Raw genomic sequence first — 42,720 nt, 5'->3', positions numbered from 1 at the left:
GCCGGCTACGCGGCCTTGGTGAAGCGGTCGCGGTGCGGCTGCCGGGCGCGTTCCCCGGCGGCCTCGGCGCGGGCGGCCTCGCGGGCCCGGCGGAAGCTCAGCTGCTCGCGCACGGTACGGATTATGTCCCTCCGCCCCGCCCGGAGCCAACCGGGTTCGGATGGTGAGACGAATCCGGGTGTACGGGCCCCGTTAGAATCGACAAAACAAGCCACTCGTCCGCCGGAAGGCCGCCCCGTGTCACAAGCACCGTCCGCTGCTGCCCCAGAGACCGCCCCCGACACGGTCCTCGTTGTCGACTTCGGCGCCCAGTACGCCCAGCTCATCGCCCGCCGCGTCCGCGAGGCCCGCGTCTACAGCGAGATCGTGCCCAGCACGATGCCCGTGGCGGAGATGCTCGCGAAGAACCCCAAGGCGATCATCCTCTCCGGCGGCCCGTCCTCCGTGTACGAGGAGGGCGCCCCGCAGCTCGACGCCGCGCTGTTCGAGGCCGGGATCCCCGTCTTCGGCATGTGCTACGGCTTCCAGCTGATGGCCAAGATCCTCGGCGGCACCGTCGACAACACCGGCGCCCGCGAGTACGGCCGCACCCCGCTGACGGTCACCAAGACCGGCTCCACCCTCTTCGAGGGCACCCCCGAGCACCAGCCGGTGTGGATGTCCCACGGCGACGCCTGCTCCGCCGCCCCCGAGGGCTTCTCCGTCACCGCCTCCACCGACGTGGTCCCGGTCGCGGCCTTCGAGAACGACGAGAAGAAGCTCTACGGCGTGCAGTACCACCCCGAGGTGATGCACTCCACCCACGGCCAGCAGGTCCTGGAGCACTTCCTCTACCGCGGCGCCGGCATCGAGCCCAGCTGGACCACCGGCAACGTCATCGAGGAGCAGGTCGCGGCCATCCGCGCCCAGGTCGGCACCAAGCGCGCCATCTGCGGCCTCTCCGGCGGCGTGGACTCCGCGGTCGCCGCGGCCCTGGTCCAGAAGGCCATCGGCTCCCAGCTCACCTGCGTGTACGTGGACCACGGTCTGATGCGCAAGGGCGAGACCGAGCAGGTCGAGAAGGACTTCGTGGCCGCCACCGGCGTCAAGCTGAAGGTGGTCGACGCCCAGGAGCGCTTCCTGACCGCCCTCGCCGGGGTCTCCGACCCCGAGGAGAAGCGGAAGATCATCGGCCGCGAGTTCATCCGCGTGTTCGAGCAGGCCCAGGCCGAGATCGTGGCCGAGGCCCCCGGCGACCAGCCCGTGGAGTTCCTGGTCCAGGGCACCCTGTACCCGGACATCGTCGAGTCCGGCGGCGGCACCGGCACCGCGAACATCAAGTCGCACCACAACGTCGGCGGCCTCCCCGAGGACCTGGAGTTCCGGCTCGTCGAGCCGCTGCGCCAGCTGTTCAAGGACGAGGTCCGCATGGTGGGCCAGGAGCTCGGCCTCCCCGAGGAGATCGTCCAGCGCCAGCCGTTCCCCGGCCCCGGCCTCGGCATCCGCATCGTCGGCGAGGTCACCAAGGAGCGGCTGGACCTGCTCCGCGAGGCCGACGCCATCGCCCGCCACGAGCTGACCGCCGCCGGTCTCGACCGCGAGATCTGGCAGTGCCCGGTGGTCCTCCTCGCCGACGTCCGCAGCGTCGGCGTCCAGGGCGACGGCCGCACCTACGGCCACCCCATCGTGCTGCGCCCGGTCTCCTCCGAGGACGCCATGACGGCCGACTGGACCCGCATGCCGTACGAGGTGCTGGCCCGCATCTCCACCCGCATCACCAACGAGGTCCCCGACGTCAACCGCGTCGTCCTCGACTGCACCAGCAAGCCCCCGGGCACCATCGAGTGGGAGTAGGACGGCGCGGGAGCGATCCCGCCCGTCCGCCGCGGAGCCGCCGTCCCCTCGCGGGACGGCGGCTCCCGCCGTTCCCGGGGTTCCGCGCGACTCTGGTCACCTGGGGCGGGCGCCGGTACGTTGCGGGGCCCGAGCCGACGAAGGAGCGCGCGATGCCCGAGCAGCCCCCGCCCGTGCCCGCCGAGGAGCTGCGCTTCGCGATGCCGCCCCGGTTCGGCACCCCGGAGGAGGAGCGCGCCCACCGCAAGGAGCGGCTGGCCGAGGCGCTGCGCCTGTTCGGCACCCTCGGCTTCGAGGAGGGCGTGTCGGGCCACCTCACCGCCCGCGACCCGGAGTTCGAGGACTGCTACTGGGTCAACCCCTTCGGCCTGTCCTTCGCCCGCACCACCCCCGAGGACCTGCTGCTCGTCGACGGCGCGGGCCGGGTGCTGCGGGGCGACCGCCACGTCAACCAGGCCGCCTTCACCGTGCACGCGGCCGTGCACCGGGCCCGGCCCGAGGTGGTCGCCGTGGCCCACGCCCACTCCGTGCACGGCACGGCCCTGGCCGCCCTCGGTGACCTCCTCGACCCCATCAGCCAGGAGTCCTGCGCCTTCTACGAGGACCACGGACTCCTCGACCGCTACACCGGGGTGGCCGTGGACGAGGCCGAGGGCCGGCTGATCGCGGCGGCCCTCGGGCCCCGCAAGGCGCTGATCCTCCGCAACCACGGGCTGCTGACCGTCGGCGGCTCCGTGGACGCGGCCGCCTGGTGGTTCCTCTCCCTGGACCGGGCCTGCCGCATCCAACTGACCGCGCGGGCCGCCGGGAAACCCGTGCTCATCGACCGTCGCAGCGCCCTCGCCACCCGGGAACAGCTGGGCTCCGACCTCGTCGCGTGGATCAGCTACCAGCCCCTCAGGCAGCGCGTGGCGTCAACTCCGTGACCGGGGATTCACCCGCTCTGACATCGGCCGCAATCCGGAACACTGCCGCAGTGGTGCACAATTCGCAGGCACTGCACGGTAGTTAGAGAGGCGGCACGTTCGTGGCTGTCCAAGAGATGCGCCGAAGTACCCACGGCGGCGGCTGTACCTGCGAGGCCTGCCCGCACGGGGCCCGCGAAGGGCACCGACGAGCCGTCGCCGCCTTCCTGGAGCTCCGCGACGAGTTCGCCGCGGGCCAGGGCCTGCCCGCCGCCGTCGCCCGCTCCGCCGGAGCCTCCCGCCAGTGGGTCTCCGACGAACTCACCCAGTCCGCCGTCACCGCGGCCGAGCGGGGGCGCGAGGCCGGGCACTCCTGGCTGTACCTGCTGTCCCGGCGGGCCGTGCTCGCCGTGTGGATCGCCGCCGGGATCCTGCTGGTGGTGCAGGTGGCCACCGCCCTCGGCACCGGCTGGAGCACCGCCCGCACCACCGGACTGCTCGCCGCGGTGGTCCTCGCCGCCCTGCTCACCCTCGCCGCCCGCGGGCAGTCCCTGCGCGGCGGCCTCCTCGCCCCGCTCGTCGGCGAGGACAACCGTCTCTCCACCTCCCGCACCGTGCCCTGCGCCTGGCTGCTCCTCACCGCCTTCGCGGTGCTGCTGCCCACGCTCCGGCTGGCCGCCACCGCCCCCGGCCCGGAGCGGGCCGCCCTCCACCAGGGTCTGGAGCTCGGCCGGGCCCTGCCCCTGCTGATCGTGCTCGCCCTCACCTCCGCGGTGGCCGTGCTCGTGCGCCGGGTGGTCTCGGTCCGCATCCTCGGTCAGCGGCTCCAGAAGCTCCCGGCGGACCGGCCCCGTGGCGCGGACCTGCTCACCGACGACGCCGGGCGGGGCAGCTTCCCCGACGCCCAGTACGTGCTCATGTCCACGGTCACCCTGTCCTTCGTGGCCGTGACCCTGGCCCGGTTCCCGGACCGGCTGCCGCAGCTCCCCTGGGCCCTGACCCTGCTGACCGGCCTGTCGGCGGCCGTGTACCTGGCGGGGAAGTACGCCGAGGGCAGCCGACCCGTGGTGCTGTCCGTGGTCCGGATCCGGGAGCCCGGGGACCTGGACGCCTCCATCCGCACCGGCGACGACATCGAGATCCGGGGCGTCGGCTTCGTGCCGCCGGGGGCGCAGACCCCCGAGATGCTGGCCCGGCTGGTGGTCCGGATCGGCTCCGTCCACGTGCACGTGCCGCTGGTGCCCGTGGCGGGCGGCTTCCGCAACCCCTCCGACCTGGTGCTGACCGTGCCGGTACCGGCGGACGTGGAGCCCGGCCGGATCGAGGTGCAGGTGATCACCGCGGCCGGAGTGGAATCCAACCGGTGCACCATCGACGTGGCGGAGTGACCGGGGTCATGATGACCATGTGACCGGTTCCGAGATCCCCACCGCCCCCGCTCCCGCCCCCGCGCCGCGCGACCGGCTCCGCGCCCTGCTCGCCGCGGCCGCCCGGCACCCCCTGGTCCCGCTGCGGATCTTCCTCGGTGTCACCTTCGTCTACGCGGGACTGGACAAGCTGACCGACTCCGCCTTCCTGAAGGCCGCCGGGGACGGCTCCATCGGCGATCTGATGCGCGGGGTCCGTGACAGCTCGGCCGTGCCCGCCCTGGTGGACCTGGCCCTGAAGGCCCCGGTGGGCTTCGCGGTGCTGCTGGCCGTGGGGGAGCTGCTGGTCGGGCTCGGAACCCTGGCGGGGCTCTTCGCCCGGTGGGCCGCCGCGGGCGGCGCCCTGATCTCCCTGAGCCTGTGGCTCACCATCAGCTGGCAGACCACGCCGTACTACTACGGCAACGACCTGGTCTACCTGATGGCCTGGCTGCCGCTGGTGCTGGCCGGGGCCCCCTACCTGTCACTGGACGCGTGGCGTCATTCCCGGCGGTCCCGCCGGACCGCGTAGGTGGTCAGCCCGACCAGGGCGGCCAGGGACAGCCCGCCCATGGTCATCGGGATGATCACGAACCAGGGCAGGTCCATCCCGCCGGTCGCGTCCACCAGGTACAGCACCCCGGCGGTCAGCAGGACCAGCCCCGCCAGCAGCCGCCCCGGCTGGAACTCATGACGCCGCACGGGCCACCTCCACCTGTCCCACCGCGGCCTCCAGCCGCAGTTCGATCGTTCCGCCGGGCTCGGTGCCCGGCTCGGGCGGCAGCACCGCCGTCCGCGTACGGTCCCGCTGGACCCGGACGTGGTCCTGCCGTTCACCCGGCAGCTGGACGTCGCCCACGCCGAGCGTGATCTCGGCCCGGGCGGTGACCTCCCGGGGCAGGACGACCTTGAGCCGGCCCGCCCGGATCTCCGCCGACACCGCCAGGGAGCGCCCCTTCGGCAGATCGAGCCGGCTGAGGTCCAGCGTGGCCAGGCCCGTGCCCGCGGTGTACGAGGGCTGCACCGCGGAGACGGCGGTCGGGCGCCAGGTGGTCCGCATCCAGTCCGTGCCGATCTCCCGGGGCATCACGGTGGCGCCCAGGAGCAGCCCGGCCGTGAGCACCGACAGCAGCAGGGTGCCGAAGCCGGTGCGCCCCCGGACGGAGCTGACGGCCAGGCCGAGCCCGAACACGGCGAGGGCCGCGGCGAAGCCGGTCTGGAGGGCCTGGCCCAGCGGATGGCCGTGCCAGCTCGCCGCGGTCCCGGCCACGGCGGCGAGCACCGCCAGCAGGAAGATCCGTCCGCCGATCCCGCCGCCCCGCGGTCGGACCGCCGCCTTGCCGGCCTCCTCGGGGCCCTCGGGCCAGGTCCGTCCGGCCAGGGCGCCGTCCGGATCCGGCTCTCCGAAGCCGCGGTGCCCGGCGGGCACCGAGCTGTCCGGACCCCAGAGGTAGCCCACGCTGACCGGGCGGCCCTCGGCGTCCTTCAGGAGGGGGTCCTTCCACCAGGACATGACCACCGGGGTGGGGGGCGCCTTGGTCTCGGGAGGGGCCTCCGGCCGCGGGTGCGCCGGCTCGTCCGCCGTCTCCGCGGCCGCCCGGCGCCGCCGCGACCAGCGGGCCGCCGCCCCCAGGCCCACCATGACCAGCACGGAGAAGGCCGCCATCGCGCCGTTGTCCAGCATCGACAGGAAGAGCGCGCAGCCCACCAGCGAGGTCAGGACCGCCGCGAGGGTCGAACCCTCTATCCGGCCGGTCAGGAGCCGCTTGGCCTCGTTCTCCTCCTCGCCCTCCAGCGGGACCAGGAGCCAGGCGAAGCCGTAGAAGAGCAGCCCGACGCCGCCGGTGACCGCGAGCACCCCCAGCACGATCCGGAAGATCACCGGGTCCACGTCGAAGCGGCGCCCGAGCCCGCCGCAGACCCCCGCCAGGGCATGGCCGCGCCGGCTGCGGCGCAGCGGTGGCGGTTCGGCGGAGGGGGCGGCTTCCCGGCCTGTTTCCTGCCCGGTCGCCTGGCCGGGGGCGGCGGTCGCCGCCGACGGGTCACGTTCGGTCATGGCCCCATCCTTCCCGGCCGCACCGCCCTCCGGTATCAGGCCCGACCCTGGCCCGACCCTGATATCCGCCCCCGGACAACTGGGGGGATGCCCTGATGTGCCCGCCCGGCCGGCCGTGTGACCATCGGTTCCATGCCCGTCACCGCACCCCGATCCCGCACCGCCCCCGGAGGCCCGGCCCCCGAGGGGGAGGAGCCGCCCGCGCGCCGGCTCTACCGCAGCGCCGACGGGCGGATGCTCGGCGGCGTGGCCCGCGGTCTCGCCGGTCACCTCGGGCTGCCGGTGGTCTGGGTCCGGCTCGCCTTCCTGGGCACCTTCATGTTCGGCGAGGGGCTCGGCGTGCTGCTGTACGCGGCCTTCTGGGTCTTCGTGCCGCTCGGTGTGGGCGGCCGCGCGGCCGACCGCTCCTTCTTCGAGACCCTGTCGGACGGCAGCCGTCGGCTCCGCAAGCCCGACCGGCAGCAGGTCCTCGCCCTGGTCGCCCTCTTCGTGGGCACGGGCATCTTCATCTCCCGGGTCCAGCTCGGCGGGGCCTCGGGCCGGTACGTGTGGCCCACCCTGCTGGTCGGGGCCGGCGTGGTGCTGGTCTGGCGGCAGGCGGACAACGCCCGGCGGGCGCACTGGACCAGCGTCTCGCGCCGGCACGGCACCCTGCTCCAGGTGGCCCGGGCGCTGGCCGGGGTGGCCCTGGTGGGGGTGGGGCTCACCGTGTTCATCGTGGTGCGGGGCTCCGCGGCCCAGTTGGGCAACGTCCTCACCGCGGCCATGGCGGTGCTCGTCGGCATCGCCCTGCTCGCCGGGCCCTGGCTGATACGGATGACGCAGGACCTCTCGGAAGAGCGGCTGATGCGCATCCGGGCCCAGGAGCGGGCGGAGGTCGCGGCGCACGTGCACGATTCGGTCCTGCACACGCTGACCCTGATCCAGCGCAACGCCGAGGACGCCGGGGAGGTCCGGCGGCTGGCCCGGGCCCAGGAGCGGGAGCTGCGGAACTGGCTCTACCGCCCGGAGGGCACCGGCAAGGAGGAGTCCGAGGAGCCCGACACCCTCGCGGAGACCGTGAAGAAGACGGCCGCCGAGGTGGAGGACCACCACGGGGTCCCCATCGAGGTGGTGGTCGTGGGGGACTGCCCCCTCGACGAGAAGCTCGCCGCCCAGGTCCAGGCCGCGCGCGAAGCGATGGTCAACGCCGCCAAGTACGGTGGCGAGGGCGGCCCGGTGCAGGTGTACGCCGAGGTGGAGGGCCCGACGGTGTTCGTGTCCGTGCGGGACCGCGGGCCGGGCTTCGACCTGGACGCGGTGCCGCAGGACCGGATGGGCGTACGAGAATCGATCATCGGCAGGATGCAGCGCAACGGCGGGACGGCCCGTCTGCGTTCCGTGCCCGACGGCGGCACGGAGGTCGAGCTGGAGATGGAGAGGGCGAGTACCGCATGACCGAGGAGAAGGCTCAGCTGTCCGGGGACCGGCGGGTCCGGGTGGTGCTCGTCGACGACCACCGGATGTTCCGCGCCGGGGTGCAGGCGGAGATCGGCGAGACCGACCGCACGGGCGTGGAGGTCGTCGGGGAGGCCGCCGACGTGGACCAGGCCGTCACGGTGATCACGGCCACCCGCCCCGAGGTGGTCCTGCTCGACGTGCACCTGCCCGGCGGCGGCGGGGTGGAGGTGCTGCGGCGGTGCGCCTCCCTGATGACGGCCGCCGAGCACCCGGTGCGCTTCCTCGCCCTGTCCGTCTCGGACGCCGCGGAGGACGTCATCGGGGTCATCCGCGGCGGGGCCCGTGGCTACGTCACGAAGACGATCACCGGCTCCGACCTGGTGGACTCGGTGTTCCGGGTGCAGGAGGGCGACGCCGTGTTCTCCCCCCGGCTCGCCGGGTTCGTGCTGGACGCCTTCGCCTCCACGGACGCGCCCCCGGTGGACGAGGACCTGGACCGGCTGACCCAGCGCGAGCGCGAGGTGCTGCGGCTGATCGCGCGGGGGTACGCGTACAAGGAGATCGGGAAGCAGCTGTTCATCTCGGTGAAGACGGTGGAGTCGCACGTCTCCGCGGTGCTGCGCAAGCTCCAGCTGTCCAACCGGCACGAGCTGACCCGCTGGGCCACGGCCCGCCGCCTCGTCTGAGCCCCGGCCCCACCCGGGGCGCCCGTGGCCCGGCGCGCGTCAGGCGGGGCGGGTGGCCCCGGCCCAGGGCATGTCGGTGATGGGGGCGATGCGCACGGTGGAGCCCGTGCGCGGGGCGTGGATCATCTTTCCGCCCCCGATGTAGAGGCCCACGTGGCTGACCCCGGAGTAGAAGAAGATCAGGTCGCCGGGGGCCAGCTCGGAGCGGGAGACCCGCCGCCCCGCGTTGATCTGGGTGTAGGTGGTCCGGGGCAGGGACACCCCGGCGGAGCGCCAGGCGGCCTGGGTCAGCCCCGAGCAGTCGAAGGCGCGGGGCCCGGTGGCCCCCCACACGTACGGCTTGCCGATGGCGGAGTGGGCGAAGGCCACGGCCTGCGCGGCGCGCGAGCTCACCGGCGCGGGCTTGACCCGTTGCTTGGGCGCGGCCGTCCCCTTGCCGGGTGCGGCCGTCGGGCCGCCGGGCCGCGGGGCGGGGCGGGCGGTGGCACCGTCGTTCGCGCCCTCGGTCGGGGCGCTCCGCAGGGCCTCGTAGCGGGCCCGCTCCTCGGCGGTGAGCCGGGCCAGGAGCCGTCGGGCCGTGGCGAGCTTGGCCTCGACGGTCTTCTTGTGGCGGGCGAGGGCGGCCTGCTGGGTACGGAGCTCGGTCAGGGCGTCGGCGGCCCGGCCGCGGAGCGTGCGGACCTCCTCGACCTGCCGTCGCACCGTGTCGATCTCGGCGCTGCTGCGGTCCCCGGCCCGCTCCAAGCGGGCGGCCCGGTCCAGGTAGTCCTGCGGGTCCGAGGCGAGGGCGAGCCGCACGGCCGGTCCGAGGGCGCCGTCGCGGTACTGCGAGGCGGCCATCGAGCCGAGGGCGTTGCGGGAGGTGTTCAGACGGGCGGTCCGCCGGGCCGCCTCGTCGCGGAGGGCGCCCACCTTCCGTTCGGCGGCGAGGGTCTTCTCCCGGGCTCCGTTGTACCGCTCGCCGGCGGCTTCGGCCTGCTCGTAGAGGCCGTCCACCTCGGCTTTGACCTGCGCCGGGGTGGGGCGGGGGCTCGCGACGGCGGGGCCGTCGAGCGTGGTGGCGGTGGCAGCGCCCGCGAGGGCGAGCGTGGTGGCCGCGGCCCTGACCGGGCCTCCGGCGAGCGGGCGCTGCCTCGGCTTTCGATGCTTCATGGGGGAGGACGCTAAACCTGAAGGTAACGGGCGGATGGCGCAATGATCGGAAATTGCCCGTCTGCTGTCCGCACCCTGCCGTCCACCGACCGGTACCGACCGGAAGGGGCCGGTGTCAGGCCGTATTCGGCCGCCTGGCTAGGCTCCCCGCATGGACGTACTCATCAATGTCTTCGTCGGGCTCCACATCATCGGCATCGCCTCCCTCCTCGGCGGTTTCCTCACGCAGATGAAGGCGATGGGCGCGGGCACCGCCCGCTTCACCCCCGCGATGCTCCACGGCGCGCTGACCATGCTGGTCACCGGCGTGGCCCTGGTGGGCTTCCACCAGATCGACGGCGGCACCATGAACAACGTCAAGGTCGGCGTCAAGCTCGCCGTCCTCTTCGTCATCCTCGCCCTCGTCTACGTCAAGCGCGACGAGGAGAGCGTGCCGAAGGGCCTGTTCGGCGCCGTCGGCGGCCTCACCCTCCTCAACGTGTTCATCGCCGTCCTCTGGACCTGAGCCGCCCCCCGGTGGACCCGAGCCGCCCCCGGCCCGGTCCCTGAAGACCGGGGCGCGGGACCGGTCCGGCCGGGGCCCCGCGTCCGGCCGCCTACCCGCGCGGCCGGACCCGCCCGTACATCGGCTGGTAGTGGATGGAGTCCTCCCGCACGTACGCCCCCGGCCGCGGCGCGTGGATCATGCGGCCACCGCCCACGTAGATCCCCACGTGACTGATGTCCGCGTAGAAGAACACCAGGTCACCGGGGACCAACTCCGACACCCGGACCCGAGGCCCCGCCTCCACCTGCTCCCAGGTGGTGCGAGGCAGCTCCACCCCCGCCGCCCGCCAAGCCGCCCGGGTCAGCCCCGAGCAGTCCCAGGCGTTCGGACCGGTCGCCCCCCACACGTACGGCTTGCCCAGCTGCGCCCGCGCGAACGCCACCGCCCGCGCCCCCCGGGAATCCCCCGGCACCGGCACCTCCGGTGGCCCCTCGGGCGCCCCCGGCGGCTCCCGTCGGGCCCGCTCCGCCCGCTCGGCCTCCGCGAGCCGCTCCCGTTCCCGCTCCGTCAGCGAGGCCAGCAGCCCCCGGGCCCGCGCCAGTTTCCCCTGCACCTCCGCCTTGCGCCGCCCCAGCTCCCGCTCGGCCGCGCTCAGCTCCGCCAGACCGCCCGCCGCCTCCCGCCGCTGCCGGGCGATCCCCGCCCGCCGGTCCCGGTACTCCGCGAGCGCCGCCTGCTGCTCCCCGCCCAGCCGGTCCAGCAGCCTCCGCTGCGCCAGGTACCCCTGCGGATCGTCCGCGAGCAGCAGCGCCGCGGTGTCCCCGACCGGCCCCCCGCCGCGGTACCGGGCCGCGGCGTAGCTGCCCAGCAGCCGCCGCGCCCCGTTCAGCTTCTCGGTGCTCCGCGCCACCTGGGCCATCAGCTCCGCGACCGCGTCCCGCCGCTCGGCCACCCGCTCCCGCGCCGCGTCGTACCGCTGCGTCGCCGCCCCGGCCTGCCGGTACAGCCCGTCCACCTCCGCCCGCAGCGCCTCCGCGCTCCGCTCCGGCCCGGGCGCCGCCACGGCCCCGGGGGCCGCGAGGAGCCCCGCCGAGGCCAGCGCCGCCGAGGTGACACCGAGGGCCTGCGCGTTCATCCGCGATCCGGCACGCGGCTTGCGGTGGGTGGTCACAGCCGGCACCTCCTTCCGTCCGTGGGGAGACGAGGGCATCGGCCTGGGCGGAGCACGCTAGCGCCGCTCCGGCGCACTGGGAAGGGTCCGGGAAGCGCCCCGCGCATATGCCCGTCGGCCGATTTCCGCCGGGGGCGGGGCGGTGTCCGTCCGGCCCTCTAGACTCGGAGGGCGATGAGCAGCCTCTTTGACGACAGTTTCCTGGCGGACCTGAAGCCCTCCGAGGAGGAGCACCCGCCGCCCCCGGAGGAGCACGGACCGGAGGAGCCCGCGGACGACCTGTTCGGCGGGAAGTTCGACGTGCCCATGTCCGGTGACTCCTACTACCGCGACGGCGCCCCCAAGCCGGTGATCGACCCGGCGGCCCTGCTGGACGGCCTCAACGAACAGCAGCGCGCGGCCGTGGTGCACGCCGGTTCCCCGCTGCTCATCGTCGCCGGCGCCGGCTCCGGGAAGACCCGGGTGCTGACCCACCGGATCGGCCACCTGCTGGCCGCGCGGAACGTCCACCCCGGCCAGATCCTCGCGATCACCTTCACGAACAAGGCCGCCGGGGAGATGAAGGAGCGCGTGGAGGCCCTGGTCGGCCCCCGGGCCAACGCCATGTGGGTCTCCACCTTCCACAGCGCCTGCGTGCGGATCCTGCGCCGCGAGTCCAAGCGCCTCGGCTTCACCTCCTCCTTCTCGATCTACGACGCCGCCGACTCCAAGCGCCTGATGGCACTGGTCTGCCGCGATCTGGACCTCGACCCGAAGAAGTTCCCCCCGAAGTCCTTCAACGCCAAGGTCTCCAACCTCAAGAACGAGCTCATCGACGAGGACGCCTTCGCGGGCCAGGCCGTCGACGGCTTCGAGAAGACGCTGGCGCAGGCGTACGCGATGTACCAGTCGCGGCTGCGCGAGGCCAACGCCCTGGACTTCGACGACATCATCATGACCACCGTCCACCTCCTCCAGGCCTTCCCGGACGTGGCCGAGCACTACCGCCGCCGCTTCCGGCACGTGCTGGTGGACGAGTACCAGGACACCAACCACGCCCAGTACACCCTGGTGCGCGAGCTGGTCGGCCAGGGGTACGAGGACCTGCCGCCGGCCGAGCTGTGCGTGGTGGGCGACGCCGACCAGTCGATCTACGCCTTCCGCGGCGCGACCATCCGCAACATCCTCCAGTTCGAGGAGGACTACAAGGACGCGACCACGATCCTGCTGGAGCAGAACTACCGCTCCACGCAGACGATCCTGTCCGCGGCCAACGCCGTCATCGAGCGGAACGAGAACCGCCGCCCGAAGAACCTGTGGACCGAGGCCGGCAACGGCGCCACGATCACCGGGTACGTGGCCGACACCGAGCACGACGAGGCCCAGTTCGTCGCCGACGAGATCGACCGGCTGACCGACGCCTCCGAGGCCAAGGCCGGGGACGTCGCCGTCTTCTACCGGACCAACGCCCAGTCCCGCGTGTTCGAGGAGATCTTCATCCGGGTCGGCCTGCCCTACAAGGTCGTCGGCGGGGTCCGCTTCTACGAGCGCAAGGAGGTCCGGGACATCCTGGCCTACCTGCGCGTCCTCGCCAATCCCGAGGACAACGTCCCGCTCCGCCGGATCCTCAACGTCCCCAAGCGCGGCATCGGCGAGCGCGCGGAGGCCATGGTCGACGCCCTGGCCCTGCGCGAGCGGATCACCTTCCCGCAGGCCCTGAAGCGGGTGGACGAGGCGTACGGCATGGCCGCCCGCTCCACCAACGCCGTCAAGCGCTTCAACGCGCTGATGGAGGAGCTGCGGACGATCGTGGAGTCCGGGGCGGGCCCGGCCGTGGTCCTGGAGGCCGTCCTGGAGCGCACCGGCTACCTGGCCGAGCTGCAGGCGTCCACCGACCCGCAGGACGAGACCCGCATCGAGAACCTTCAGGAACTGGCCGCCGTGGCCCTGGAGTTCGAGCAGGAGCGGGGCGAGGAGGAAGGTGCCGGCACCCTCGCCGACTTCCTGGAGAAGGTGGCCCTGGTCGCCGACTCCGACCAGATCCCCGACGAGGACGAGGACGGCTCCGGGGTCATCACCCTGATGACGCTCCACACCGCGAAGGGTCTGGAGTTCCCGGTGGTGTTCCTGACCGGCATGGAGGACGGGGTCTTCCCGCACATGCGGGCCCTGGGGCAGACCAAGGAGCTGGAGGAGGAGCGGCGGCTGGCGTACGTGGGCATCACCCGCGCCCGCGAGCGGCTGTACCTGACCCGTTCCTCGATGCGCAGCGCCTGGGGCACCCCCTCGTACAACCCGCCCTCGCGGTTCCTCGACGAGATCCCCCCGCAGTACCTCCAGTGGAAGCGGACCGGCGCCGTGCAGAAGCCGGCCGGGCCGGTGCGCGGTTCCGGTGCGGGCGCCGGCGGCCGGGCCTCCTTCGGCACCTCGCCGGAGGCGTTCCTGTCCTCCTCGCGCGGCCGGTCGGGCCCCTCGGGCTTCGCGACCCGCCGCGCCGCGGACAAGCCGGTGGTCTCGCTGGCGGTGGGGGACCGCGTCACGCACGACCAGTTCGGGCTGGGCACGGTGGTGCAGGTGACCGGGGCCGGTGGGGACGCGCAGGCGACCATCGACTTCGGCGACGCCAAGCCGAAGCGGCTGCTGCTGCGCTACGCGCCGGTGCAGAAGCTCTAGCGGCTTTCCCAGCCCGTGGGTTCGGGCCGGACCGGGAACGACGAACGGGGCGCGTGCCGAGAGGCGCGCGCCCCGTCGGGCGTCAGGGGTGGGACCGGCTCAGGTCGGGTTGAGGCCGTGGCTGCGGAGCCAGGTGAGGGGGTCGATGGCCGATCCGCCGCCGGGGCGGACCTCGAAGTGCAGGTGCGGGCCGGTGGAGTTGCCCGAGTTCCCGGAGTAGGCGATGACGTCGCCGGCCTTGACCGGACCGGAGCGGATCTTGGTGCTGCTCAGGTGGCAGTACCAGGTCTCGGTGCCGTCGGGGGAGGTGACTATGGCCATGTTGCCGTAGGCGCTGTTCCACTGGGTGCGGACGGTGCCGTCGGTGGCGGCCATGACCGGGGTGCCGTACGAGACGGGGAAGTCGATGCCCGTGTGCAGGGACATCCAGTTGACGCCGGACTGGCCGTAGCCCGCGCTGAGGCCGTGCTGGGCCACCGGCAGCGCGAACTTGGGGCGCAGGGCCTCCTTGCGGGCGGCCTCCTCGGCGCGCTTCTTCCGCTCGGCTTCCTGGCGGACCTTGAGGTCGATCCGTTCCTGGGTGCGGCTGGCGCGGTCGGCGAAGTCGCCGGCGTCGGCGCTGAGGGCGGCGAGCTGGGTGTCGAGCTGCCGGTTGGCGGCGACGGGCTTCACGGAGGCCGGGTCGGGCGCGGACATGGCCACCGGCTGGTCCTCGACCGGCTGTTGGTTGCCGGTCAGCCCGCCCACGGAGGCGGCGGCGACCCCGGCGACGCCCATGACGCAGGCGGAGGGGACAGCCACGGTGAGGAGGGCGGAGCGTTTGGCGGGGGTGCGGCGGCGGGCGCTGCGGGCGTTCGCGGCGGGGGCGGCGCGCCGGGCGGAGCGGGAGGGGCCGGTGGGCTGCGGGGCGGGCCCGGCGCCGGACTCCTCGTCGAGGGGGAGTTCGAAGACGGCGGTGGTGGCGGCCGGTTCGGTCTCCGCGAGGGCCTCGGGGTCCTGGTGGTGCGCGTACTCCGCGAATTCCGTGTACTCGGGGTATTCCGCGACCGCGTATCCGGCGGAGGTGCCGTACTCGGCGTACTCGGCGGCTGCCGGGTATCCGGTGTGGTCGGCGGCCGCGTGGCCAGGGTCCTCGGGGGACTGCTCCGGGTAGGAGAGGTGACCGGCGGTGCCGTGGTCCTCGGCGGCGGGCGCCGGGTACGCCTCGTGGCCGGACAGGGCCTCGTAGGCGGGGGCGTACTGCTGGGGGAGTTCCTCGGCCGCGCCGTTCCAGGCGGTGGCGTCGAACGCCCCGGTCTCGGTGGCCACTCCGTAGGCGGGCATCGCCCAGTGGCCGGTGTCCTGGCCGCCGGTGTCGTAGCCGAAGGCGCCGGTCTGCTGCCCGGCGGCGTTCCAGGCGTTCGCGTCCCACTGCCCGGTGACGTCCTCGGGGGCCGACTGGGCGGGGATCGCGGAGAGATAGGCCTCCTGCGAGGCCCACGCGGAGGAGTCGTAAGTGCCGGTGGCCTCCGCCCCGAAGCCCTGTTGGCCCCCGAAGGTGCCGTAGGGGTCATAGGCGAATCCGTGGCCTTGGGTCTGCTGCGGGGCGGACTCCGCGGAGTAGTACCCGTCACCGGCGAAAGTGGTGGTGGCGAGGCCGTCGTAACCGGAATCCGGGTACGGGCCCGACGGGGGGCGGTCGTTCACCAACTTCTCTTTCGCCTCGGCGGTGGGGGGCCTGGGTGGCCGGGGAGTGTGGTGGGTCCCCGGAGGAGAGCAGTGGCGTGACTGTACCCGTCGGTTCAGGGCATCGACAATCTTCCGCAGGTTCGCGCGGCGAAGGAACCGGGCATTCGACCGCCTTTCGGCCGACCTTAGACGGGCCCTTGGCCTTGTGTTCGAGGATTGTTCGATACAAGTCGGGCAGCGGAAGAGGGGATCCGGCCTTCTGTGACCTTCGATCGGTACGGTCCGCGCCCCGCGCGTGTCGTCCTCGACCCGTCGGCCGGCCCCGCCGAACCGGGCAGGTCAGGCCGCGGTGGAGCTCCCGGCGGCGGCCGCGTCCCGGAGTCCGGGGCCGTCGAGGACCCGGCGGACCGCCGCCGTCACCGCCGGATGCACCGGCAGCGCGAGATGGCCGATACCCGTGACCGGCACGTCCTCGGTGATCAGATCCGGATGCGTGAGGCGGGCGGTATCCGGAGGCACCATCAACTGGTCGAACTCGCTCCAGAAGCTCACGAAGCGGGTCGTGCAGCCGGGTGCGGGCAGTCGCAGCTCCTCGATGACGGGGGAGTCCGGGCGCATCTGCCGGACCAGCGGGTGCGCGTCCATCAGCGGGGCGATCCGGGTGCCCTGGTGCGGGGTGCCGAGGGTGACGACCGTGCGGACCCGGGCGTCACCGCCCATCCGCTGCACGTAGTACCGGGCCACGAGACCGCCCAGGCTGTGTCCGACCAGGTCCACGCGCGCGTGCCCGGTGCGCTCGCAGACCTCCTCCACCTGCCGGGCGAGCCGGGCGGCGGCCGTCCGCAGGTCGGTGGTGAGCGGGGAGTACCCGCAGGACTCCACCCGGCGGAGCGCCGGCCCGCCGAGCGCCCTGCGGAGCAGGACGAACACGGAGCGGTTGTCGGTGAAGCCGTGCAACAGGATCACCGGCGGGCGGACCGTGCGGGTGGCCCCCGGCTCCTCCGTGCCTCCCGCACCCTCCCGGGCGGACCGCTCGGGCAGCAGGCCGGTGGGGTAGACGAGCAGGTGTCCGGCCAGGATCGCCAGCTCCAGGACCGAGGCGCGGACGGCCCCGACGGGCAGCGCGGGAAGGGTGAAGGGGACGGATGCTTTCAGCGACAAGCCCATGCCTGCCTCCCGGAATGCCGTGCCACCGTGCCGTGCGGCTGGCGGCACGGTGGCGCGGCGACCTCGTCGCGGCTCCCCTTGACGACCGGCTGCACCGACGACCCGAAGGCGTCAGGTGTGATTTCCCCCATGCCGCGTCCCGCGAAACGACTGCTTGCGGGATGCTGTGCTTAACGTTCGTTCACCTGGAGGTAGTGATGGGTGTGACCGGTCCGATCCGTGTGGTGGTCGCCAAGCCGGGTCTCGACGGCCACGACCGGGGGGCCAAGGTGATCGCGCGGGCCCTGCGCGACGCGGGCATGGAGGTCATCTACACCGGTCTGCACCAGACGCCCGAGCAGATCGTGGACACCGCGATCCAGGAGGACGCCGACGCGATCGGCCTGTCGATCCTGTCGGGCGCCCACAACACCTTGTTCGCGAAGGTGCTGGAGCTGCTCAAGGAGCGCGACGCGGAGGACATCAAGGTCTTCGGCGGCGGCATCATCCCGGAAGAGGACATCCCGCCGCTGAAGGAGCAGGGCGTCGCGGAGATCTTCACGCCCGGGGCGACCACGACGGCCATCGTGGACTGGGTGCGGGCGAATATCCGGGACCACGCCGAGGCCTGACGGCCGGGTCGGGGCGGGCTCCCGCCGCGCGGGGCCCTTCCCCCACCCCACCCCTTCCCGAACCCGGGCGCTACGCCACGCTCAGCTCCCGGAGCATCGCCGCGCGCACGCGCAGGGTGGCCACCAGGCGTTGGAAGGCCTCCGACCAGTAGTCGCCCGCCCCGGCGGAGGCCGTCGGCCCGGGCGGTGGGGCGGCCAGGGCCGCCAGCCGGTCGGCCTCGCGCGGGTCGAGGCAGCGTTCCGCGAGGCCCATCACCCCGCTGAAGCTCCACGGGTAGCCGCCGGCGTCGCGGGCCAGGTCCAGGGCGTCCACCACGGCCCGGCCCAGCGGCTCCGACCAGGGCACCATGCAGACCCCGAGCAGTTGGAACGCCTCCGAGAGGCCGTGCGCCGACACGAAGCCCGCCACCCAGGCCGCCCGCCGGTCCTCGGGCAGGGTTTCGAGGAGCCTGGCCCGCTCCGCCAGGGAGGCCGTGCCGGGGCCGGCGGCGGGCGGGGCCGAGGGAGCACCGAGGAGGGCTTCGGCCCAGGCGGCGTCCCGCTGTCGGACGGCGGCCCGGCACCAGGCGGCGTGCAGGTCCTCCGCCCAGCCCTCGGCGACCGGACGGGCGACGATCTCCGCGGGGGTCAGCCCGCCGAACCGCTCCGACCAGCAGGACAGCGGGGCCGCCTCCACCACCTGCCCCAGCCACCAGGAGCGCTCCCCCCGGCCCGCCGGAGGGCGCTTGACGACGCCGTCGCGCTGCATGTCCGCATCGCATGCGCGGGGTGCCTCCACCCCTTCCGGGCCCACGCAGGCCAAGGCCCGCTCGGCCATCCGCGCGGCCAGCGCCGAGCCCGGCAGGGCCGACAGCAGCTCGGCCGCCAGGACGCGGACGTTGCGGCTGCGGTCCGAGAGGGCGGCCTCCAGGAAGGGCTCGTCCGGGTCCCCCAGCCCCTCCCGGAGCGAGTCCAGGAACAGCAGCCTGTCCTCGGCCCGCTCCGTGGCCCAGGCCGAGGCCAGCAGCTCCCGCCCGGCCTCCGGATCCGCCCGCCGTACCAGCCCCAGTAGCGCCACCCGCTCCGCGAACAGCCCCTCCTCCCACAGCCGCCGCACCGCGGGCCCGTCGGACGGGTCCGGCAGCAGGGTCCCCCCGGTCCCGCTGCGCAGCGCGAACCGCCACTCCGGGTTCAGCCCGGCCAGCCACAGCCCGCGCGGGCCCGCCAGGGACAGCGCCGGGGCCCGCAGGTCCGTCCGGGCCCGGGCCGCCTCCAGCAGGGCCGGCAGCAGCTCCGCCGGGGCCCGGTACCCGTGCCCGTGGGCCGCGGCCAGCCACTGCGGCAGCAGCTCGGCCAGGTCCGGGGCCGTCCCCCGGCCCGACCCGCCGCCGTGCCCCCGCCCCGCCAGCAGTTGGGCCAACCGCCGTCGCGCCGGCTCCGGCAGCTCGGGCCGGGCGTCCGCGGGCGCCGGTACCGGCAGCGGTCCGGCCGCGGCGGGACGCAGCCCCGCCCGGCGGCGCACCGTCTGCACCGCCGCCGCGTCCAACAGCGCCTCCGGGCCCCCCGCGCCCGGCCCCCCGCGCCGCTCCGTGCCCAGCAGGGCGGCCGTGACCAGCCCCTCCCAGTCGGCCACCGCCGGTCCCTCCGCCCCGCCCGCCATCGCCGCCTCCGTCGCCGTCATCCCCGACCCCTCCTCGTCCCTCGTGTCCTCGGCCCTCGCCCCGGGTCGTGCGCGCCCCGGTCCCGCCCCCTCCGCGGGACCGGGGCAGTCCCGTCGACCTCCGTGATCCGCGCCCCGGGCCGCTCACCCGCCCCCGTGTGCCCCCGTCCGCCCCTCAGCCCAGCGGCACCGCCTCCGTGGAGCCCGGCCGCCAGGCCGTCAGCGGAGTGAAGCCGGTGTGCCCGCACTCGCCGAACACCGTGAGCGGCCCCCCGCCCGACAGCGCGGCCAGCTGCCAGCGACCCGCCGATGAGCGCCCCCCGACGCTCATCGGCAGGGCCGACTTCCCGTCGGCGTCCGCCAACTGCCACCGGCCGTCCGTCGCGGGGACCGGTATCACCGCCTCCAGGACCACCGGCCAGGAGTCCAGCCACGGGTCCTCGCGCAGGGCCGCGCCGTACCGGTCGAGCGCCGCCCCCACGTCCACCCCCTGCGGCGGCCCCGCCGCGGGCAGCGGCGCCCCCGACAGCTCCCCGAGATCGGCCCGCAGCCGACCGCCCCCCGGGTGGAAACCGAGCTCCGCGGTGATCACCCGGCCGACCGGCAGGGCCAGTTGGGGCGGCCGCCCCGGCGGGCCGAAGTCCAGCAGCAGCGCCGGACGCCCGCCGCCCAGGCCCTGGAGCCAGATCCGCCGGGTGGTCAACCGGCCGTCCGGCGAGGCCGTGTCGTACTGGGCCGACACCAGCCAGGAATCCGCGACGGCCTCCCGCTCCGGCCCAGCCGGCAGCCCCACCCGCGACCGCACCGTGGCGGCCAGCGCCGCCGGCAGCGCCGGCACCCCCAGCCAGGCCCGGTCCAGCAGGTGCAGCAGCGCGCACTCCTCCAGCATCCGGGCCGGCCAGCCCGGACCGGAGGACGGCACCGTGCCCAACTCCCGCACCCGTGCCGCCAACCCCGGGGCCTGCGCGTCCACCATCCGGGCCGCCGTCTCCTCCCAGGCCCCGTACCCCGCCTGCTCCTGGCCGGCCAGCCCGCCGCGCAGCAGGTCGGTCAGCCGCTGCTCCAACTCCTCGACCCCCGCGCCGACCCGTGCCGCCCGCCGCTCGGCCCGCTTCCGGGCCGCCTCCGGATCGGCCGGAGCGGCCGCCCCCGTGCCGCCCGTCTCCTTCCGCCGCTCCGCCCGCGCGGCCCGGTCCGCCAGCCACTGCCCCGCCCACTCCGGCGGCTCACCGGCCCCGACCGCCCGCTCGTCCCCCGACCACAGCAGGAGCAGCCCCAGCGCGTGCTTGCACGGGAACTTCCGGCTCGGACAGGAACAGCTGAACGCCGGCCCCGTCAGGTCCACCACCGTCCGGTACGGCTTGCTGCCGCTGCCCTTGCACAGACCCCACACCGCCCCCGAAGCGGAACACCCCGCCCCGGACCACGGCCCGGCCCCGCCGAGCTTGTTCCCCGCCTTGCGCGACGCCTCGTCAGGTGCCAGGGACAGCACCTGCTCCGCAGTCCAGCGCACCGTCTGCCAAGTCATGCCCCGAAGGTAGGCCGCCCCACTGACAACGGCCCTGACCTGCAACGACAAAGCCTTGGCTGGAGGTTGACGGGGCGTTGTCAGTGCCGTGGTGCACCGTGGAAACGCATCCGAGGACTCCGAGGAAATTCGGACGAGCACCTGGAGGGGGAGCCATGACCACGACCGGAACCGGCACGGAGACAGAGGCGCTGCGCCCGCATGCGGAGGACGCCTTCGCCGAGGAGCTGAAGGCTCTCGCCGCCGCGGACGACCGGCCCCGCCCGGCCCGCTGGAAGCTGTCGCCCTGGGCCGTCGCCACCTATCTCCTCGGCGGCACCCTGGCCGACGGCACCGTCATCACGCCCAAGTACGTCGGACCCCGCCGCATCGTCGAGGTCGCCGTCACCACCCTGGCCACCGACCGCGCCCTGCTGCTGCTCGGCGTCCCCGGCACCGCCAAGACCTGGGTCTCCGAACACCTGGCGGCGGCCGTCAGCGGGGACTCCACCCTGCTCGTCCAGGGCACCGCGGGCACCCCCGAGGAGGCCATCCGGTACGGCTGGAACTACGCCCGCCTGCTGGCCGAGGGCCCCAGCCGCGAGGCGCTGGTCCCCAGCCCCGTCATGCGGGCCATGTCCGAGGGTATGACCGCCCGGGTCGAGGAGCTCACCCGCATCCCGGCCGACGTTCAGGACACCCTGATCACCATCCTGTCGGAGAAGACCCTGCCCGTGCCCGAACTGGGCCAAGAGGTGCAGGCCGTCCGCGGGTTCAACCTGATCGCCACCGCCAACGACCGTGACCGCGGGGTCAACGACCTCTCCAGCGCGCTCCGCCGCCGCTTCAACACGGTGGTCCTGCCGCTGCCCGAGAGCGCCGACGCCGAAGTCGACATCGTGGCCCGGCGCGTGGACCAGATGGGCCGCGCCCTGGACCTGCCCCCCGCCCCCGAGGGACTGGAGGAGATCCGCCGCGTCGTCACCGTCTTCCGCGAACTCCGCGACGGCATCACCACCGACGGTCGCACCAAGGTCAAATCCCCCAGCGGGACCCTGTCCACCGCCGAGGCCATCTCCGTGGTCACCAACGGCCTCGCCCTGGCCGCCCACTTCGGGGACGGCGTCCTGCGCCCCTCCGACGTGGCGGCGGGCATCCTCGGCGCCGTCGTCCGCGATCCCGCGGCCGACCGGGTGGTCTGGCAGGAGTACCTGGAGGCCGTGGTCCGCGAGCGCGAGGGCTGGAAGGACTTCTACCGGGCCTGCCGGGAGGTCACGGCATGAGCGGCCCCCTGCTGCTGGGGGTGCGACACCACGGCCCCGGCTCGGCCCGTGCGCTGCGGGCCGCCCTGGACGCGGCCCGGCCCCGGGCGGTGCTCGTCGAGGGCCCGCCCGAGGCGGACCCGCTGCTGCCGCTGGCCGCCGACCCGGACATGCGGCCCCCGGTCGCCCTGCTCGTCCACGCCGCGGACGATCCGTCCCGGGCCGCGTTCTGGCCCTTCGCCGAGTTCTCCCCGGAGTGGGTGGCGGTCCGTTGGGCGCTCGCCGAGGGGGTGCCCGTCCGCTTCATCGACCTGCCCGCCGCCCACAGCCTGGCGGCCGGGGCCGAGGAGGACCCGGCGGAAGGCCCCGTCGACGCCGATGCCGATGCCGACGCGACGCCGGAGGCCGGTGACGGGGCGGAGTCGGCGGGGCGGCCCTCCGAGGAGGACCCGGACCTGCGCCTGGACCCGCTGGCCGCCCTCGCCCGGGCCGCCGGCCACGAGGACCCGGAGCGCTGGTGGGAGGACGCCGTCGAGCACCGCGGGAACGGCGGCGACCCGCTCGCCGCCTTCGCGGCGGTGGCCGAGGCCATGACCGTGCTCCGGGAACGGCACGGCGACGGCGGCCGTCCGCGCGACCTGGTCCGCGAGGCCCACATGAGGCAGCGGATCCGGGCCGCCCGCCGCGAGTTCGGCGAGGACCTGGCCGTGGTGTGCGGGGCCTGGCACGTGCCCGCGCTCGCCGCCCGGACCACCGTGGCCGCCGACCGCGCCCAGCTCGCCGGACTGCCCCGGACCAAGGTGCAGACCGCCTGGGTGCCCTGGACGCACCGCAGGCTGGCCCGTGCCGGCGGCTACGGCGCGGGCATCACCTCCCCCGGCTGGTACCGGCACCTCTTCACGGCCGCCGACCGGCCGGTGGAGCGCTGGCTGACCAAGGTGGCGGTCCTGCTGCGGGAGGAGGAGGTCCCGATCTCCTCGGCCCACGTCATCGAGGCCGTACGTCTCGCCGACGCCCTCGCCGCCATGCGCGGCAGGCCCCTGCCCGGGCTGACGGAGACCATGGACGCGGTCCGCTCCGTGATGTGCGAGGGCTCGGAGGTCCCGCTGGCGCTGGTCGCGGACCGCCTGGTGGTGGGGGACGAGCTGGGGGAGGTGCCGGAGGGCGCCCCGGTCGTGCCGCTCCAGCGGGACCTGACCCGACTCCAGCGGACCCTGCGCCTCAAACCGGCCGCGGCCGAACGCGAACTGGAACTGGACCTCCGCAAGGACACCGACTCCGCGCGGAGCCTGCTCCTGCACCGGCTGCGGATCCTCGGCATCCACTGGGGCGAGCCGACGGCCTCCCGGGGCGGCACCGGCACCTTCCGGGAGACCTGGCGGCTGTGCTGGGAACCGGAGTTGTCGGTTCGGGTCGCGGAGGCCGCGGTCTGGGGCACCACCGTGCTCACCGCCGCGACCGCCCGTGCCGAGTCCGACGCCCTGGCCGCTCGTCAGCTCGGCGAGGTCACCGCGATCGCCGAGGACTGCCTGCTCGCCGGGGTCTCCGAGGCCCTGCCGGTGGTCATGCGGGTGCTCGCGGAGCGGGCGGCCCTCGGCACCGACGTGGGGCAGTTGGCCAAGGCCCTGCCGGCCCTGGCCCGCGCCCTGCGCTACGGGGACGTACGGGGCACCGACACGGCGGCGCTCGCGGAGGTGGCGGCCGGGCTCGCGGAGCGGATCTGCGTGGCCCTCCCGCCCGCCTGCACGGGTCTGGACGCGGAGGGCGCGGCCGAGCTGCGCGGGCACGTGGACGCCGTGCACGGGGCCGTGGGGCTCCTGGAGCGGGAAGGGCTGCGGGAGCGCTGGACGGCCGTGCTGCGCTCGCTGGCCGGGCGGGAGCCCGTGCCGGGGGTGATCCGGGGCCGGGCCACCCGGCTGCTGCTCGACGAGGGCGCGGTGGACGCGGTGGAGACGGGGCGGCTGATGGGTCTGGCCCTGTCCCGTGCGGCGGCGCCCACGGACGCCGCGGCCTGGATCGAGGGCTTCTTCGGCGGTGGGGGCGGCACCCTGCTCGTCCACGACGAACGGTTGCTGGCGCTGATCGACGGCTGGCTGACGTCCGTGCCCGCCGAGGCGTTCACGGACGTACTGCCCCTGCTGCGGCGGACGTTCGGGGCTTACGAGCCGGGGGTGCGGCGCACCTTGGGGGAGTTGGTGCGGCGCGGCCCGAGCGGCCGGGCCCCGGCCCTGACCGGGGCGGCCGTACCGGGCTTCGCCCCGGAGCTCGACCCGGTCCGGGCGGAGGCGGTGGTACCGCTCGTGCACCTCCTCCTCACGGCGGCGGGCGCGACGGCGGGCACGGCGGTGGGGGCGGGGGACTGAGGGGCGCACGGGCACGGCGCGACACGGTCACGGCGCACGCGCGGGACAGGGTGCGCGCGACGGACACGACGAACACGACGGACAGGGAAGGGCGGAGGGACGGCGATGGCGGGGACGGCGGACACGACGGCGGGGGAGGCCCGTCCGGGCGGGGCGGCGGAGGGCGCGGCGGAGCGGCTGCGGCGCTGGCGGCTGGTGCTGGGCGGCGAGGGCGGGGACGGCACGGGCCACGAGCCGACGGGGCGGGACGCCGCCATGGACGCCGCGCTGACCGCCCTCTACGGCTCGGGGCGGAGCGGGGGCCGGCGGCGCTCGGGGGAGCGGTCGGCGGGGCTCGGCGCGTCCGCGCCCTCGGTGGCCCGCTGGCTGGGGGACATCCGCACGTACTTCCCGAGCTCCGTGGTGCAGGTGATGCAGCGGGACGCCATCGACCGGCTGGGGCTGTCCTCGCTGCTGCTGGAGCCGGAGATGCTGGAGGCGGTGGAGCCCGACGTGCACCTGGTGGGCACGCTGCTCTCCCTCAACAAGGCGATGCCGGAGACCACCCGGGAGACCGCCCGGGCCGTGGTCCGCAGGGTGGTGGAGCGCCTGGAGAAGCAGCTCGCGTCCCGGACCCGCGCCACGCTCAACGGCGCCCTGGACCGTTCCGCGCGCGTCAGTCGGCCCCGGCACCGGGACATCGACTGGGACCGCACCGTCCGCGCCAACCTGAAGAACTACCTGCCCGAGTACGGCACGGTCGTGCCGGAGCGGCTGATCGGGTACGGGCGTGCGGCGCGGTCGGTGAAGAAGGACGTGGTGCTCTGCATCGACCAGTCCGGCTCGATGGCGGCGTCGGTGGTGTACGCCTCGGTGTTCGGGGCGGTGCTGGCCTCCATGCGGTCCATCGCCACCCGTCTGGTCGTCTTCGACACGGCGGTGGTGGACCTCACGGACGAGCTGGACGATCCGGTGGACGTGCTCTTCGGCACCCAGTTGGGCGGCGGCACCGACATCAACCGCGCGCTGGCCTACTGCCAGTCGAAGATCACCCGTCCCGCCGACACGGTGGTCGTCCTCATCAGCGACCTCTACGAGGGCGGCATCCGTGACGAGATGCTGAAGCGGGTCGCGGCGATGAAGGCGTCCGGGGTGCAGTTCGTGGCCCTGCTGGCGCTGTCCGACGAGGGCGCCCCGGCTTACGACCGGGAGCACGCGGCCGCCCTGGCCGCGCTGGGCGCCCCGGCCTTCGCCTGCACCCCCGACCTGTTCCCCGAGGTGATGGCGGCGGCGATCGAGAAGCGCCCGCTGCCGGTGCCCTGACGAGGGAGGGGACGAGGGGGGGAGGGGGTGGGGAGGACGCGGGGAGGGGGTGGGGAGAGGGCGCGGAGGGGGCCGGACGGGCGGCTCTCCCGGCGGGTCGGAGGAGCCTCCGGGAGGGCGTTCGTACACCCGTCCGGGTTGGTCTGATCCCACGAACTCGCAGCTCACTGGTGAGGCGATCTGTGAGGGGAATCACCGCCGTGGTGTGAGCTGGAATTTAGGGACCTACGTCCTGCGGGGATAACCTGCCGGACGGACATGCCGCGTCCACGGTCACCGTGTGCGCCTCCCCAGTGACAGCGCCGTCACGTTGCCCTCCGCGGCACGCCCACGCAGACAACCGCGAACACTGCGAATCTTTAAGACAAGGGACGGACGCGCGTGGACCTGTTCGAGTACCAGGCGAGGGACCTCTTCGCCAAGCACGGTGTACCGGTGCTGGCCGGTGAAGTCATCGACACGCCTGAGGCGGCTCGCGAGGCCACCGAGCGGCTGGGCGGCAAGTCGGTCGTCAAGGCGCAGGTGAAGGTCGGCGGCCGCGGCAAGGCCGGCGGCGTGAAGCTGGCCGCCACCCCGGACGAGGCCGTCGCCCGCGCGACGGACATCCTGGGCATGGACATCAAGGGCCACACGGTCCACAAGGTGATGATCGCGGAGACCGCTCCGGAGATCGCCGAGGAGTACTACGTCTCCTACCTGCTGGACCGCACCAACCGCACCTTCCTGGCCATGGCCTCGGTCGCGGGTGGCATGGACATCGAGCAGGTCGCCGAGGAGACCCCGGAGAAGCTCGCCAAGGTCCCGGTCAACGCCAACGAGGGCGTCACGCTGGAGAAGGCCCGCGAGATCGTCGCGCTGGCGAAGTTCCCGGCCGAGGTCGCCGAGCAGGTCGCCGAGGTCCTCGTGACCCTGTGGGAGACCTTCATCGCCGAGGACGCCCTCCTCGTCGAGGTCAACCCGCTGGCCAAGGTCGCCGACGGTCGCGTCATCGCCCTCGACGGCAAGGTCTCGCTGGACGAGAACGCCGAGTTCCGGCAGCCGGGTCACGAGGAGTTCGTGGACCACGCCGCCGCGAACCCGCTCGAGGCCGCCGCCAAGGAGAAGGGCCTCAACTACGTCAAGCTCGACGGCGAGGTCGGCATCATCGGCAACGGCGCGGGTCTCGTCATGAGCACCCTGGACGTCGTCGCGTACGCCGGTGAGAACCACGGTGGCGTCAAGCCCGCGAACTTCCTCGACATCGGTGGCGGCGCCTCCGCCGAGGTCATGGCCAACGGCCTGGAGATCATCCTGGGCGACCCGGACGTCAAGTCCGTGTTCGTCAACGTCTTCGGCGGCATCACCGCCTGTGACGAGGTCGCCAACGGCATCGTCCAGGCCCTCGCCCTGCTGGAGAAGAAGGGCGAGAAGGTCGAGAAGCCGCTCGTCGTCCGTCTCGACGGCAACAACGCGGAGCTGGGTCGCAAGATCCTGTCGGACGCCAACCACCCGCTGGTGCAGCGCGTGGACACCATGGACGGCGCGGCCGACAAGGCCGCCGAGCTCGCGGCTGCGAAGTAAAGGGACGAGGTCACAGACTCACCATGGCTATCTTCCTCAACAAGGACAGCAAGGTCATCGTCCAGGGCATGACCGGTGCCACGGGCATGAAGCACACCAAGCTGATGCTGGCTGACGGCACCGACATCGTCGGTGGCGTGAACCCGCGCAAGGCCGGCACCTCCGTCGACTTCGACGGCACCGAGGTCCCGGTCTTCGGCTCGGTCGCCGAGGCGATGGAGAAGACGGGCGCCAACGTCTCCGTCCTCTTCGTGCCGCCGGCCTTCGCCAAGGCCGCCGTCGTCGAGGCCATCGACGCCGAGATCCCGCTGGCCGTCGTCATCACCGAGGGCATCGCGGTGCACGACTCCGCCGCCTTCTGGGCGTACGCGACCGCCAAGGGCAACAAGACCCGGATCATCGGCCCGAACTGCCCCGGCCTGATCACCCCGGGCGCGTCCAACGCGGGCATCATCCCGGGCGACATCACCAAGCCCGGCAAGATCGGTCTCGTGTCGAAGTCCGGCACGCTGACCTACCAGATGATGTACGAGCTGCGTGACATCGGCTTCACCTCCGCCGTCGGCATCGGTGGCGACCCGGTCATCGGCACCACGCACATCGACGCCCTGGAGGCCTTCGAGGCCGACCCGGAGACCGAGCTGATCGTCATGATCGGTGAGATCGGCGGCGACGCCGAGGAGCGTGCGGCCGACTTCATCAAGGCCAACGTCACCAAGCCGGTGGTCGGTTACGTCGCGGGCTTCACCGCCCCCGAGGGCAAGACCATGGGTCACGCGGGCGCCATCGTCTCCGGTTCCTCCGGTACCGCGCAGGCGAAGAAGGAGGCCCTGGAGGCCGCCGGTGTCAAGGTCGGCAAGACCCCGACCGAGACCGCGAAGCTGGCGCGCGAGATCCTCGGCGCCTGAGCTCCGCCGCCGCACCCGGGCCGCCGCGCGGCTCCGGACGGCACCTGAACACGGCCGCGGGCCCGTCTCCCTGGGGAGGCGGGCCCGCGGCCGTTCCGTTCCCGGTCGACCGTTCCGTTCCGTTCCGTTCCCGGTCGGCCGGTCGGCCGGTCGGCCGGTCAGCCGGTCGGTCCGTCAGCCGGACTGCGGCACGAGGCGTTCCGGTCCCGGGGCCGGGGCCGAGCGGAGCTGCTGCTGGAGCCGCAGGTCCGCGTCGGTGAGCCGCTGCGGACCGGGGTGCGGCGGGATCCCGGAGACCGAGGAACCGGGGTGCTGGGGCGGCTCGTAGTGGTCCGGGGCCGTCACCACGGTGTAGGCCGTGGCCACCGCGATCGCGGCGGTCAGGCCCACGGCGGCCCGGATCCAGAACCGGGCCCGGTGCTCGGCGCCGGCCCGGACGGCGGCCGCGGGGCGCGGCTCCATCCGGACGGCCGGGGTGAGGGCCGCCATCCGTTCGCGGAGCAGTGAGGACCGGGCCGCGGCCCGGTCGGCCCGGTTCCCGGGGCCGCGGCGGGCGGCGGCCTCCTCGGCGGCGACGGCCAGCTCCGGCAGCCTGCGCCCGAGTTCGGCGTGCGCGGACAGCAGGCGGCGGCCCGCGACGGGGGTGGTGGCCTCGGTCTCGGCGGCGGTCTCGGGGAGGTCGAGGCCGACACCGTCGTAGAGCAGGACGGTGCGTCGGTACCGGGGCGGCAGCGAGGTCAGCGCGGCCAACAGGGCCCGGTCCCGGGGGTCGACGGGTCCCTTCTCCTCCGGGGCGGACCGCCGGAAGCTGTGCCAGGGGGACAGGGCGTACTCGTAGGCCGCGGCCCGGACCCAGCCCACCGGGTCGCGGTCGGCGGCGACTTCGGGCCAGTGCTGCCAGGCCTGGTGGAAGGCGCGCTCCACGGATTCCACGGCGAGCTTGTGACGGCCGGTCAGCAGGTAGGTCTGCCGCACGAGGGAGCCCGAGGTGTAGGCGTAGAGCGCGTCGAAGGCCTGGGCGGGGGTGATGCCGGGGACGGATTCGGTGGCTCCGGCGACGTCGGTGTCTTCGGTGGCGCCGGTGGCACCGGTGGCTTCGGAGCACTCGCGGCCGCCGGCGGGTTCGGAGGTCGGGGCGTGTTCGGGGGGCGCGGGGGGCGCCGCCTCCGTGTCGGCGGTCGGCGTTGCCGTTGCCGTCACCGCTTCCGTCGCCGCGGCGGCTGACGGGGAGGTGGCCGTGGTCGCGGTGCGGCGGACGGCGGTGCGGGCCGGGGCGGGTGAGGCGTCCTGGCCGGCGGGGCGGCCTCCGCTGTGGGCGGTGACGGAGCTCCGCTCGTGCTGGGGCTCGCCGCGGAGCGGGGGCTTGGCGGCCCGCTTCGCGGCCGGGCGGGGCCGGGTGCCGGCGGCGGAGGCCACGGGCTTGAGGGGGGCGAGCGGGGCGATGGGCCGGCGCGGTGTGCCGGACGCGGGCCCGGGACGGCCGGGCTCCGCGGCCGAGGGGGCGTCAGGATCCTTGCCGGGGGCGGTGGTCCCGGGTGCCGCGGATGCCGTGGGACGCTGCGGCCGTGCGGGATCCTCGGCGGGTGCGTCGTGCCGGTGGTCGGGTCCGTGGGGTTCGTCGCGCCCTTCGGGATCGTCGCGCTCTTCGCGCTCTTCGCGCTCTTCGCGCTCTTCGGGTTCCTCGTGTTCGGCTCGGAGGCGTTCCAGCAGCTTGTGGTACGCCTCGCGTTTGCGGCCGCGGGGCTCCGACTTGCCGTTCTCCCAGGAACGTACCGTCGAGGCCGTCACGCCGACCGCGGTCGCGACGTCGTCGTGGCCGAGGTCGCCGGCCTCGCGCAGTCTGCGCCGCTCCTTGGGAGTGGGCAGGACGAGGTCGGACGCGGTGGGGACGCTCTGAGTCATGCCGGCCCTCCTGTGGCACAGCCCTGGGCAAAAAAGTACATAAACGTATATTGGGCGACACAACGATCATTCGCCTGTTACGCGGCCTCAGCGCGTGTCGTTGGGACCATGGCCGGGTGACCCATGTGACCGAACGCGGGCCGTCCTCGACGACGATTCAGCGGTCCGGACGCCGCCGCACCCCCGCTGCCGCGGCCTGTGTGCTGGGCGGCGCCGTCGCCGCGGGGCTGGGGCTCGGCTCCCTGGCCGTACTCGTGATGGTGCTGTGGATCAGCTCGCCCTATCCGGACAGCGGTCCGGGGGGCGCGCTGCACGTGGCGGCCGGCCTCTGGCTGCTCGCCCACGGCACCGAGCTGATCAGGTACGACACCCTCTCCGGGGTGCCCGCCCCGGTGGGCGTCACCCCATTGCTGCTGGTGGGGTTGCCCGTGCTGCTGTTGCGGCGGGCGGCCCGGCTGGCCGTGTACGAGGACGAGGCCGAGGAGGGCGAGGGGCTGTCCCCGGGTGCCGTCTGCTCGGCGGTCCTCTGCGGGTACCTGCTCGTCGGGACCGCCGCCACCGTGTACGCGGCGGGCGGCCCGATGCCGGCGGACCCCCTCAGTGCGGCCTGGCACCTGCCCGCCGTCGCCCTCGCCGCCACGGCCGCCGGGGTCTGGGCGGCCCGGGGCCGTCCGTACGGCCCCCTGCCCGCCTGGGTGCCGAGGGGCGTGCGACGTGCCTTCGCGCGCCCCCGGTACGCGCGGGCGGTCCGGGCCGGCGCGGCCGGGACGCTGGTCCTGCTCGGCGGTGGCGCGCTGCTCGTCGGCGCCTCCCTGGTCTGGCACGGGATGGCCGCCCAACAGTCCTTCCTCCAACTGACGGGGGTGTGGTCCGGGCGGTTCGCAGTCCTGCTGCTGGCTCTGGCGCTGCTGCCGAACGCCGTGGTCTGGGGTGCGGCGTACGGGCTAGGGCCCGGGTTCGCCCTCGGCGGTTCCGCGATGGCCACCCCCCTGGCCTTCGCCGGGCAGCCGGCGCTGCCCCGGTTCCCGCTGTTGGCGGCGCTGCCGCCGGAGGGGCCCGGCTCCCCGGTGACCTGGGCCGTCGTGGCCGTACCGGTGCTGGCCGGAGCGGTACTCGGGCGGTTCGTGGTGGACGGGGCCGGCGGCGTGGACGGGGCCGATGGGACGGACGGGACGGACGGGCGCGGGACGCCCGGGGTGGAGGTCCGGTTCCGGGAGACCGCCCTCACGGCGGTGTACGGGGCCCTGGTCTGCGGTCTGCTGACCGCCGGGCTGGCCGCGGCCGCGGGCGGGGCCCTGGGCTCCCGGGAGCTGGCCCGCTTCGGGCCGGTCTGGTGGACGACGGGGGCCGCCGCCCTGGCCTGGACGCTGATCGTGTCCGTCCCGGTCGCCCTGGTCGTCCAGGCGTGGCGCGGCCGCGGCGCGACCAGGCCGCCGCTGGCGCCGGAGGACGCGCCCGGGATCGGGAACTGGCACGACAGCGGGGTACGGGAGCTGCGGTGGGAGACGCTGCGGAAGTCCTCGGGGACGCTTTTCCCGGAGTTCCGGGGGGTGGGGTCCGGGGCCGGTTCGGGGGCCGAGCGCAGGGGCTCGGGGCTCGGGGTCGGCCCGGTCGGGGCCGGTGCGGAGCCCGTTCCCGTTCCCGTTCCCGTGCCGGTGCCGGTGCCCGTGGTCGAGGAGCCGGTGGTGGTGCCGGAGGTGACGATCGGGGTCGGGTCCCGGGACCCGGCGGTGTCGCCCGTGGAGACGGGCGGAACGGATCCGGCGGGGGCAGGGGAGGGGGCGGGGCCGGAGCCCGTGGTGGTGCCGGTTGTCGCCGGGGCCGGGGCCGGGGCCGGGGCCGGGGCCGAGGTCGGGGCCGGTGGGGCGGCGTCGGAGCCGGTGCCGGGGCTGGGCGGTGAGATCACGGGGGCCCGGATCCTGTACCGCAGGCCGAAGCGGGAGGGGTAGGGCGGAGTGCCGGTGGGGGGTGGACCGCTGCGCGGAGCCTTCCCCCACCCCGCCCCTTCCCGAAACCGGGGGCTCAGCACCGGCCCCCCCGGACCCGCACGGAGCTGCGCCCCGGACCCGCACGGAGCTGCGCCCCGGACCCGCACGGAGCTGCGCCCCGGACCCGCACGGAGCTGCGCCCCGGACCCGCAGCACCCCCCAGAGCCCCGAGGGGCCCGCCCCGCGCCCCGCGTCGGTCAGGGGGTCGGAGGCCGGGCCCCCGGGGCTCGGTCGTGGCGGGGGGCCGGGTGGGGGGTCAGGGTTGGACGCCGAGGACGTTGCGGAGGGGCTTCGGGAGGAGGTCGTTGCACTGCTGCTCGGAGGTCCGGGTCAGGGCGTCGTCGCGGCAGGTGTAGAAGTCGCGGTAGACGAGCTGCGTGGTGTACGTGCCCGCGGTGAGGAGGAGGGCGAGGGAGGCGGTGACGATGCCGCCGATCGCTGCGGTCCGCTGGGGGCGGGACTCGGCGGCCGGGATCTTCGCGCGGATGGCGCTGATGCCCCAGTACAGGGCGAGGGCGCCGAGCAGCAGGCTCATCTCCGGGATGCCGAACATCGAGAAGAAGACGCCCCACATGCCCGCGAGGAGCGCGTAGCGGGCCCGGCGCTGGGCCGGGTCGGTGGGGTCCCAGCGGGAGGCGCCGGGGCCGCCGGGGCCCTGTCCGGGGCCGCCGCGGTCGGAGCGGGGGTCCCGGTCCGCGCCCTCGCGCGGCTGCCAGGGCTGGTCGGGCCGGTCCTCCGGGGGAGCCGCGAACGGGTTGTCGTCTGTGGGGGACTGGCGTGGGTCCGACATCGGGTGCTTTCTTCCCCTGGCTCGAGTGGCGGATCGCGGCGGCCCCGCCCGGGGGCGCCCCTGTACGCCAGACGCTACCGTCCGGCCATCCCCCCGTCCCCCGGGGGCCGTCCGGTGTGCCGGTATCGTTGCAGGCGGTCGGCCGCTTCGTAGGGTCCCCCGTATCGGGGGTGCTCTCGTTTTTGTGCGACCACACAAAGCCGCAGGGTGGCGTCGTCAGGCGGCACCGCAACGGCAACAACGCAACGCACCCGCGAGAAAGGGCCTCTCATGGCCGCCTCCCGCCTGGTCGTGCTGGTCTCCGGTTCCGGCACCAACCTCCAGGCCCTGCTCGATGCCATCGCCGCCCACCCGGAAGGGGCCGAGGGCTTCGGCGCCGAGGTCGTGGCCGTCGGCGCCGACCGCGCCGGGATCGCCGGGCTGGAGCGGGCCGAACGGGCCGGGATCCCCACCTTCGTCTGCGCGGTGAAGGAGCACCCCACCCGCGAGGCGTGGGACGCGGCCCTGGCCGAGCGGACCGCCGCCTTCGAGCCCGACCTGGTCGTGTCGGCGGGCTTCATGAAGATCGTGGGCAAGGAGTTCCTCGCCCGGTTCGGCGGCCGCTTCGTCAACACCCATCCCGCCCTGCTGCCCGCCTTCCCCGGCGCGCACGGCGTGCGGGACGCCCTGGCCTACGGGGCGAAGGTCACCGGCTGCACCGTCCACTTCGTGGACGACGGCGTGGACACCGGTCCGATCATCGCCCAGGGTGTGGTCGAGATCAGGGAAGAGGCCACTCCGGAGGGCGAGGCCGCTCTTCACGAGCGCATCAAGGAAGTCGAGCGCACCCTGCTCGTCGACGTCGTGGGGCGCCTGGCCCGGCACGGCTACCGCATCGAGGGACGAAAGGTAACGATCCAGTGACCGCCGAAGGTACGAAGCGGCCCATCCGCCGCGCGCTTGTCAGCGTCTACGACAAGACGGGGCTGGAGGAGCTGGCCCGCGGGCTGCACGAGGCGGGCGTCACGCTGGTCTCCACCGGTTCCACCGCATCGAAGATCGCCGCGGCCGGGGTGCCCGTCACCAAGGTCGAGGAGCTCACCGGCTTCCCCGAGTGCCTGGACGGCCGGGTCAAGACCCTGCACCCCCGCGTGCACGCCGGCATCCTCGCCGACCTCCGCCTGGAGGACCACCGCAACCAGCTCGCCGAGCTGGGCGTGGAGCCCTTCGACCTGGTGGTCGTGAACCTGTACCCGTTCCGGGAGACGGTGGCCTCCGGCGCCACCCCCGACGAGTGCGTGGAGCAGATCGACATCGGCGGCCCCTCGATGGTCCGCGCCGCCGCCAAGAACCACCCCTCCGTGGCCGTGGTCACCAGCCCCGAGCGCTACGCGGACGTCCTCGCGGCCGTGCGGGACGGCGGCTTCGGCCTGACCGCCCGCAAGCGCCTGGCCGCCGAGGCGTTCCAGCACACCGCCGCCTACGACGTGGCCGTGGCCTCCTGGTTCACCAACGCGTACGCCCCGGAGGAGGGCGCGGTCCTGCCCGAGTTCCTCGCCGGCGCCTGGGAGCGCAAGGCGAGCCTGCGGTACGGGGAGAACCCGCACCAGGGCGCCGCCCTCTACACCGACGGGCAGCCGGGCGGCCTCGCCAACGCCGAGCAGCTGCACGGCAAGGAGATGTCCTTCAACAACTACGTGGACACGGAGGCGGCCCGTCGCGCCGCCTACGACCACGAGGGGCCCTGCGTCGCGATCATCAAGCACGCCAACCCGTGCGGGATCGCGGTCGGCGCCGACGTGGCCGAGGCGCACCGCAAGGCGCACGCCTGCGACCCGCTGTCCGCGTTCGGCGGGGTCATCGCCGTGAACCGGCCGGTGACCGTGGAGCTGGCCGAGCAGGTCGCGGAGATCTTCACCGAGGTCATCGCCGCCCCCGGCTACGAGGACGGGGCCCTGGAGGTCCTCGCCCGCAAGAAGAACATCCGCGTCCTGAAGGTGGACGGCCACCCGCACCAGCCGGGCGACCTGAAGCCGATCAGCGGCGGGGTGCTGCTCCAGCACAGCGACGTCTTCCAGGCCGAGGGCGACGACCCGGCGAACTGGACCCTCGCCACCGGCGAGGCCCTCTCCGGCGACGAGCTGGCCGAGCTGGCCTTCGCCTGGCGCGCCTGCCGGGCCGTCAAGTCCAACGCGATCCTGCTCGCGAAGGACGGCGCCTCCGTGGGCGTCGGCATGGGCCAGGTCAACCGCGTGGACTCGGCGAAGCTGGCCGTGGAGCGGGCGGGCGAGGAGCGGGCCCGCGGCTCGTACGCCGCCTCCGACGCCTTCTTCCCCTTCCCTGACGGGCTGGAGATCCTGACCGCCGCCGGCATCAAGGCCGTCGTGCAGCCGGGCGGCTCGGTCCGCGACGAGCAGGTCGTGGAGGCCGCGAAGGCCGCCGGGGTCACGATGTACTTCACCGGGACGCGGCACTTCTTCCACTGAGTCCGCCCCGCACAGGCCGAAGGCCGTATCCCCGGAGGGATACGGCCTTCGGCCTTGCGCGTCGGGGCGAGCGGCGGACGGGCTGCGTCCGCCGCGGTCGCCCGACGGTCACCTCTCGGCGACCGTCACTTCCCGACGACGGTCACTTCTTGACGACGAGGGTGCCCGCGGCGCGGTCGTGCCAGCCCTGGAGCTTGCCCGAGTTGTCGAAGAAGGGGGAGAGGTAGACCAGCAGCTGGCCGATGCCGCAGACGATCGCGCCGACCATGGGGATGATCCAGCGGATGAAGCCGCCGCCGATGCCGGGGACCTGACCGGTGTTCTCCTTGACGACCTTCAGGCCGAGCGCCATCTTGCCGACGGTCGCGCCCACGAACGCGATCATCAGCCATTCGTAGAGCAGGGTGGCCAGGAAGAAGATCAGCAGGGCGCCGAAGAACGCGGCGATGATGCCGCCCGCGGCCTCCGCGGAGTCGTTGACGCAGGTCTCGTACGCCGAGGACAGCGGGTCCATGCCGGTGCAGTCGTCGAGGGTCTTCGAGGCGCCGAAGATCCCCGCGAAGCCGATCGCGCTGAAGATGAAGTACAGGACGGAGATGACGATGCCGTCGATCACGCGGGCGCCGAAGCGGCGTCCCATCGTGGCCACCTGGACGGTGCCGAGGCCCGCCACGTTGATGTAGCCGTTGTTGGCCTGGAGGGTGCCGGGAGCCTGCGGGGGCACACCGCCGTAGGGCTGCTGCTGGGCGGGGTAGCCGTACGCACCCTGCTGCGGGACGCCCTGCGGGGCCTGCTGCGGGTAGCCGTAACCGGGCTGTCCCTGCTGGGGCTGCTGCGGCTGCTGGCCGTACGGATTGTTGGGATCGCCGAAGCTCATGTGTGGAGTTCCTCCGATGGGACTGCGGGGACGCGCGGCCCGTGTGGAGGTACTAAACGAACTGAGCGGTCCGCCCCCCGGCACTGCCCGCGGTACTACTTCTGGCCATCGTGGTCGGATCCCGCCCGCCTTGTCCAGTCGGTTGCGGGCCCGTTGTGCAAGTGCAACCTGGGTCCCCGTCGCGCGACTCCGAAGTGGAACCGGGAGCCCTCCATCCGGGAGGATGGGGGCATGACCGCCCAGATTCTCGACGGCAAGGCCACGGCAGCCGCCGTCAAGTCCGAACTGACCGCCCGCGTCGCCGCCCTCAGGGAACGGGGCGTCACCCCTGGCCTGGGAACGCTCCTGGTCGGCGACGACCCGGGCAGCCGCTGGTACGTCAACGGCAAGCACCGGGACTGCGCCGAGGTGGGGATCGCCTCGATCCAGCGCGAACTCCCCGCCACGGCGACGCAGGAAGACATCGAAGCGGTCGTACGTGAACTCAACGCGAACCCGGAGTGCACGGGCTACATCGTGCAACTGCCGCTCCCCAAGGGCATCGACACCAACCGCGTGCTGGAGCTGATGGACCCGCTCAAGGACGCGGACGGCCTGCACCCGATGTCCCTGGGCCGGTTGGTCCTCAACGAGCCCGGCCCGCTGCCCTGCACCCCGTACGGGATCGTGGAGCTGCTGCGGCACCACGGGGTCGCCATCGAGGGCGCGCACGTGGTCGTGGTCGGACGGGGCATCACCGTGGGCCGCTCCATCGGCCTGCTCCTCACCCGCAAATCGGAGAACGCCACCGTGACGCTCTGCCACACCGGCACCCGCGACCTGTCCGCGCAGCTGCGGCAGGCGGACATCGTGGTGGCGGCGGCCGGGGTGCCGCACCTGGTCAAGCCCGAGGACGTGAAGCCGGGGGCCGCCGTCCTCGACGTCGGCGTCAGCCGTGACGGCGAGGGCCGGATCGTCGGCGACGTGCACCCGGGTGTGGCCGAGGTGGCCGGCTGGATCTCCCCGAACCCCGGCGGAGTCGGTCCGATGACGCGGGCCCAGCTGCTGGTCAACGTGGTCGAGGCGGCCGAACGGATCGTGGCGGAGCGGGCGGAGGGCGACAGCGCCGCCGGTGACCACCGTGCCGGCTGAACGCGAAGGGGGCGCCGTCCTCGGCGGGGCCCCCGAGGAACGCGGTCCGAAGACCGCTCCGGAGGCCGTCCCGGAAGCCGGGCCCGCGACGGGCGAGGAAGCCGGACCGGAACCCGAGGCCGCCCCGGAAGCCGCCGACGGCACTGACGGTACGCACGGCACGCCCGTCACTACTTCCGGCGCCGAACGCACCGAAGGCACCGAGCGCGCCGAAGGCACCGACCCGGACCCGCTGCGCCCCGGTCACCGCGCCACCCCGGCGGCCGACGCCGGAACGCCCCCGCGGCGGGCCTCGCGCCGTTTCCCCTCCATCACCCGGGACACCGCCCGCCCCGAGGGGGGCGGCCGGGCCGCGCCCGGGGACGCCCCGGCGCCCGCGCGCCAGTGGCCGATGCTCGTCGTCCTCGGCGCCACCGCCGCCGGGCTGCTGGTGACCGCCTTCGACCAGGCCCGGATCGGCTGCCTCATCATCGGCGCGGCCCTGATCGCCGCCTCCGTGATGCGGCGGGTGCTGCCCTCGGTCGGCATGCTCGCGGTGCGGTCCCGGTTCACGGACATGGTCACGTACGGGCTGCTCGGGGTGGCCATCACCCTGCTGTCCCTGATCGTCGAGCCGCGACTGGACCTGCCGTTCCTGGAGGACGCGGTCCGTTTCGCCGTCCGCTGATCCCCGGAGGGCGGGCCTCCGCACCGCCGGAAGCCCGGCCGTCGGGGCCCCGGACCCCTCGATCCACGGCCCGGAACGCCCCGCGGCCTTCGAACCTCCGACCCCGTGTGCGGCGTACCACACGGGGTCGGGGGTCGGGGGCACCGCGGGTCGGATAGCCTGACCGCGGATGTCTCTTCACGTCAAGATTCACAGGGAAGCGGCGTCCCCCAGCACAGGGGGCAGGGACCGCCCCACCGCCAGCTGTCTAACGGAGAAGGCCATGACCCGCACTCCCGTGAATGTCACCGTCACCGGCGCCGCCGGCCAGATCGGCTACGCGCTGCTCTTCCGCATCGCCTCCGGTCACCTGCTCGGCGCGGACGTGCCGGTCAACCTGCGCCTCCTGGAGATCCCGCAGGGTCTGAAGGCCGCCGAGGGCACCGCCATGGAGCTCGACGACTGCGCGTTCCCGCTGCTCCGCGGCATCGAGATCACCGACGACGCCAACAAGGCCTTCGACGGTGCGAACGTCGCCCTCCTCGTGGGCGCCCGCCCCCGCACCAAGGGCATGGAGCGCGGCGACCTGCTCTCCGCCAACGGCGGCATCTTCAAGCCGCAGGGCAAGGCCATCAACGACAACGCCGCGGACGACATCAAGGTCCTCGTCGTCGGCAACCCGGCCAACACCAACGCCCTCATCGCCCAGGCCGCCGCGCCGGACGTCCCGGCCGAGCGCTTCACCGCGATGACCCGCCTGGACCACAACCGCGCGATCTCGCAGCTGGCCGCCCGCACCGGTGCCGCCGTCTCCGACATCAAGCGCCTGACCATCTGGGGCAACCACTCGGCGACCCAGTACCCGGACATCTTCCACGCGGAGATCGCCGGCAAGAACGCCGCCGAGGTCGTCAACGACGAGCAGTGGCTGGCCGACACCTTCATCCCGACCGTCGCCAAGCGCGGCGCGGCGATCATCGAGGCCCGTGGCGCCTCCTCCGCGGCCTCCGCCGCGAACGCCGCCATCGACCACGTGCACACCTGGGTCAACGGCACCGCCGACGGCGACTGGACCTCGATGGGCATCCCGTCGGACGGTTCCTACGGCGTTCCCGAGGGCCTCATCTCCTCCTTCCCGGTGGTCTGCAAGAACGGCTCGTACGAGATCGTCCAGGGCCTGGACATCAACGAGTTCTCCCGGACGCGCATCGACGCCTCCGTGGCGGAGCTCGCCGAGGAGCGCGACGCGGTCCGCGAGCTCGGCCTGATCTGAGGCCCCGCGGCCCCCTGATCATCCGGACCGGAACCGGTCCGACCACCGGCCGGTGTCCCCGTGGCACCGGCCGGACCCGGGAACGCCCCGGCCGAACCGGCCGGGGCGTTTTGGCGTGAACGGCACTGTCGGCGGTCCCGGCCGGCCCCTAAGGTGCCCCGGTGACACAGACTGCCGTACCCGCCCAGCCGCCCGGCGGCCGGAGCGATCCCCAACTGCTCGGAAAACCCCCGGTGCCCCCGTCCGCCAGCGAGGCGGGCCGCCTCCTGTGCGCCGGCACCTACCTCGACGGGACCTTCCGCGACCAGGTCATCGACGAGCTGTACGTCCACGAGGAGCGCCTGACGGCTCCCTCGTACGGGTACGACGCGGCCCGCGTCCTCGCCCACGCGCTCCGCGCCCGCCGCGCCGAACTCCTCTGGGCCGCCGCCGTGATCGGCGCCTGGTTCTTCGCGGCGCTCGTCACCGACGGGCTGTTCCTGCTGCTCCTCGGCCCCTGCCTGCTGCTGAGCCTCTCCGGATGGCTGACCGGGCTGGCCCGACGGTCCCCCCGCTGGGTGCGGCTGCCGGTCTTCCTGGTGCGCCTGTACGCCCGGCTGAGCCTGTTGTTCGTCCTGGCCATGCTGGTGGCCGCGGGCTTCTTCGCCGAGGGGCCGGACCCGTACTCCTCCGACGGCGGCTCCGTCCTGGACGGCCTCTACGGCGACTCGTACGGCTCCTCCTACGGTTCCGGGCCCGATGTGGGGGACCTCCTCGGGGACCTCCTCCTGCCCGATCTCGACGCCCTGACCAAGGGCTCGGCCTGGGCCGTGCTGGCCCTCTTCCTGGGCGTCTCCGTCCTCAAGGGCCTCCAGCGCGGCCAGTTCGCGCGGGTGCTCGCCGCCGAACTCGCCCCGCAGCGCTACCCGGACCTGGCCGGGGACCCCGCCGAGCAGGCCGCCGGGGCCCGGTTCGCCCGCGTCCGCGGCCGGATCCGCGCCGAGCAGCACTGGCCGCTGGTCATGTACGAGGCCACGGAGCCGTTCCGAGGCGCCGGCCTCTCCTACCGCCCGTGGAACCTCTCCGTGGAGCTGCGCCCGCGCACCGGCCTGGAGGAGGGCCGGAAGCCCGTGGCCGTGGACAACGCGCAGATCCTGCGCGAGGTGGTGCCCCTGCTGGAACGGCTGCGGGTGCCCTCCCCGCACGGTTCCCCGCGGGCCGCCGCGGCCGTGCAGGACCGGCTCCGGGAACTGGTCGTCGACGAGTGCGTCTTCCTGCCCGCCCGCGGGCTGCCGGACCGCGACCGGGGCCCCTTCGGCCTGGAGGACATCGCCCGGCACCGCGCCGAGTCCGTGGAGGAGGGCGACGAGCGCCGCCGCCACTTCCTGCGGATCAGGGTCGGCGGCTGGGACGAGGAGATCGTGGTCACCGTCTTCGTGCGGGTCCACACCCAGGGCGGCATGCTGATGCTGGAGGTGGCCCCGCACGTGCTGCCGCCGGTCCGCCGGCTCTTCCAGGACGCCGACGAACTGGCCCACCGCTTCCGCCACAACAACCCGGTGGGCAAGGCCGTCTGGGCCCTGGCCCACACCCCCGGGGCGCTGGGCTCGGCCTTCGCCACCCTCGCGCGCGGGGCGGTCAGCAGCTGGCGGATCCTCGTCGAGGGCAACGGCGGGGCCCGACCCGACGGCCCCGCCCTGTCCGTGCGGGAACTGGGCGCCGACGCCGAAGCGTCCCTGTTCCAGATCATGGACGTGGACCGGTACCTCAAGACCATCGAGGACCGCGTCCAGAGCGGGGTCAAGACGGCCCTGCACCGGGCGGGTTGGCAGACCGGGGACTTCGAGCAGAAGATCGTCAACCTGGGCGCGGGGGCCACCTACGTGGGTTCCCTGAACAACAGCGCCGTCAACTTCGGCCAGGGCGGCAGCGCCCGGAACGTGAACAACCAGCAGGGCGTACCGACGGACGGGGGAGCCGGTGGCGGCGGGAGATGAGGACGGCATGGGCGGGGACGGCACCGGGGCCGGTCAGGGTGGCGGGCAGGTGTTCCACGTCGGGGGGATCTCCGGCGGCGCCGTGAACTTCGGCGCGGGCGGCTCCGCGCACAACGTGAACAACTACGGCACGGCCGGTCCGGCGCCCGATCCGGCGCAGGCCGAACTGCTGCTGGCTGTACGGGAACTGCGCCGTGACCTGGAGCGCCTGACCCGGCGCCCGGAGACCGAGGCGCTGGACGCGGAACTGGCCGAGACGGCCGCGGAGATCGAGCGGTCCGGCGCGACCGCGCCGGGGCGGCTGGACCGATTGCGGGAGGCCCTGACCACGGCGGGCCCGGTGGTGGAGTTCCTGGCCTCCGGCGGTGCGGTCGCGGCGGCCGTCGCCACCCTGCTGGGGGGCTGAGCGGTGTCCGGAGGCGGCGGAGCGCCGTGGTGGAACCCGCAGACGCGCAGCTGGGACACCGGGCCCCGGGACGAACCCGCGGACCCGGTGGAGCCGGCCGCCGATCCGGTGACCCCGCTGCCGGACGGTCCCGGCGACACGGTGCTCTCCCCGCAGGCCCCGTACGACCCGCCCCCGTACGACCTGCCGCAGGCGGCCGCCCCCGGTGAAGGGCACGGCGAGGGGGCCGGGGACGGTCACGCGCTCGCGAAGGGCCGGGAGGCGGCTCAGGACGGCGCTCACGCGGGCGTGGACAAGGGCGTCGAGGAGGACGCGGCCGGGCCCGGTGATGCGGACGGCCCGTCCGGGCCCGGGGCCGCGTCCGGCCCCCCGCCGCTGCCGCCGCGCCCGCCGGGCTTCGAACCGGCCGTGCCGGTGACCGGCGCGGCCTGGCCGCCCGCGGACCCGAGGGGGCCCGCCGGGGAGTCCGGCGCCGCCCCCGTCCTGCCGTACGGCCCGCCGCCGGGCTTCGAACCGGTCGAACCGGCCGGGGCGGACGCTGCGGACGCGGCCGGGTCCGGGGCCTACGGGCCCCCTGAGGCGTACCCGCCCTACGGGCCGCCGCCGTACGGACCGTCGCTCGGCGGAGCGGCCGGAGGCCCCGTCGTCGGCGGCTCCCCCGAGGTGCCGTACGGGCCGCCGCCGGGCTACCGGGACCCCGGACACGACGCCCCCGGCCGGCCCTCCGGCGGCGGGCGGTCCCCGGGCGGTGCCGTCCGCCGCTGGGTGACCCCGCTGACGGCGGCGGTGGCCGTGGCGGCCCTGGCCGCGGGCGGCGGGGTCGTGTGGTTCCTCCAGCGCGACGACGACCGCCCCACCCGGCTGGAGGCCCCCGTGGACCCCAGCCGGAGCGGTGACGACACCGGTGCCCCGGCGCCCCCGGCCCCGACCGGCGACCCCTCCGCCCCGCCGTCCGAGGAGGGCTCGCCCTCGCCCTCCGGCCGTGCGGAACTCCCCACCGGATTCCGGACCGTCCGCGACGAGGAGGGCTTCGACCTCGCCGTGCCCGAGGGCTGGGCGCGGACGAAGGAGCCCCAGGGGGTGTTCTTCCGCTCCGCGGACGGGGAGTCCCTGCTCCAGGTGTTCCGGGTGGACGAGGCGGACATGAGCCCGCTCGAAGCCGTCCGCGGGGCCTCCACGGGCCTGGCCGCCCAGCCCGCCTACCGCGAGGTCTCCGTCACGGAGCTGCCCGCGGAGCCGGGCGACTCCGGAGCGCCCGCGGCCGAGCTGGTGTACGAGTACGACAGCAAGGACACCGGCACCCGGCGCCGCGGCGTGGAACGGGTCTTCCTCGCCCCCAGCGGCCGCAAGTACGCGGTGTTGGTGCGGGCCCCCGCCGAGGAATGGCCGCGCCAGCACGAGACCCTGAAGACGGCCGTGGCCCACTTCTGGGAGACCACCGGCTGACACGCCCGCGGCCAGCCCCGTGCACTGCGCGCTCCCCGCGTGTGC

Annotated in this window: 34 protein-coding genes; 23 read left to right on the top strand and 11 right to left on the bottom strand. The window is 74.4% G+C overall.

What is annotated here, in order from left to right; genetic code table 11:
• The first annotated feature begins 237 nt into the window (after window positions 1-237).
• The 4 genes from guaA (at window position 238) to ABTZ17_RS18555 (ending at window position 4,676) form a co-directional block, all read left to right on the top strand.
• A complete protein-coding gene (gene guaA / locus ABTZ17_RS18570) occupies window positions 238-1,833 on the top strand; it encodes a glutamine-hydrolyzing GMP synthase (RefSeq protein ID WP_352196723.1) in 1,596 nt (531 codons plus the stop codon).
• Between the two features lie 152 nt (window positions 1,834-1,985).
• Entirely contained in the window at window positions 1,986-2,759 is a 774-nt protein-coding gene (locus tag ABTZ17_RS18565) for a class II aldolase/adducin family protein (RefSeq protein WP_352196722.1), read from the top strand.
• 101 nt (window positions 2,760-2,860) lie between these two features.
• Window positions 2,861-4,126 carry a hypothetical protein gene (locus ABTZ17_RS18560; RefSeq protein ID WP_352196721.1) on the top strand — a complete coding sequence of 422 codons (1,266 nt, stop codon included), beginning with the start codon at window positions 2,861-2,863 and terminating at the stop codon, window positions 4,124-4,126.
• An 85-nt stretch (window positions 4,127-4,211) separates the two neighbouring features.
• On the top strand, window positions 4,212-4,676 hold the full coding sequence (locus ABTZ17_RS18555; protein ID WP_352196724.1) for a DoxX family protein: 465 nt from the start codon (window positions 4,212-4,214) through the stop codon (window positions 4,674-4,676).
• Here ABTZ17_RS18555 and ABTZ17_RS18550 read toward each other — a convergent pair.
• Both ABTZ17_RS18550 and ABTZ17_RS18545 read right to left on the bottom strand, forming a co-directional pair.
• Window positions 4,646-4,846: a hypothetical protein gene (locus ABTZ17_RS18550; RefSeq protein ID WP_352196720.1), complete on the bottom strand. Its 201-nt coding sequence runs from the start codon at window positions 4,844-4,846 to the stop codon at window positions 4,646-4,648. The genes ABTZ17_RS18555 and ABTZ17_RS18550 overlap by 31 nt on opposite strands.
• Window positions 4,833-6,200 (bottom strand): PspC domain-containing protein, encoded by a 1,368-nt coding sequence (locus ABTZ17_RS18545; protein ID WP_352196719.1) that lies wholly within the window; start codon window positions 6,198-6,200, stop codon window positions 4,833-4,835. Before ABTZ17_RS18545 ends, ABTZ17_RS18550 begins: the two co-directional genes overlap by 14 nt.
• A 132-nt stretch (window positions 6,201-6,332) precedes the next feature.
• Between ABTZ17_RS18545 and ABTZ17_RS18540 the strand changes: the two genes are divergently transcribed.
• Window positions 6,333-7,637, top strand: coding sequence for an ATP-binding protein (locus ABTZ17_RS18540; RefSeq protein WP_352196718.1), 1,305 nt, complete (start codon window positions 6,333-6,335; stop codon window positions 7,635-7,637).
• Window positions 7,634-8,326, top strand: a complete 693-nt coding sequence (locus ABTZ17_RS18535; RefSeq protein WP_352196717.1) for a LuxR C-terminal-related transcriptional regulator — start codon at window positions 7,634-7,636, stop codon at window positions 8,324-8,326. The genes ABTZ17_RS18540 and ABTZ17_RS18535 overlap by 4 nt, the downstream gene beginning before the upstream one ends.
• A 39-nt stretch (window positions 8,327-8,365) precedes the next feature.
• Here the strand turns inward: ABTZ17_RS18535 and ABTZ17_RS18530 are convergent, their stop codons facing one another.
• On the bottom strand, window positions 8,366-9,478 hold the full coding sequence (locus ABTZ17_RS18530; RefSeq protein WP_352196716.1) for a C40 family peptidase: 1,113 nt from the start codon (window positions 9,476-9,478) through the stop codon (window positions 8,366-8,368).
• A 151-nt stretch (window positions 9,479-9,629) separates the two neighbouring features.
• Here ABTZ17_RS18530 and ABTZ17_RS18525 point away from each other — a divergent pair, with 151 nt between their 5' ends.
• Window positions 9,630-9,983, top strand: coding sequence for a hypothetical protein (locus tag ABTZ17_RS18525; protein WP_352196715.1), 354 nt, complete (start codon window positions 9,630-9,632; stop codon window positions 9,981-9,983).
• A 91-nt stretch (window positions 9,984-10,074) separates the two neighbouring features.
• Here ABTZ17_RS18525 and ABTZ17_RS18520 read toward each other — a convergent pair whose 3' ends face one another.
• Entirely contained in the window at window positions 10,075-11,145 is a 1,071-nt protein-coding gene (locus ABTZ17_RS18520) for a C40 family peptidase (protein ID WP_502994729.1), read from the bottom strand.
• Window positions 11,146-11,310: 165 nt separating this feature from the next.
• On the opposite strand from ABTZ17_RS18520, the gene pcrA reads away from it, so the two are divergent.
• Window positions 11,311-13,788, top strand: coding sequence for a DNA helicase PcrA (gene pcrA / locus ABTZ17_RS18515; RefSeq protein WP_352196713.1), 2,478 nt, complete (start codon window positions 11,311-11,313; stop codon window positions 13,786-13,788).
• Between the two features lie 99 nt (window positions 13,789-13,887).
• Here the strand turns inward: pcrA and ABTZ17_RS18510 are convergent, their stop codons facing one another.
• Both ABTZ17_RS18510 and ABTZ17_RS18505 read right to left on the bottom strand, forming a co-directional pair.
• Complete coding sequence (locus tag ABTZ17_RS18510) at window positions 13,888-15,474, bottom strand: M23 family metallopeptidase (RefSeq protein ID WP_352196712.1); 1,587 nt, start codon at window positions 15,472-15,474, stop codon at window positions 13,888-13,890.
• 321 nt (window positions 15,475-15,795) lie between these two features.
• Window positions 15,796-16,623 carry an esterase/lipase family protein gene (locus tag ABTZ17_RS18505; RefSeq protein WP_352196711.1) on the bottom strand — a complete coding sequence of 276 codons (828 nt, stop codon included), beginning with the start codon at window positions 16,621-16,623 and terminating at the stop codon, window positions 15,796-15,798.
• A 197-nt stretch (window positions 16,624-16,820) separates the two neighbouring features.
• Between ABTZ17_RS18505 and icmB the strand changes: the two genes are divergently transcribed.
• The gene (gene icmB, locus ABTZ17_RS18500; protein ID WP_352196710.1) at window positions 16,821-17,234 is read left to right on the top strand and encodes a coenzyme B12-dependent isobutyryl CoA mutase small subunit; all 414 of its coding nucleotides are present in this window, start codon (window positions 16,821-16,823) and stop codon (window positions 17,232-17,234) included.
• A gap of 70 nt (window positions 17,235-17,304) precedes the next feature.
• Here the strand turns inward: icmB and ABTZ17_RS18495 are convergent, their stop codons facing one another.
• Complete coding sequence (locus ABTZ17_RS18495; protein WP_352196709.1) at window positions 17,305-18,894, bottom strand: DUF5691 domain-containing protein; 1,590 nt, start codon at window positions 18,892-18,894, stop codon at window positions 17,305-17,307.
• Between the two features lie 154 nt (window positions 18,895-19,048).
• On the bottom strand, window positions 19,049-20,401 hold the full coding sequence (locus ABTZ17_RS18490) for an SWIM zinc finger family protein (protein ID WP_352196708.1): 1,353 nt from the start codon (window positions 20,399-20,401) through the stop codon (window positions 19,049-19,051).
• A gap of 155 nt (window positions 20,402-20,556) precedes the next feature.
• Between ABTZ17_RS18490 and ABTZ17_RS18485 the strand changes: the two genes are divergently transcribed.
• The 5 genes from ABTZ17_RS18485 to sucD all read left to right on the top strand — a co-directional run bounded on the left by ABTZ17_RS18485 (window position 20,557) and on the right by sucD (window position 27,775).
• Complete coding sequence (locus ABTZ17_RS18485) at window positions 20,557-21,663, top strand: ATP-binding protein (RefSeq protein ID WP_352196707.1); 1,107 nt, start codon at window positions 20,557-20,559, stop codon at window positions 21,661-21,663.
• On the top strand, window positions 21,660-24,005 hold the full coding sequence (locus ABTZ17_RS18480; protein WP_352196706.1) for a DUF5682 family protein: 2,346 nt from the start codon (window positions 21,660-21,662) through the stop codon (window positions 24,003-24,005). The genes ABTZ17_RS18485 and ABTZ17_RS18480 overlap by 4 nt, the downstream gene beginning before the upstream one ends.
• A 105-nt stretch (window positions 24,006-24,110) precedes the next feature.
• A complete protein-coding gene (locus tag ABTZ17_RS18475; protein WP_352196705.1) occupies window positions 24,111-25,307 on the top strand; it encodes a VWA domain-containing protein in 1,197 nt (398 codons plus the stop codon).
• A gap of 381 nt (window positions 25,308-25,688) precedes the next feature.
• The gene (gene sucC, locus ABTZ17_RS18470) at window positions 25,689-26,867 is read left to right on the top strand and encodes an ADP-forming succinate--CoA ligase subunit beta (RefSeq protein ID WP_352196704.1); all 1,179 of its coding nucleotides are present in this window, start codon (window positions 25,689-25,691) and stop codon (window positions 26,865-26,867) included.
• Between the two features lie 23 nt (window positions 26,868-26,890).
• Complete coding sequence (sucD, locus tag ABTZ17_RS18465) at window positions 26,891-27,775, top strand: succinate--CoA ligase subunit alpha (RefSeq protein WP_352196703.1); 885 nt, start codon at window positions 26,891-26,893, stop codon at window positions 27,773-27,775.
• Between the two features lie 174 nt (window positions 27,776-27,949).
• On the opposite strand, the gene ABTZ17_RS18460 is transcribed toward sucD, so the two are convergent.
• Entirely contained in the window at window positions 27,950-29,677 is a 1,728-nt protein-coding gene (locus tag ABTZ17_RS18460; RefSeq protein WP_352196702.1) for a helix-turn-helix domain-containing protein, read from the bottom strand.
• A 116-nt stretch (window positions 29,678-29,793) separates the two neighbouring features.
• On the opposite strand from ABTZ17_RS18460, the gene ABTZ17_RS18455 reads away from it, so the two are divergent.
• Window positions 29,794-31,626: a cell division protein PerM gene (locus ABTZ17_RS18455; protein WP_352196701.1), complete on the top strand. Its 1,833-nt coding sequence runs from the start codon at window positions 29,794-29,796 to the stop codon at window positions 31,624-31,626.
• Between the two features lie 295 nt (window positions 31,627-31,921).
• Here ABTZ17_RS18455 and ABTZ17_RS18450 read toward each other — a convergent pair whose 3' ends face one another.
• A complete protein-coding gene (locus tag ABTZ17_RS18450) occupies window positions 31,922-32,455 on the bottom strand; it encodes a hypothetical protein (RefSeq protein WP_352196700.1) in 534 nt (177 codons plus the stop codon).
• Window positions 32,456-32,725: 270 nt separating this feature from the next.
• Between ABTZ17_RS18450 and purN the strand changes: the two genes are divergently transcribed.
• Together purN and purH are read left to right on the top strand one after the other, a co-directional pair.
• The gene (gene purN, locus ABTZ17_RS18445; protein WP_352196699.1) at window positions 32,726-33,358 is read left to right on the top strand and encodes a phosphoribosylglycinamide formyltransferase; all 633 of its coding nucleotides are present in this window, start codon (window positions 32,726-32,728) and stop codon (window positions 33,356-33,358) included.
• Window positions 33,355-34,920: a bifunctional phosphoribosylaminoimidazolecarboxamide formyltransferase/IMP cyclohydrolase gene (gene purH, locus ABTZ17_RS18440; protein ID WP_352196698.1), complete on the top strand. Its 1,566-nt coding sequence runs from the start codon at window positions 33,355-33,357 to the stop codon at window positions 34,918-34,920. Before purN ends, purH begins: the two co-directional genes overlap by 4 nt.
• Before the next feature lie 142 nt (window positions 34,921-35,062).
• Here purH and ABTZ17_RS18435 read toward each other — a convergent pair whose 3' ends face one another.
• Window positions 35,063-35,797 carry an RDD family protein gene (locus ABTZ17_RS18435; protein WP_352196697.1) on the bottom strand — a complete coding sequence of 245 codons (735 nt, stop codon included), beginning with the start codon at window positions 35,795-35,797 and terminating at the stop codon, window positions 35,063-35,065.
• 231 nt (window positions 35,798-36,028) lie between these two features.
• On the opposite strand from ABTZ17_RS18435, the gene ABTZ17_RS18430 reads away from it, so the two are divergent.
• The 6 genes from ABTZ17_RS18430 (at window position 36,029) to ABTZ17_RS18405 (ending at window position 42,675) form a co-directional block, all read left to right on the top strand.
• Window positions 36,029-36,928, top strand: coding sequence for a bifunctional methylenetetrahydrofolate dehydrogenase/methenyltetrahydrofolate cyclohydrolase (locus tag ABTZ17_RS18430; protein WP_352196696.1), 900 nt, complete (start codon window positions 36,029-36,031; stop codon window positions 36,926-36,928).
• A complete protein-coding gene (locus ABTZ17_RS18425) occupies window positions 36,918-37,595 on the top strand; it encodes a DUF3017 domain-containing protein (protein ID WP_352196695.1) in 678 nt (225 codons plus the stop codon). Before ABTZ17_RS18430 ends, ABTZ17_RS18425 begins: the two co-directional genes overlap by 11 nt.
• A 262-nt stretch (window positions 37,596-37,857) precedes the next feature.
• A complete protein-coding gene (locus ABTZ17_RS18420) occupies window positions 37,858-38,847 on the top strand; it encodes a malate dehydrogenase (RefSeq protein WP_352196694.1) in 990 nt (329 codons plus the stop codon).
• A gap of 161 nt (window positions 38,848-39,008) precedes the next feature.
• Window positions 39,009-40,823: an AbeC-like domain-containing protein gene (locus tag ABTZ17_RS18415; RefSeq protein ID WP_352196693.1), complete on the top strand. Its 1,815-nt coding sequence runs from the start codon at window positions 39,009-39,011 to the stop codon at window positions 40,821-40,823.
• Window positions 40,807-41,229 carry a hypothetical protein gene (locus ABTZ17_RS18410; protein ID WP_352196692.1) on the top strand — a complete coding sequence of 141 codons (423 nt, stop codon included), beginning with the start codon at window positions 40,807-40,809 and terminating at the stop codon, window positions 41,227-41,229. Before ABTZ17_RS18415 ends, ABTZ17_RS18410 begins: the two co-directional genes overlap by 17 nt.
• A 3-nt stretch (window positions 41,230-41,232) precedes the next feature.
• On the top strand, window positions 41,233-42,675 hold the full coding sequence (locus tag ABTZ17_RS18405) for a serine/threonine kinase C-terminal domain-containing protein (RefSeq protein WP_352196691.1): 1,443 nt from the start codon (window positions 41,233-41,235) through the stop codon (window positions 42,673-42,675).
• Window positions 42,676-42,720: the final 45 nt, after the last annotated feature.

The organism is Streptomyces sp. NPDC097619, from assembly GCF_040302735.1.
Lineage (GTDB): Bacteria > Actinomycetota > Actinomycetes > Streptomycetales > Streptomycetaceae > Streptomyces.
This window is presented reverse-complemented; position numbering and strand designations above follow the sequence as displayed.

Excerpts from the sequence above, each read along its gene's own strand:
- ABTZ17_RS18450 (WP_352196700.1), bottom strand. The coding sequence starts at position 32,455 with ATGTCGGACCCACGCCAGTCCCCCACAGACGACAACCCGTTCGCGGCT.
- ABTZ17_RS18420 (WP_352196694.1), top strand. The coding sequence starts at position 37,858 with ATGACCCGCACTCCCGTGAATGTCACCGTCACCGGCGCCGCCGGCCAG.
- ABTZ17_RS18525 (WP_352196715.1), top strand. The coding sequence starts at position 9,630 with ATGGACGTACTCATCAATGTCTTCGTCGGGCTCCACATCATCGGCATC.
- ABTZ17_RS18435 (WP_352196697.1), bottom strand. The coding sequence starts at position 35,797 with ATGAGCTTCGGCGATCCCAACAATCCGTACGGCCAGCAGCCGCAGCAG.
- ABTZ17_RS18535 (WP_352196717.1), top strand. The coding sequence starts at position 7,634 with ATGACCGAGGAGAAGGCTCAGCTGTCCGGGGACCGGCGGGTCCGGGTG.
- ABTZ17_RS18490 (WP_352196708.1), bottom strand. The coding sequence starts at position 20,401 with ATGACTTGGCAGACGGTGCGCTGGACTGCGGAGCAGGTGCTGTCCCTG.
- ABTZ17_RS18475 (WP_352196705.1), top strand. The coding sequence starts at position 24,111 with ATGGCGGGGACGGCGGACACGACGGCGGGGGAGGCCCGTCCGGGCGGG.
- ABTZ17_RS18485 (WP_352196707.1), top strand. The coding sequence starts at position 20,557 with ATGACCACGACCGGAACCGGCACGGAGACAGAGGCGCTGCGCCCGCAT.
- ABTZ17_RS18505 (WP_352196711.1), bottom strand. The coding sequence starts at position 16,623 with ATGGGCTTGTCGCTGAAAGCATCCGTCCCCTTCACCCTTCCCGCGCTG.
- ABTZ17_RS18430 (WP_352196696.1), top strand. The coding sequence starts at position 36,029 with ATGACCGCCCAGATTCTCGACGGCAAGGCCACGGCAGCCGCCGTCAAG.
- icmB (WP_352196710.1), top strand. The coding sequence starts at position 16,821 with ATGGGTGTGACCGGTCCGATCCGTGTGGTGGTCGCCAAGCCGGGTCTC.
- sucD (WP_352196703.1), top strand. The coding sequence starts at position 26,891 with ATGGCTATCTTCCTCAACAAGGACAGCAAGGTCATCGTCCAGGGCATG.
- ABTZ17_RS18530 (WP_352196716.1), bottom strand. The coding sequence starts at position 9,478 with ATGAAGCATCGAAAGCCGAGGCAGCGCCCGCTCGCCGGAGGCCCGGTC.
- ABTZ17_RS18495 (WP_352196709.1), bottom strand. The coding sequence starts at position 18,894 with ATGACGGCGACGGAGGCGGCGATGGCGGGCGGGGCGGAGGGACCGGCG.
- ABTZ17_RS18565 (WP_352196722.1), top strand. The coding sequence starts at position 1,986 with ATGCCCGAGCAGCCCCCGCCCGTGCCCGCCGAGGAGCTGCGCTTCGCG.
- ABTZ17_RS18480 (WP_352196706.1), top strand. The coding sequence starts at position 21,660 with ATGAGCGGCCCCCTGCTGCTGGGGGTGCGACACCACGGCCCCGGCTCG.
- ABTZ17_RS18460 (WP_352196702.1), bottom strand. The coding sequence starts at position 29,677 with ATGACTCAGAGCGTCCCCACCGCGTCCGACCTCGTCCTGCCCACTCCC.
- ABTZ17_RS18540 (WP_352196718.1), top strand. The coding sequence starts at position 6,333 with ATGCCCGTCACCGCACCCCGATCCCGCACCGCCCCCGGAGGCCCGGCC.
- pcrA (WP_352196713.1), top strand. The coding sequence starts at position 11,311 with ATGAGCAGCCTCTTTGACGACAGTTTCCTGGCGGACCTGAAGCCCTCC.
- purN (WP_352196699.1), top strand. The coding sequence starts at position 32,726 with ATGGCCGCCTCCCGCCTGGTCGTGCTGGTCTCCGGTTCCGGCACCAAC.
- ABTZ17_RS18545 (WP_352196719.1), bottom strand. The coding sequence starts at position 6,200 with ATGACCGAACGTGACCCGTCGGCGGCGACCGCCGCCCCCGGCCAGGCG.